Genomic DNA, 57,671 nt, shown 5'->3' on the forward strand with positions numbered 1-57,671 from the left:
TCTACACCAGGCGATACCGTGAGAGTGATGCTGTCTAACCCAGGCCAGGTGCTTTCTGCCGCAGTACTTGCCAGCATCCAGCTGACAACATACAACGGTAATACTGCGGGCGACTCCGTACTGGTATCTAATCCGATCCTCCACCTGGATCTGCTCAGTGGTAGCAGAGGTGCATTACTGTCCTTCGTACCAACGAAAGCCTTTGATGCGGTGGAAGTGAAACTGAAATCCGGTATCATCGGTGCGCTGACAGCAGTAGACTTCAATTATGCACAGCGTGCAATTGTACAACCTAAAGTACAGTCTAATAACGCCACCATATGTAAAGGCAAACAAGCTACACTCAGTGTAGCGAATCCTGCACAGGGTGTTGTTTACAGCTGGTACAATAGTCAGGGTAACCGCTTGCTTGATAGCATAGCATTTGTAACACCAACTACCCTCGATTCCGGTACGTATACTTACTTCGTAAGAGCTACCAGGAATGGTTGTACAGGAAGTGCTTCTGCACCTGTTCAGGTAATTGTAAAAGGAATACCATCCATACCTGTACCAGTAAGCAACAACGTATCTACCTGTCTGAATACACCTGTAACCCTCAGCGTGAAAGCTGTGGCCGGTGTTCAGTTCAACTGGTACGACGCAGCTACCGGTGGTGCTAAACTGTTATCAAACAATAATACATACACTACGCCGGCAAATCTGCAGGCTGGTACTTATAACTTCTATGTAGAAGCGGTGAATGCGGGTAACTGTGCGAACGACAGCGGACGCGTGAAGATCATGCTTACCGTAGACAGCGCATCCACAGCAGCCGACATACAGGTAGCTGATAAGGCAATCTGTGCAGGTGGTGTGGCGGTATTAACACCAACCAGCACTACTGTTCAGAACCCAGTGTTTAAATGGTATGCAAATCCTGATAAAACGGGTCCGATCACACAGGGTGTAAGTGCAGCGGGTGTATTAACGATCTCCGGATTAGCTACCGGAACATACACCTACTATGTGAGTGTAAGCAATGCCGGTAAGTGTGAAACCCCTGCTGGTGCACTGAAAGCAGTCAAAGTAACGGTGAGTGCCGGTGCAACTGCTGCCGACATCATACTGGCGGATACCACTATCTGCGCAAACAGTACTGTGAAACTGACGGCTACCAGCACTACTGTTACCAACCCAATCTTCAAATGGTATAAAGATGCAAGTCTGACCACCTTACTGTTTACCGGTCCTGCATATACCACTGCGTTGATAACAGCTAATACTTCTTACTATGTTACAGTAGAAGGAGATAACAGATGCGCTAATACAGCTGCAAATGCGAAGACAGTAACGGTAACCGTACGTGATGTGCCAGTGCCGATCATTGCAGCTTCCGCTATCAGCATCTGTGTAGGCGACACCACCACATTAACAGTTCAGAATGCAGATAACACACTCACTTATCGCTGGTACAATGCGGCCAATGGCGGTACGTTATTATTCACCGGACCGGTTTACGTGGTAAGAGGTCTTACAGCATCTGCAGACTTCTATGCAGAAGCATCAGCAGGTGGATGTAACAGCGCTACCAGGACCAAGGTGTCCATAGGTGTGGGTGTAGCACCAACTCCGATCCTGGAATCTAATAATGTAACGGTTTGTCAGGGTGGTACTGCAGTGCTGAAGGTTACTTCTTCTGTAAATAACATCACTTACAAATGGTACAATACAGCCACAGGCGGTACCGCTATATTCACTGGTCCGATTTACACTACCGGAGCAATCAATGCAAATGCAACCTTCTATGTAGAAGCTATCGGTGATACTTCGAAATGTGGTAAGCCATCTGTACGTGCTGCTGTGAAAGTAAATGTGGTGCCAGTACCGGCGGCTCCAACCCTGGTAAGCAATAATGTTCAGGGCTGTATCGGTCAAAGCGCTTCGCTGGCCATTCAAAGCCCAGCGGCAGGTACTACCTACCAATGGTTCAATGCAGCCACCGGTGGTACAATGGTATTCGAAGGACCAGTATTTAACATTACTGCCCTCGACAGCACCGTCACCTACTATGTACAGGCATTGGTAAATGGAGGCTGCCCAAGCGCCACCAGGTCCAGCGCTACCATCAAGGTGAACAGCATACCAACAGCACCGGTAATAACCGCAACTTCCCTGTTCGTTTGTCAGGGCGGAAGTGTAACACTCTCTATTAAAGATCCGGTTGCAGGTACAACCTACCGCTGGTTCGATGCTGCCACCGCCGGCAACTTGCTGTTCACAGGTATCAGCTTCCCAACAGGCGCATTAAATGTCAGCACTGATTTCTACGCTGAAGCCAGCAACGGTAACTGTAGCAGTACATTGAGAACGAAGGTATCTATCGGTGTAGGAAAAGCACCGACACCAATACTGGAATCCAACGCAGTTACAGCTTGTCAGGGAACTACGGCTACGCTCCGCGTAACTTCAGCAACCAATGGTATCACTTACAAATGGTATACTCAGGCTACCGGTGGAACAGCAGTATTCACTGGACCAATATTTACTACGAATCCGCTGAACACCAGCATGGACTTCTGGGTGGAAGCAACAGGTACCACTGGTCAATGTGGTAACCCATCTGATAGAGTGAAAGCTACCGTAACAGTGGTAGTAGCACCAAATGCACCAGATGTAGTAGCATCCTCTCTCAAAACATGTGCTGGTACAGGTGTTACCGTAGCCGTGAAAACAATACTGCCTAACATTACCTACCAGTGGTACGATGCGGCTACAAACGGTTCATTGCTCTTTACCGGAGCGGTGTACAGTGTACCTGTCATCACTAAGAATACTACTTATTATGTACAGGCGAACCTGGGCAGCGGCTGCTCCAGCTCTACAAGAACTGCGGTAAATGTAACGGTTGATCCGGCTCCGCCAATTCCAACAGTAGATCTGGATAATGTGGTTACCTGCATAGGTGGTACAGCTACATTCACTATTAAGAATCCTGATGCGACAATGACGTATCGCTGGTTTGATGCTCCGTCTAACGGCACCCTCCTGGCTACGGGCACAGCTTATACTACTGCAGCACTCGCACAAACAACTGTCTTCTACCTCGAAGCATTGAACAGTGCCGGATGCAGCAGCGCACGCAAAGGATTAACAGCAACAGTAGTCAGCACAATAGATGCACCGCTGGCTGATCCGATCACTATATGCAGCGGTCAAACCGGTGTGTTGAGTGCGAAAAACAAACAACCAGGTGTCATCTACAAATGGTACACTGTTCTCCATGGTGGTACACCAGTATTCACCGGAGGCGACTTTACCATCAGGCCTACTACAAATGCAGTATACTACCTGGAAGCGTCTACCAGCGGTGGTTGTGTAAGCGCCAGCAGAACACAGGTAAATGTATCAGTGAATCCGTCACCATCAGCACCGGCAGTTGCAAATGCAACCCTGCAGGCTTGCCCTGGTCAAACAGTTACACTGAATGCACTGAATCCGGATGCTACGCTCACATACAAATGGTACACCACTGCCGTTGGAGGAACAGCAGTAGCTACGGGAGCTTCTTATATAACACCTCCTGTAAATGCAAACCAGATGTATTACCTGGAAGCAACCAACAGCAATGGCTGTTCTAGCCCAACACGTACAGCGGTGAGCGTAGAAGCTACTCCGGCACCAGGTAAACCAACAATTACCGGAAACGATGCGGGTGTATGCCCAGGTAAAACAGCCACACTCACTGCTGCTTCAACAACAACAGGGGTAGACTTCCGCTGGTACAGTGTCGCAACAGGTGGTATCCCAATATTCACAGGTGCAACATTTGTAACACCAGCATTGAATACCGCTACTACTTACTATGTGGAAGCATTTACAACCGGTGGTTGTATCAGTGCAGGACAAAGAACAATAGTACAGGTAGCTATAGCACAGCCGCTTCCAGCACCAGTAGTAACCGTGGATAATACAACAGCCACTACTATTACTTTCCGCTGGTCACCAGTAACCGGAGCTCAACGTTATGAAGTAACACTGAACAACGGTGTGACATTCATACCACCAAGCTCAGGTGCTAATGGTACTACACATACCGTAACAGGCCTGCAGCCTAACCAGAGCGCAACCATACAGGTAAGAGCTATCGGAGCATCAGACTGTGAAACCAGTGCATTGTCTACAGCGGTAACAGGTAAAACAACCAACCCGCAAGGCAACAACATCTATGTTCCAAATCTCTTCAGCCCGAATGGTGACGGTATAAATGATATCGAGTATGTGTACTCAACAGCAATCGCACAACTCGAATTCAGAATCTACAACCAGTGGGGTCAGTTGGTATTCACATCCAAAGACCAACGTCAGGGTTGGGATGGTACCATGAGTGGTCAGAAACAACCAGTAGGGGTTTACGTGTACATCGTGAGAGCTACTATGCAGGATGGCACGGTGATCACCAAGAAGGGTAACGTAACAATCATGAGATAAAGATGATTCATCAGCGTAATACTAAGTCAATCATAAAACCGGGATGCGATTTTGCATCCCGGTTTATCCAGAAAATGCTAAAAAATGTTCCTATGAAAAGGATTTTTATAGTCGCAATAATTTTATGGAGCAGTTTGTTGCCCAGGATATCTGTTGCCCAGGTTGATCCACACTTCTCCCAGTACTATGCTTACCCGTTGTGGCTAAACCCTGCTCTGACGGGAATTATAGATGGTGACTACAGGATTAGTGGTGATTATCGTAATCAGTGGGCTAATTATGGGAAACCTTTTTCTACGGCAGGTGTTTCTATCGATGCTGCCACCAACAAAAATATTGGTGTAGGCCTTAATGTAATGAATATGTCTGCAGGTGATGCAGGCTATAATTATTTTAATGCCATGGCCAGTGTTTCCTATAGTGGTGTGAAATTCGGTCGCACCAAAACCAGCCAGTTGGTGTTTGGTATCAATGCTGGTTTAATCAACAGAAGATTGGATCCCGCCAAATTCCAGACAGGTAGCCAGTATCAGCCGGTAACAGGTTTTGATCCAAGCATATTCAACGGTGAAAATGTAAATAATACCACCTCGAATCAGTTTGATGCCGGCGCCGGCGTGGTGTACTTTGATGGTAATCCGAATCATATGTTCAATCCATTTGCCGGATTTGCCGCTGCACACCTTACGCAACCTAAAGATCCTTTCTCCGCTGATGGTACTGAAAGAAAGTTGCCGGTACGTTACCTGGTGCACGGAGGTACAAAAATTAAACTGAACGAGGCATTAAGCCTTACTCCTACAGGACTCTATATGAGACAAGGTAATGCGGAAGAGATTGTGGCAGGTGTATACGCTCAACTAATGGTAAACCCCGAATTCGACTTCCTGGTGGGAGGTAACTATCGCTTTAATGATGCGGTAATACCATTTGCCGGATTCCATTTCAAGAGCTTTACATTGGGGTTGAGCTATGATGCCAATACTTCTAACATGCGCCGCCTGGTAAATGGCAGCCAGAGCTTTGAAGTGTCTCTTTCTTTTATCAGCCGCAAAAAGAGAGTGTTGAACGAAGAATACTTTATTTGTCCCAGGTTATAATCTGCAAGCAACCGGATCAGAATGGAGGAAAAAACTTATACAGAAAAAAGAAATGGAACCCTCATGAAAAAAATTACACTCTGTTGGCTGGTGGTTTTTTTAGGAATAATAGACGCGACACAGGCGCAATATGTTTACGATTTTAAACATACTGCTGATGTCTTTTACAATTCAAGAGATTATTATTCCGCGGCGCAGTATTATAATAAAGCGCTTGGTACTTTCAAGATCAAACCAGAACAGGTATTGCCCTATACCATTGCAGGTTCCGCACCCCCAAGCGGTAAAGTGAAAGATTATCAACAGGTAGTAGCCAGGTTGGCAGAATCTTATCGGCTTTTCTATGATTATGGCAATGCAGAAACCTGGTACTCGCAGCTGGTGGGATTTAATAATCCTGCATATCCCCAGGCCCGCTACTGGTACGCGGTGTGCTTACGCTTTAATGGAAAGTATCAACAGGCATTGGATGAATTTACTAAGTTCAAACAAAGCTATACTGCTGCCGATGAACTGTCTACAAGAACACCCCTTGAAATTGCCTGCTGCCAGTTCGCACTGTCAGAAGCCAATAAAGAACCGAGATTTACCATCGTAAAAACTTCAGGTAATGTAAACGAAGGTGGCGCTAACTACGCCCCGGTAATACTGGACGGAAGCACTTTAATGTATACCTCTTCCCGTTCCGATAACCCACCTTTGCCCGTGCCTACCACCAAACAGGCGGCAGCCAATAAGAAACAGCCTAAAGGCACCCCCTATGTGAATGCGCTTTATACGGCCACCGGTGGCGGCAATAATTTTGATAACAGCCAGAAAGTAAAAATTCCTACTGCCAAAGGCTATGATCAGGGCGTATCTGCATTAACACCAGATGGCAACTCCCTGTATCTTACCCGTTGGTTGATGAAAGATGGCGTGAAACAATCCGCTATTTATATCAGTACCCGGCAGAACGGTGTATGGTCCGAACCTAAAATCTTAGGCGATAATGTAAACGTAGCAGGATACAATTCTATGCAACCTTACATCACAGCCGATGGCAAATACTTACTCTTTTCTTCCAACAGGCCAGGAGGGATGGGTAAAAATGATTTGTGGTATTGTATTATGACTAACGGAACTCCCGGTGGTGCACGTAATATGGGAACTACAATAAATACCAAAGATGAAGAACAGGGACCCTTTTATGATGCCGAGAAAAATCTCCTGGTATTCAGCACAGATGGCCGTGTAGGCCTGGGTGGACTCGATTTCTTCCAGAGTGAAGGAGATTTTGGTACCTGGTCCGCCCCTGTTAATATGGGCAAACCATTGAACTCCCCTAAAGATGATATCTATTACACGGCAATGGATAACACCCATCCTTTTGCCGCCGGATTCATCAGCTCAGACAGGGAATCTATTTGCTGCCTCGAAGTATTTGGCATTAATCGTATCCGAAAAATAGCTAGTGGATTGATTGTAGATTGCGATACACATTTGCCATTGCAAGGAGCTACTGTTACCTTACTGGATACAGTGAGAAGAAAAACAATCAAAAAAATGACGCTGGACGCTACTGGACGATACACCTTCGAAGTTGATCCGCAACGCTACTATAAAGTAATAGCGGAGAAAGAAAATTATTTCACCAAAGCACTCTATTTCAATACAGACGAACTGCAAAGAGTGGATTCTATGGATAATCCAACCCTCTGCCTCAAGCATTATGAAATTGAGAAACCAATCGTACTTAATAATATCTACTATGACTTCAATAAAGCCACACTTCGTAATGAATCGAAAGTGGTGTTAGATACTGTGGTAGATATGTTGAACGATAATCCGAAACTGACCATTGAAATGAGTGCACACACAGATAGTGTTGGCTCTGTAAAATATAATGAGAAGTTGTCTCAGGCACGTGCACAGTCTTGCGTTGATTACCTGATCAGTAAAGGTATTTCACCGGAACGACTGATCGCAAAAGGCTATGGTAAATCAAGACCAATTGCGCCAAACTCACTGCCTAATCATAAAGATAATCCTGAAGGTCGTCAGCTTAACCGTAGAACAGAGTTCAAGGTGTTAAAAAGACAAATACAGGTAAAAGAAGAAGATAGTAGTAGTCAATAATATTTTTCCTAAGCGCRGCTATAAGCCGATTGCTTCCATATCCTACATTTACCATTTCAAAGCCGGCTATTTAGCCGGCTTTTTATTTATAGTAAGGTATCCTTCTTGAATATATTAACATGCAAAAGCATATCCTTTTGAAGGGATATGCCTGCGATAGTTTTAATGTAAATTCTTCGGAGAATTAGTTGCTTTTGCCAAAGAGACCGATAGCCAGCGTATCTGCGCCTTTCAACACTTTAATGTGAGAAGCGATAGCCAGTGCGTTGTCATATTTGAAAGCAGTGTCTTTCTGAATGCCACCTGGTTTGCTAACTTTAATTTTTTTCACTGTAGTGAAGAGGTCTACTTTCAGTGCAGCACCAGTTCCCTGGAAAGCGCCGTTGTACAGGGTGTCAGTAACCGGGGCGGTAGTTGTACCTGCAATCAGATAAATTTTGTGCGCTGCGTCTTTGGTGTTTTTTGTCAGGTTCAATACTACATTCACAGAGCTATCAGTATTTTCTGTAAGCGTGATATTACCAACTTTAGTATCCTTATCAACGCCAGTTCCTTTCAGGTCAAATGATTTGGTACGTGCAGGTGGTGGAGTTGGCGTATCATTATCATCATTTTTGCAGGATGTGAAAGATATACCCAATACAGTAGCGAGCGCTACTCCGGTCCGGAGCGCGTGTTTGTTGAACATAAGCATGATTTCAGTTTTATAAAAGTTTTAAGATTGCGATTCTAGAACAGTTGAATTACAACTGTCACTAACCTTGCGATTTTAAGATTGTGATTTATTTTTTTCTATATAGGTTTTCAGCGCTTACTAGTAGATGTTAAACGAGGCATGAAATAAAAAGTTACAGCTATAAGTAGAAATTTTTTTAAATATTTATTTTTACCCCATGTAATGCTTATTGGTAAAGAGTTACAGCGGCATAGAATATTTTTTCGACCGACATGGTAAGTATAACTAAGTGTTTAACCATTCATTTTTTTAACAGCATCTTTTTTTAAAGATGTTTTTTGATGATTCAAAAATTAAATTACATTTGTAAGGCATCGCGATCAGATGCGCCAACTGATAGTAATATGAAAATGTAATCAGACTACGGTATTCCCGTTTGTCGCCCTCCCACTCTTATTTTTTTGTTTGCAGTGCCCTCAACCGTGCTGTTTCTCCTTTTATTTTTCAAAATATTTGTATGCATATTTTAACGAAGATGCTATCGCGCATAGCTCGTTTCTTTCAATTATTTAAGATAGCCGTTGCCGGTAGTGAAAAAGAGTTTACAACAGGTAGTATCAATCGTGCTATTTTTTTGCTTTCTATTCCGATGATCCTGGAAATGGCCATGGAATCGCTTTTTGCAGTAGTAGATATTTATTTCGTGAGCCATCTCGGCGTGAATGCAATTACTACAGTAGGGTTAACCGAATCAGTACTCACCCTGGTGTATACTGGTGCAATGGGTTTGAGTATGGCGGCTACTGCCATGATCGCAAGAAGAACAGGTGAAAAAGATCCCGACGGAGCGGCACATGCAGCGATGCAGTCATTATATCCCGGATTAATTATTTCATTGGTGGTAAGTGTTATAGGATTATTTTTTTCGAAAGATATATTACTATTGATGGGCGCCGCCAAAGAAGTGGCAGATTACGGTTATGTATATACGAAAATTGTACTCGGTGGGAATGTGGTTGTTATTTTGTTATTCCTGGTCAATGGTGTTTTTCGTGGTGCCGGAGACGCTGCATTGGCCATGCGCACATTATGGATTGCCAACGGTCTGAATATTATACTATGTCCGTTATTGATTTCAGGCTGGGGCCCTATTCCTGCAATGGGTTTAAAAGGAGCAGCCATTGCCACTTTTATTGGCAGAGGTATGGGCGTAACTTACCAGTTGTATCATTTAATAAAGGGAAGAGACTTAATACGTATTACAAAGAAGCACCTGGTGCCTGCTTGGAGTTTGATTGGGGCAATCCTGAAAATCGCCATGGGGGCAACTGCGCAAATGCTGATTGCTTCTGCCAGCTGGATTTTCCTGGTGCGTATTATTTCTCATTTTGGCAAAGATGCGGTAGCCGGATATACTATTGCCATCCGGGTAATCATCTTTACCATATTACCTGCCTGGGGAATGGCCAATGCAGCAGCAGCCCTCGTAGGACAAAACCTGGGTGCACAGCAGCCGGAACGCGCCGCCACGTCAGCCTGGCGGGCAGCCTTCTTTAATATGGTGTTTCTGGGCATAGTGGCCATTATTTTCATGATAGGAGCACCGGCTATTATCAACTTCTTTACAGATGATCCTATTGTACTTGGCTATGCGGTGCAATGCATCCGGCTAATGAGTGGTGGCTATATCTTTTATGCCTTTGGTATGGTACTGACCCAGTCCTTCAACGGTGCAGGTGATACCCGCACGCCGATGCTGATTAATTTATTTGCCATGTGGATGTTTCAGATGCCGTTGGCCTATACCCTGTCTGTTTGGTTGAAGATGGGTCCTGTTGGGGTATTCTGGGCAATTGCGATCTCTGAATCGGCCGCCGCTATTGCGGCTATACTGCTGTTTCGCCGCGGTAGCTGGAAACAGGTGAAGATTTAGCTTCCTGCTTTCTGTATAAGTAGTTACCTTTGCCTGGTTTTGTATTAAATTTTAAAGTAATAAAAATTAACTAAAATAGCATGTCACTCACGGTTGTAGGTTCTATGGCGTTCGATGAAATCGAAACCCCCTTTGGCAAATCAGGTAAAATCATTGGTGGTTCCGCCGTTTACATTGCATGGGCGGCATCAAACTTTGTTCAGCCAATTAACCAGGTATCAGTAATAGGCGAAGATTTCCCCCAATCAGAACTGGATGCACTGACAGCAAAAGGTGTAGCGCTTGATGGTGTAGAGCATAAGCCGGGGGAGAAATCCTTCTACTGGTCTGGCAGGTATCACATGGATATGAATACCCGTGATTCATTGGCTACAGAGCTGAATGTACTGGCTGATTTTAAGCCAGTGATTCCTGAAAGCTACCAGGGAAGCGAATTCCTGATCCTGGGTAACCTTACACCACAGGTACAGATGAGTGTACTGGATCAGTTTAAGGTACGTCCTAAGCTGATAGTAATGGATACCATGAACTTCTGGATGGAAGTAGCACTGGATGATCTGTTGAAAGTATTAAAAAGAGTAGATGTGCTGATGGTAAATGATGGTGAAGCCCGTCAGTTGAGCGGTGAGTTCTCTCTGGTAAAAGCAGCCCGTAAGATCCTGGCTATGGGACCACGTTACCTGATCATCAAGAAAGGGGAACACGGCGCATTGTTATTCCATGAAAACCATGTGTTCTTTGCACCTGCCATGCCACTGGATGATGTATATGATCCAACCGGCGCGGGTGATACATTCGCAGGTGGTTTCATCGGACACCTGGCTAAGACAAAGGACATTTCTTTCGAAAATATGAAAACCGCGATCATCGTAGGTTCTGCTATGGCTTCATTCTGCGTGGAAAAATTCGGTACAGAACGTATCCGTGAAATCACACATGAAGACATTACTACCCGTCTGGAACAGTTTGTTCAGCTGGTGAACTTCGATATAGATCTGGTGTAGATAGCTATTAGCCATTAGCTTTTAGCTTTTAGCAAAAATGCAGCGGAGATAAACATATATACTATGTTCTCCGCTGCATTTTTGCTAAAAGCTAATGGCTAATAGCTGTTTACTTATATATCCCGTTCAGTACGGCCGCCAGTCTCAGTCCTCCTTTCAGCAGCTGTTGGTTCAGATCTTTCACAAAAACATAATTATAACGATAGCTGAGCTTTGCATCCGGCTTGGTGTAGGCATATACCTTGTCGGACAGCAGATGTGAGTCGAACATCCAGTCAGCAATAGAACCGCTCTGTATGGTCTTTATTTCGGCTACAGAAGCGATGTTAAGCGCTTTGGTATACTCTGTGTAGCTCAACTGCTGGAAATCGATCAGGTGCTCGTCCCATACACGATGCAGGTTAGACGGCTTGTCGAACCACATTACATTGATCTTGTTACCACCCATATCTTCGTCACGACCCACATGCAGTGGCTGATGCATATCTCCCATCATATGTACCAGGAAAGTCAGCGCAAACAACTTTTTCTCTTGAGACAGCTCACGATTTTTCAGGTCTTTAATCATCGCCTGTGTTTCGGTATACAGGTTTTCACCGGTAGCCGCATTCAATAACTGATCAAATTTTGCACGGTCAATATCCGCCGGAAAGTCCAGGTAATGCCAGGAGTTGGTATGGTCATACTGGTGGGTGGTGTCTGATTTGATAAAATCCGGCCAGTTGGCAATCATGGCCATACTTTGACCTCCCAATATCTTATCGATGGCTTTGCGGGCTTTTGGCGTAAGGTGAAGCCAGGCAATTTCAGCAACAATGCGGTGACCGTTAGGTCCCCAGGCAAAAGAGGCAAGGGGTAGCAGGAAGGCCACTATCAAGCCCATTAAAATTTTTTTTCTCATAAGTCTGTCCTTGGTATAAGCCGCTAAATTAAAGCTTCTTTTTTAACACTTCCACTTCCTTATTCTTTAGTATTTTTACGGATACTGCTCAAATACAAATTCAATATGCCTTTTAGTATACGTGCTCCATATTCTCCCGCTGGGGATCAGCCGGAAGCCATCAAACAATTAACCCAGGGACTCAACGAAGGGGAACCATTTCAGACCCTGCTGGGGGTAACAGGGTCAGGAAAAACATATACTGTAGCCAATGTAATCCAGGAGGTGCAGCGTCCTACCCTGGTGCTGACACATAACAAAACCCTGGTGGCACARCTTTATGGCGAGTTCAAACAGTTTTTCCCGGACAATGCCGTAGAATATTATGTATCCTATTACGATTATTATCAGCCGGAGGCCTATATGCCCGTAAGTGATACTTATATAGAGAAAGACCTGGCCATTAATGAGGAATTGGATAAGCTCCGGTTAAGAACTTCTGCCAGCCTGCTGTCTGGTCGAAGAGATATTATCGTGGTGGCCAGCGTGTCCTGTATCTATGGTATCGGTAACCCTACAGATTATGAAAATGGGATTATCCGTATAACAAAAGGACAGACACTGAGTCGTAATACCTTACTGCATGGACTGGTAAACTCCCTGTATAGCCGCACCACTGGCGATTTTAACCGGGGTAATTTCCGGGTAAAAGGAGACACAGTGGATATTAACCTGTCTTACGTGGATTATGGTTACCGGATTACTTTTTTTGGAGATGAGATAGAAGAGATAGAAACAATTGATGTGCAAAACAGTAAACGTATTACCGTAGTGGAAAATGCTGCCATTTTTCCGGCTAATATGTATCTGGCACCCAAGGATATGATGCAACAGATCATCTATGAAATACAGGATGAACTGAAAGCCCAGGTCGATTATTTCAAAGCCAATGGCAAACTGATCGAAGCACAGCGTTTATCCGAAAGGGTGAATTATGATGTGGAAATGATCCGTGAGCTGGGTTATTGCAGTGGTATTGAGAACTACTCCAGGTTCCTGGATCGCCGTAAGCCCGGTGCGAGGCCCTTCTGCCTGTTGGATTATTTTCCGGAAGATTTCCTGTTGGTAATTGATGAAAGCCACGTAACTATTCCGCAGATCGGCGCCATGTATGGCGGTGACCGTTCCCGTAAACTGAACCTGGTGGAATTTGGCTTTAGGTTACCATCTGCCATGGATAACCGCCCGCTGAATTTCTACGAGTTTGAGAATATGGTGAACCAAGCCATTTTTGTGAGTGCTACCCCCGGAGATTATGAACTGAAGAAAACGGAAGGTGTGGTAGTGGAACAGGTGGTACGTCCTACCGGTCTGCTGGAGCCGCCTATAGAAGTAAGGCCCAGCGTTAACCAGGTGGATGACCTGCTGGAAGAAATAGATAAGCGCGTACAGAAAGGTGATCGGGTGTTGGTAACGACGCTGACCAAGCGCATGGCCGAGGAAATGGATAAGTACCTGGGACGTATTAATATTAAGTCACGCTACATCCACTCTGAAGTAGATACACTGGAGCGTATAGAGATCTTAAGGGATCTGCGGTTGGGTAATATAGATGTATTAGTAGGGGTAAACCTGCTTAGAGAAGGACTTGATTTGCCGGAAGTATCGTTGGTGGCTATTCTGGATGCTGATAAGGAAGGGTTCCTGAGAGATGAGCGCTCCCTGACGCAAACTGCTGGTCGTGCGGCGCGTAATGTAGACGGGTTGGTCATCTTTTATGCAGATAAGATAACCGAGAGCATGCAGCGCACCATTGATGAAACAGATCGTCGCCGTGAAAAGCAGGTGGCCTTCAACATTGCACATAATATTACACCGAAGACAGTACGTAAAAGCAAAGAACAGATCCTTGGACAAACATCTGTCTTGGAAATCAAGCACTTCGATGAAAATTCTCCTATGGCTGTACATGATGAGGTACAACTGGTAGCAGAAGATGCTATGGCATACGCCAAGACTTCCGCTGCGGCTGTGAAAACCATCCCGCAGATGGAAAAATCTATCGCCAAAGTGAAGAAGGATATGGAAAAAGCAGCCCGCGATCTTGATTTTATGGAAGCAGCCCGTTTAAGGGATCAAATGTTTGCGATGGAGCGGGAATTATTAGAAATGAAACAATAAATGGCTTTGCTCATTTATAATATTATATGTAATTATTTATAATGTGTTTACCGGATTCTCTGCTTCAAATTGATAAATATATAATTTGTAAAATATTATTTTCCATATGTTTATATCATATCTTCCCTCATTACAGTATGGCGTGCACCTGGCAAATTTGAAAAATGTTAACCTTTCCTTAACTCCCTACATAATGTGGTAATAATCAATTTATTAAGTGTAAATTAGCTACCGTTAGAAAAGCATATATTCAGAAAAATAATAATTAACATAATAATTATTTATAATATCATTGACTTAATCCTAAATTTTACACCCCTTATTCAAATATTTCTATTTTTAGCGCCTTCTATTTGATGTTTTAAATTTCAGACCTACTTTTATTTAAGAAATTTAAAAATCAAACGCTATGAAGAAAATATCATTTCAGGACTATCTCCCCTTCATTTTCCTTGCAATCATTGCGATTATTGGAATTTTTATCCCTTCCCTCCCGAGTTTTGCTGATGGCGGCAAATATAATTCCGCTGACATTGCCTGGATTCTGGTAGCCTCTTCTCTGGTATTTCTAATGACTCCTGGTTTGTCCYTCTTTTATGGAGGCATGGTAAATAAGAAGAATGTTATTTCTACCATGATGCAAAGCTTCATTGCTACCGGAGTAATCAGCATCGTTTGGCTGGTAGTTGGATTTAGCCTGGCGTTTGGTAAATCTGTTAACGGCATCATTGGTGATCCCCGCACATTCTTTATGTTTCAGAATGTAGGATCAGGCGCTCCATGGAGTCTGGCCCCTACTATTCCGCTGTTATTGTTTGCTCTCTTCCAGATGAAGTTTGCGATCATCACACCTGCCCTGGTAGTAGGTGCAGTAGCAGAAAGAATCCGTTTCACTTCTTATGTATTGTTCATGGTGTTATTCAGCTTGCTGGTATACGCACCTATTGCACACTGGACATGGCATCCCGATGGTATCCTGTTTAAATTAGGGGTACTGGATTTTGCTGGTGGTACAGTGGTACATATTTCTGCTGGTTGTGCTGCATTAGCTGGTGCACTGGTACTGAAAAGAAGAAAGGATCACGTGGAAAAGAAAGAATTACAACCTGCAAATATTCCCTTCGTATTACTGGGTACCGGTTTACTCTGGTTCGGCTGGTTCGGTTTCAACGCCGGTTCTGCTTTGAGCGCTAACGCCCTCGCTGCTACCGCTTTTGCAACTACTAATACTGCTACTGCTGCTGCCGGTTTATCATGGGTATTTTTTGATGTAATCCGCGGTAGAAAACCATCAGCACTCGGCTTCTGCATCGGTGCAGTGGTTGGTCTGGTCGCCATTACACCTGCAGCTGGTTTCGTTGCTATCCCACAAAGTATATTCATCGGATTTATTGCCGCTATCGTTTCTAACGTAGCTGTACATTGGAAATCAAAAACTAGCATTGATGATACACTGGATGTATTCCCTTGCCATGGTTTAGGTGGTATGGTGGGTATGTTGCTCACTGGTATCTTCGCTACCAAAACCATCAACGCTGGTGGTAACGATGGTTGGTTCTATGGCAACTTCGATCTGTTTAAAAATCAGGTACTCGGTCTGTTACTGGTAGTAGGCTACAGCTTCACGGTATCATATGGTATCTTCAAACTGATCAATCTTATTCATCCGCTGCGCGTAACAGAAGAAGAAGAAGAGCTGGGCCTGGATGTTACACAGCACAACGAAAATTATCATCCTTCTCTGATCAGCGTATCCGACAACGGTTCTCTGAAAGAAGAAGATGAACTGGTACACTCTTGAAAAAACAGGTTATACACCGGTATAACAACAGAGTGGCAGTTCATTGAATACGACCTTTATCAACTTTATTAAACATATACTTTATGTTGTAAGAACCTGGAATGGATAATTGGTAGTTAAATCGCTGTAAATAAGTGAAACTCGCACCAATCATTAGCTACTGATTATCCATTCCTTCTATTCTGATTGTAGCATCATCAGAAAGCACGCGAATACACCCCCGAAACAATCCGTAAGAAAAGGCCGCATCAATACTTACCATTTTATCAACCAAATTTATAAGTATGAAAAGAATGTTAACGACCTTATTTGTCATGGGCAGCAGCCTCGTTGCCATGTCGCAATCCACGACGGATACTACAGTAGCTCCGGCTTTTAAATTGTCCGGATCCGCTGATGTATATTATAAGTACAATCTGAATGGGAACTACACCGATAATAAAACCAGTTTTACCAACTCACATAATTCTTTCGAATTAGGTATGGTGTCTCTGAAAGTGGAGCATGGATTTAAAAAAGGAAGTATCGTTGCTGATCTCGGATTTGGTAAAAGAGCCGGAGAATTTTCCTATAATGATGTACCTGGCTCATCAAACGGCTTGTCTATGGCCATCAAGCAACTGTATGTTTCTTACCAGTTAACAGAAAAAGTAAAAGTGAGTCTCGGTAGTTTTGCTACTCATATCGGTTATGAATTGGTAGATGCCTATGCCAATAGAAACTATAGCATGAGCTATATGTTTAGTTACGGTCCTTTTTTTAATACAGGTGTTAAAGCAGACATTGCAATCACCTCCTCTTTAAGTGCCATGGTAGGGGTGTTTAATCCTACCGATTTAAAATCAGTATCCCTTAACAGCCATAAATATATTGGTGCTCAGCTGGGCTTTGCTCCTGCCGAAACACCCATTAAATTATACCTGAATTACCTCGAAGGAAAAGATACTTTCGGTGTTCAAAACCACCAGGTAGATCTGGTAGCAACTTATCAGATTAATAAAGTGCTGGGTCTTGGTTATAACGCTACCTACAGTACTTATTCAGATACACGCGCACCTAAAGAAACCCGTGAAAATGCCAAATGGTGGGGTAATGCGCTCTACGTAAATCTCGATTTTACCGATAAATTCGGATTAACAGTACGTGGTGAATACTTCAGTGATAAAGATGGTTTGAAAGTATTTGGCGCGATACCCGATGGAGGTAATGTAGTTGCCGGTACACTAACTTTTAATTATAAGGTAGGAAACCTAACTATTATGCCAGAGTTCAGATTAGATAAAGCATCTGCTGATATATTCAGTAAGTCGGATGGTAAACCTTATGATATGACATCCAATTTACTTTTAGCCGCCACCTACCATTTCTGAGCAGAAAAGCAGAAAGGATAAAGCAAAAAGCTAATGTTGTGAATGATGAAGGCGTATAAATAATCGCTCTAGTCATTCACAACATTAGCTTTTTGCTTTCTGCCTTATACTTTCAGCTTCTTTTGTATTATATTGGGTCAAAAAGAAATAATGTTGCAGCCGTCCACGTTAAAATTTCTGAAGTCTCTCAGGCTGAATAATAATAAAGTCTGGTTTGACGAACACAGAACCGAATATCAAACCGCAAAAGCTGATTTTGAAAGTATGGTACAACAGCTCATTGATGGGCTGGCCAGGCAGGATGCCTCTCTGCAGGGTTTACAGGTAAAAGATTGTGTTTTTCGTATTTATAAGGATGTCCGGTTTTCGAAAGATAAAACGCCTTACAAAACAAATCTGGGCGCCTCTTTTCAGATAGGAGGTAAAAAATCAACCCTTGCGGGCTACTATTTTCAACTGGAACCAGGAGGAAATAGCTTTGCTGGTGGCGGCATTTGGATGCCAGCCGCTCCCGAGTTGAAAAAGATACGTCAGGAAATTGATTATAACTTCAAAGAGTTTGAACAACTCATTTCCAATAAAGAATTTATTAAGCATTTTGGGAAGGTAGAAGGAGATGCATTAAAAACAGCTCCGCAGGGATATCAGCCGGACAACCCGGCTATCGCCTATTTAAAGCTGAAAAGTGTGATTGTATCACATCCCTTTTCGGATGAAGCATGTACACAACCCACTATTGTAAAGGAAATTTTGAAAACATTTGCGCTGATGCAACCACTGTTGCAGTTCATTAACCGCGCCATGGATTGATAATAAGTAGTTTATTAGTTTATCAGATAAATAATTTGCTTTAGTAGTTGCCAGTTACTAACATATAGATAGCGCCTGCGAACAACATTAGAAAAGCAAAGCCGCAAACAATACCCAATACCCAAACCAGTAAATAGGCAAATGGCTCTCTGCTTTCTCCTGGCAACTTCATGTAAACTAACTATCTGATAAACTAATAAATAACTCTCCGGTTTAACCCGGAATTAATTTTTGTGAATGAGGAATTCGAACGGACGAGCTTTGCGATTCTTTAAAAGGTTTTCTTTGTCCGTACGCGCGTGGGCAAAACGTTGATTGTAAACATTAGCCACCTCAATAATAGGTATAATTCCATCTAATGTATCCTGCTGATCAACGATGTTCATGATCCGGGATACCTGTGAAGAGAAATTGGTGCTCCACTCTTCGGTGAACTTGTGCATTAACAGAAGTTCGCGATTGGTGTTGGTTTTCATAGGACTTAAGGGTGTTTTCTGATTAGAAAATAACGAAAAATACCGGCATCTCTAAAATTGGACTACTCTTCTTTTTCAAAGAGTTTTAGTTGGCATAGGATTATTACTACCAAAATTGGATTTTATCCGCCACAAATCAATACTACTTCCGTGTAATTTTTAAGGTTTTTGTGTTATCGTTTTATGAATCACGTAAAAAAGAGCAAGCGGTAACACGCTTGCTCTTAATGAGTTATAGATATATTTTCGTATAGTCATATACGGGAGCTGCATTTAAGGGTACAATAGGCCCTTAATTACATAGCACAACAGTATGATTACAGCCAGTTCTTACCGCTGAGGTATTCTGCAATCTGTACGGCGTTGGTAGCAGCACCTTTACGAAGGTTGTCTGCCACTATCCACATATTCACTGTTTTAGGTTGTGTTTCATCCCGGCGGATACGACCCACAAACACTTCGTCTTTGTCGTGCGCATCTTTAGGCATCGGGTATTGTGCCTTGGAAGGATCGTCTACAACTATTACTCCTGGCGTGTTTTCGAGGATAGCACGCAGTTCCGCCGCTTCATACTCATTTTCAAACTCAATGTTTACCGACTCACTATGACCACCCATTACCGGAATACGTACAGTCGTGGCCGTTACCAGTATGCTGTCATCTCCCATAATCTTCTTGGTCTCGTTTACCATCTTCATCTCTTCTTTCGTATAGCCGTTGTCGAGAAATACGTCTATCTGAGGAATAACATTCAGATCTATCTGGTAAGGATAAGCCATTTCACCGGTAATGCCTTGTCTTTCATTCATTAACTGGGTTACCGCTTTAACACCGGTACCAGTTACTGACTGATAAGTAGACACTACTACCCTTTTAATTTTATATTTTTCGTGCAATGGTTTCAGCACCAGCACCATTTGAATAGTTGAACAGTTAGGATTGGCAATGATTTTATCTTCCCGGGTAATAGCATCACCATTTACTTCAGGGACTACCAGTTTTTTGGTAGGATCCATTCTCCAGGCACTGGAGTTGTCGATAACAGTAATACCTGCTGCTGCAAATTTAGGCGCCCACTCCAGAGAAGTGCCACCGCCAGCAGAAAAGATAGCCACATTAGGCTGCATGGAAATAGCCGTTTCAGCATTCACCACCTTCCAGGTCTTGCCCTTAAATGTTACTTCCTTACCAACGGACTTCTCAGAAGCCACGGGAATCAATTCAGTAACGGGAAAATTTCTTTCCGTTAACACCTGTAACATTTTTGAGCCTACCAGTCCGGTCGCTCCTACTACGGCAACTTTCATTTTGTTTTACATTTTTAATTTTGGAAGCCCAAAATTAATGTATAGCCCGCGCTTTTCATAGCACTAAGATTTTTTTTTACTGTTTGCATGGCATTAACAGTGCATAACATTCTGAATGCTAAGTTTGAGCGCCATAAAACCCAGCAATATGAAATTTCCCGTTGTTTGTTCCCTCCTGCTGTTGCAGGCCCTTTCCGGTTTTACACAATCCCCCGGCAGATATGGGGTGATCATACATGAAATTATGCCCAAACCTTCTCCCGTGACCGGGCTACCACCTTATGAATATATAGAATTAAGAAATGTAAGCGGGGAGACAGTACAACTGAAAGACTGGCGACTCTCCGTCAATAAACGGGAAGTGTTGCTCCCGGCCGTTTTGCTGCCCGCAGATAGCTTACTTGTGCTATGTACGCCTGCTGCGGTAAATAGCTATAACATCCCCAATATCAGGGGGATAGACCGTTTCCCGGCACTCGCAGATGATAGCGCATTGATAGTGCTCTATGATCCGGCTAAAAGAGTAATACATGCAGTTGATTATCAACAGGGCTGGTATGGCAGCACTAAACCCAAAGGAGGTGTCAGTTTGGAAATGATCAACGCTGCCCTTCCCTGCAGCGGAAAAATAAACTGGCGCGCCTGTACCGCAGCAGTGGGTGGTACTCCCGGCAAAGCCAATGCAGTAGCCGCTACTACAACGGACAATACCCGGCCTGATCTGCTCTTTGCTACCATTACAGACAGTATGCATGTGTTGCTGCAATTTAGTAAAACGCTGGACAGTGCACTGGCTGCAGATCCTGCGCGCTATCAACTCACAGGAGGAATAAAAGTAGTCACCAGTATAATAAACCCTCCTTTATTTACCAGGGTACAATTACAGCTATCTGCTCCTATTCATCCACAGCAGGATTATATGTTAAGTACGGCCGGCCTGACCGGTTGTTATGGTGAAGTCAGTGGAGTCAATACCAGTATCACATTGGGAATGCCGCAGCTACCGGTGGCACAGGATGTGGTCATCAATGAAGTTTTGTTTTATCCGCCTCCAGGGGCACCTGAATTTATTGAGCTCTATAACCGCAGCCGCAAAACCATAGAACTGGGGCAATTATATTTTTGTGCAAGAAAGGCAGATGGAAAATTTGAAACATTTAAGAAAATAGCAACGGCGGGTCGGCTGTTGATGCCAGGACAATTCCTGGCCATTACTACAGATGGCCCCCTGCTATGCAGCCATTACGTCTGTAAAGCCCCGGAAAACATACAGGAGGTAAGTAGTTTGCCATCTATGCCTATGGCAGCAGGGAGAATCAGCTTACTAATGGCAGATAGTACCATTATAGATGAACTGCCGTATACAGATGGACAACATTTTCCTCTGGCGAGCGAGCTACAGGGCATTTCCCTGGAGCGTTTGCAATATGACCGCCCCGCTGCCAGCGGAGATAACTGGCATTCTGCGGCGGCTACTGCGGGTTATGCAACTCCAGGTGCACCCAATTCCCAGCGCTGGCCCGAAGCAGCGGATTCCCTGAATATTGTACTTGAGCCGGCGGTCTTTACGCCGGATCATGATGGAATAGATGACCTGATGAAAATTTCCTGGCAATTGCCCGCTCCTGGCTTTGTTGGTAATATTACGATCTATGATATACGAGGCCGGGCGGTTCGTTTTCTGGCCCGTAATATTTTAATGGGAAACAGTGGATATTTGCAATGGGATGGAATTGGTGAAAATGCAGTAGTTTTACCATCAGGTATTTATATATTTTTTATAGAGATATTTAATCTCAAAGGACTTGTGAAACGCTGGAAACGCACGGTGGTCATGGCACGAAAGTTGACCTGACCGATTCCCCCGTTGCAGGCTTTTTACAGGTCAAAAATAGCAGCGGTCAATCTATTATAATTATTTATATTTGCGCTTCCTAAAAATTTGAACATGCAGTACAGAGAAATTGTTGCAGTAACCGGATTGGGCGGTTTGTTTCAGTTAGTAGCCAGCAAACAAGATGGCGCCATCGTAAGGTCACTGGAAGATAAAAGTACAAGGTTTGTATCTTCCCGCGTGCATAATTTTACTCCACTGGAAAGTATTGAAGTATTCACTACCGGCGAAAACGTAAACCTGGCTGAAGTATTTAAAGCCATGGATGAAAAAGCAGCGACATTCCCACCTGCAGCAGGTAAAGCAGATAACAATGCTATCAAAGCTTATTTCAAAAACGTATTCCCTGAATTCGATGAAGACAGAGTGTATGTGAGTGATATGAAGAAAATGGTGAAATGGTTCGGTATCCTCAAAGCAAACGATCTGTTGAAATTTGAAGAGATCCTGACCGAAGGTGAAGGTGAAGTAGAAGAAGTGGTAGAAGAAACCGCTGCTCCTGAGAAAAAGAAGAAAGCCGCTCCTGCCGCTACTGAAGAAGCAGCAGCAGAGGTAGCAACAGAAGAAAAGCCTAAAAAGACACGTGCTAAAAAGGCTGAAAAAGAAGAAGGCGAAGAAGGTGCTGAAGAAAAAGCGCCTAAAAAAGCCAAAGCTAAGAAAGATGACGCGCTGGCAGCAGAAGGTGAAGAACCTAAAAAAGTTGCTAAGCCACGCAAGAAGAAAACAGAAGAATAGTAAGAATCGCGTTATTTGATTATGATGAAGTAGCCGTCTGTTACCAGGCAGCGAAAAGAAATAAGCAAATAACATAATAGCTCAGGCTTCTATTTACAGCAATCATGTCTGTAAATAGAAGCCTGAATCGTTTTAGGATTCCGGTTTTTTAACGATTCTTTTAATCGGATCCTATCGGCATTCGCACAAAAATCCCTAAATTTCTACATTCGAAAATTCAAAAATATTTGATAGCATGGATAATTTAAGTGCAGATATAAAAAAATTACCCCGTCAATTTCTCCCGGAAGATTTTCAGGTAACCACCTGGGATGGCCTGCAGCCCTACTTCGAAACCCTGCAGCAAAGACCCATTAATAGCGTGGCAGACCTGGAAAAGTGGCTGAAAGATATGAGCGAACTGGAAGCGGTTATCAGCGAAGATGCCTGCTGGCGCCAGATCCGCATGACCTGCGACACCAACAGCAAAGAGCTGGAAGAAGCATTTACCTACTTCTGCATGGAAATTCAGCCTAAACTGCAACCATACGCAGATGCACTCAACAAAAAACTCCTGGAAAGCCCTTTCCGTAAAGAGCTCGACCAGGATATCTATAAAACCTATCTCCGCAATGTAGAGAAACAGGTAAAGTTATTCAGGGCGGAAAATATTCCCATTCAGGCAGAACTGAGCGTAATGGCGCAGCAATACGGCGTTATTGCCGGTAAAATGAGCATTACGGTGAAAGACCAGGAATATACACTGCAACAAGCCGCAAAATTCCTGGAAAACAGTGATCGCGCCCTGAGAGAAGAAGTATTCACTAAAACGGCTACACGCCGTTTGGCAGACAAACAGGTACTGGATGAATTATATACCGGTCTCATACTAAAGCGTGACCAGGTAGCCAGGAACGCAGGTTTCGCCAATTATCGTGACTATAAGTTCGAAGAACTGGGCCGCTTTGATTATACCAAGGAAGACGCCTTTCAGTTTCATGCTGCCATCAAAGCACACATTGTTCCGCTGGTACAGCAAATCCTCGAAGCGCAAGAGGAAAAATTGCAACTGGATACATTAAAGCCATGGGATACGGATGCCGAACCTGTGGGTGTAAAACCACTGGAGCCATTCCGTACCGGAGATGAACTGGTGAATAAAGCCATCGAAACCTTTGATGAACTGGGTCCTTTCTTCGGTAATTGCCTTCGTGTAATGAAACAAATGGGGCGCCTGGATCTGGAAAGCCGCAAAGGCAAAGCGCCAGGAGGTTATAACTGCCCGTTGGCAGAAACCGGTGTGCCTTTTATTTTTATGAATGCTGCCGGCCAGATGAAAGATCTTACTACCATGGTGCATGAAGGCGGCCATGCGGTACACTCTTTCCTGAGCCATCATCTGTCACTCAGTTCTTTCAAGGAGTATCCGATGGAAATAGCGGAAGTAGCCAGCATGAGCATGGAGCTGTTTACCATGGACTACTGGAATATTTTCTTTGATGATGCCACCCAACTCCGTCGTGCACGTTTGCAACAACTGGAGCGTGCGATTACCATATTCCCGTGGATTGCTACCATCGATAAATTCCAGCATTGGATCTATGAGCACCCGCAACATACGGTAGCAGAACGTACTGATAAATGGTTAGAAATTCTGAACGAGTTCTCCCCTGCAATTGTGGACTGGACAGGACATGAAGACTACCGCGCCATTACGTGGCAAAAACAACTCCACCTGTTTGAAGTACCATTCTATTATATCGAATACGGTATTGCGCAACTGGGGGCCATTGCTATGTGGAAACAATTCAAGGAAAACAAAACGCAGGCATTGGATAATTACGTACAGGCGTTGAGTTTAGGTAACACCAAAACATTACCTGAATTGTATAAAGCAGCAGGAATTAAATTTGATTTCTCGCCGGCATATGTGAAAGAGTTAGCCGATTTCGTGAAGGCGGAAATAGAAAAGTTATAGTATCAGACTAAAATTGAAAAGCCACTGAAGTAAATGATCTGCAGGTATATTCCCGCTCAGAGTATTTGCTTCAGTGGCTTTTTGCTTTTCAGGCTTAAGCTCATTTGCATCCTTTACATACCCCACTCACCACTACTTCCACATTATGCATAGCATAACCTTTTGGAAGATGTATCTGCGGTACATCTGTATCATCTAAACAGATCGTATTGCCACACTCCTCACATTTGAAATGAATATGATGATCATGGTGATGATGCTCAGAACATTCCGACTTGCATACTGCGTAGCGCACGGAAGTATCTGTAGTCGGTATTTTATGAATGATGCCTTTATCCAGGAATGTTTGTAAAGTACGGTAAACCGTCACGCGGTCAAATGATTTGCCCGCCAGTTTTTCGAAGTCGCTATGTTCCAGTGCTCCATTGCTTTTCATAAACAGCTCCAGGATCTTGGTCCTGGTTTCTGTTACACTTAGCTTACTATCACGTAAGAGACTGCCGATTCGTTCTGTTATTTGTTGCTTGGTGCCCATGATGAAAAAAAATTTATTCTTCCATTAAACGGTCTATGTCTGTAATCAGCTTATCCACATCTTGCTGTTTGGTGCCTTCATATAAACCGCGTATCTGTCCGGTTTTATCTACCAGTGCAAACCACTGTGTATGTACGAAGTCCTCTTCTCCGGTATAAACGCCATCATCTACCAGGTAGGCTTGTCTGGCCATACGATAGATTTGTTTTTTATCACCGGTAAGGAACCACCAGTTTTTTGCGTCCGCACCATGTTTGTCAGCATACGCCTTCAAAACAGGTACACTGTCATGATCCGGATCTACGGTGTGCGACAGGATCAGAAAATCGGGTTTGTCTTTATATTTTGCATACACCTTTTCCATATTAGCATTCATCTTCGGACAAATACCAGTGCAGGTGGTGAAAAAGAACTCTGCCACATAAATTTTACCTGCCACATCTGCTTTTGCTTTTGTGTTTCCATTTTGATCTATAAAGGAAAACCCAGGTACCGTATGTCCCGGTGCTCCCAGTATCGGCAATTTTTCTTTTCCTATAAAAGAGCCTGTCTGATCCTTAATAACATAGGCAGAGTAGGCGAGAAAACCCGCGCTCAGCACCACAAAAAACGTAATGAGTATAATAGCTTTCTTCGACATAGGTATAATCCCCTGTTTTATTCAATATACAAAGGTAGCACATGTTTAACAGATGCCCAGCGGTGTATCCTTTCTCTTCTTTTTTTAACACGACTGCAACATTTTATAGTTGACGATTTAAATTATCTGATTAAATGCCTAAATTTAATTTGCAACATTGTTGCAAATTTATGTAATTTTGTCGGAATAGAAAAACGGGGACATGGAAGATAATATTTTAAAGCGGATGAGCCTGGATACAATCGGAATTGGGGCTTCTCTGGCCTGCGCGTTGCATTGTGCCTTATTACCACTACTAATCACTGTATTACCTCTCCTGGGATCGCATATCCTGGAGAATGAAAAGCTGGAGTATGGACTGCTGTCTTTTTCATTCGGAGTAGGTTGCCTGTCGCTTGGACGGGGATATTTCCGGCATCACCGGCGCATAGCTCCGCTATTGATATTTACTGCAGGTTTTGCGCTGCTTTTGGGAGGACACTTCGGTATTGCCGGTGGGTACTGGGAACCCGTGGTGATTTTCACCGGAGCAGCGGGTGTAACGGGAGCGCATATATTAAACCTGCGACGTTGTAAGCAATGTGTTGTTCATAGACACCGGTAGTATCAGCGGCCATAATATCGCCTATCGCAATATAATAAATTACATATGAAAAAATTACCTGTTACGGTGCTGAGTGGCTTTCTCGGCGCGGGGAAGACTACTTTGCTTAATCATGTGCTGCATAACCGCGAAAATTTACGTGTAGCCGTTATTGTTAATGATATGAGCGAAGTGAATATTGATGCACAATTGGTGAGGAATGAAAACACACTTCACAAAACCGAAGAGCGACTGGTGGAAATGAGCAACGGCTGCATCTGTTGCACATTACGGGAAGATTTGTTGAAGGAAGTAGCTACCCTGGCGGCGGAAAAACGCTTCGATTATTTGCTGATTGAATCTACCGGCATATCGGAACCAATACCGGTTGCACAAACCTTCTGCTACCAGGATGAGGCCAATGGTATTGATCTCAGCACTGTGAGCCACCTGGATACCATGGTGACTGTGGTAGATGCGTTCAATTTTATCAGCGATTATGGGAGCATTGAACAGTTGCATGCAAGGGGCCTGACAGAGGATGCAACAGATCAACGCACTATCGTTAACCTGTTAACAGACCAGGTAGAATTTGCCAATGTAATTGTGTTAAATAAATGCGACCTGGTAAGTAAGGAGAAACTGGGGAATCTGAAGGCGGTACTGCGTAAACTCAATGCCAATGCAAAGATCATTGAAGCCGTAAAAGGACAGGTACCCTTGAAAGAAATCCTGCATACGGGTTTGTTTGATTTCGACACTACCTCGCAGAGTGCTGGTTGGCAGGCGGAACTGGACAATGACCATACTCCCGAAACAGAAGAATATGGCATCTCTTCATTTGTTTACCGCAGCAGGAAACCCTTTCACCCACAGCGCTTCTGGCAATATATCAATGAAAAATGGCCCAGTAATGTGATTCGCAGTAAAGGGTTATTCTGGCTGGCATCCCGCCCGGATATCGCGGTGAACTGGAGCCAGGCGGGCGGTTCCCTGCGCGCTGAAAAAGCAGGCTACTGGTGGTGTACTAGTCCCCGTAAGCAATGGCAAATGGATCGGGAAACGTATGAACTCATCACCAATCGCTGGGACGAACGCTTTGCTGATCGCTATAATGAACTGGTAATCATAGGCCAGGAGCTATCCGTGCACGACATGATCATGGATCTGGATAGTTGCCTATGCACGGAAGCAGAGATTAAAAACTTTAAAGAAGGCCATGTTTTTAAAGATCCTTTTCCTAATATTTAGATTAGTCTAAAAAATAATTAAGACAAGTATAAAAATAGAATATAGTTTTGTTGAAAATTACAGCTCGGAAGTGTAATAATTGTTACTATCCTGAAAATCCCTGTCTGTACTAAAACCTACATTTTTTACACCCATGAAACATTTATCTGTATTACTATTTTTACTATTTCTTACAACACTAACATATGCACAACAAGGCACACTTAAAGGAACTGTTATCAACAAGGATCGTAAGCCGGTACAATTTGCCAATGTTGCTATAAAGGACTTGCACACAGGCGCAACCGCCGATCAGCAGGGCCTTTTCAATATCAAGAATATTACGCCCGGCACCTACGACATCAAAATTTCAATGGTAGGTTATCAACCCGTTATGCTCAGGAAAACAATTGTAGCAGGACAAACCACCATGATGAACATCTCTCTGGAAGAAGATTTATCAAAACTCAATGAAGTAGTGGTGACTGGTGTTTCCCGTGCTACCGCAGTTCGCAAAAACCCTATACCCATTGCCGTTATAGGCAAAAGAGAAATGAATATGAATGTGAATAATAACATCATTGATGCTATTATTAAAGGAGTACCCGGCGTGAGCGCAGTAACTACCGGGCCTAACATTTCAAAACCGTTTATTCGTGGCTTAGGATATAATCGCGTACTCACTTTGTTTGACGGTGTACGACAGGAAGGGCAGCAATGGGGCGATGAACATGGTATTGAAATAGATCAGTATGGCATCTCCCGCGCAGAAGTAGTGAAAGGCCCTGCCAGTCTTACTTACGGCTCCGATGCCCTGGCAGGAGTCATCAATATGATTCCTGACATCCCCGAACTCACCCCCGGAAAATTACAGGGAAGCTTTCTCACAGATTATCATAGCAACAACGGTATGATTGGTTCTTCTTTGGGCCTGGCCTACGGAAGTAACGACTGGAAATATGTAGTAAGGGCTACTGCCAAAGCAGCCCATAATTATCAGAATAAAATAGACGGATATGTGTATGGTACGGCCTTCCGGGAGTACAACCTTACCGGCCTGGCAAGGGTAGATAAAGCCTGGGGCCACTCACAATTTGGCGCTACGTTGTATGATAATACCCAGGAAATTCCGGATGGCAGCAGGGATTCAATTACACGTAAATTTACGAAGCAAGTAAAAGGCGATGATGATATAAAAAACAGGCCACTGGTGCCTGAAGGAGACCTACGTTCTTATACAATCAATCCGCTGCATCAGCGTATACAACATTACCGGGTGTACAATCATACAAAGTGGAATGTGGGTAATGGAGATATCAATGCCATGTTAGGTGCACAGCAAAGTATCCGGCGGGAATACAACCACCCGGAAATGCCTGTACAACCAGGATTGTATGTGGTGCTCAACACTCTTAACTACGATGTATGTTATAATTTACCGGTCATGGATGGCTTTGAAACGACCGTAGGTGTAAATGGTATGTATCAGTCCAACAAAAGTAAAAACGGTACCGATTTTCCCATTCCCGATTATAATCTGTTTGACATAGGTGCATTCTTTTTTGCAAAAAAATCTTTCGGTAAAGTAGATGTATCCGGAGGGATTCGTTATGATAGTCGTAGTATCCGCTGGAATGATTTTTATGTAGGACCTAATAATAAGAATGGATTTGAGCAGCATGTATCATTACCGGATACTGCCGGTGCACATCTGCAGTTTCCGCAGTTCAATCATCGCTACACGGGCGTATCCGGTAGCGTGGGAGCTACCTGGAATATCAGCGAGCGGATACTGGTGAAAGCCAATGTTGCCCGAGGCTACAGGGCGCCTAATATTACGGAAATTGGTTCCAATGGTCTTGATCCGGGAGCACATATTGTATACCTGGGGAACCGCGGTTTCAAGCCGGAGTTTAGTTTACAGGAAGACATCGGCATACAGGCATGGTTACCGGATGCAGATATCAGTGTAGAACTGTTTAATAATAATATTGAAAACTATATCTATCAGGCAAAGCTATACGATAATGCGGGTAACCCCGTAGTGATAGTGCCAGGCAATGCTACCTATAGCTATCAGCAATCAGCAGCCAGATTATATGGTGCGGAAGTAAGTGTGAATCTTCATCCCCGCGACATAAAATGGTTGACCATGAATAACAGTGTCGCCTACACGCAGGGACGCAATGGTAACAAGGAATTGATCCGTACGCATGGAGACGAAGCACGTTATCTTCCTTTTATACCTCCAACGCATATACGTAGTGAATTAAAAGCCACCACACAGCGCAATCATGGTATGTTTTCAAAAGCATATGTCCGCGTGGAAGCTGATGTGATAGCTGATCAGCCGCATTTCTACGGGGTAGATGATACGGAAACATTTACAGCAGGATATACCCTTTTTAACGCGGGGGCCGGTACTGGCATCGTTAATAAAAAAGGCAGAACAGTCTGTGAAATATTCCTGCAACTGGATAATGTGTGGAACGTAGCTTACCAGGCCAATATGAACAGGTTGAAATATTTTGAGTATTACAACTCCTCTCCTAACGGTCACCTGGGGATTTATAATATGGGAAGAAATTTCAGCGCTAAAGTAATCGTACCTTTTTAGGTACGGTTACCACAGCTTGAGGCCCATTTTTATACCTATCTGCAAACTGGGCAGTACACTCACCATTCTGCCATTATTCAGGGATAAGGTATTGTTGTCGAAGTGGTAAGTATTGTAGTGATATATTTTACTGCGGATACCCACTCCAATAAACGGATCCAGGATGAAACGGTCTTTCTTGAATTGCCGGCCTATTAAAAGCTGCAATCCTATTACACTTTTATCACCGGAGTCTGTATAGGTGGCGTTCTGGAAAGTATTATCGATGTTGGGGTAGAAAACTTTTTTGAAGAAGATTACCGGCTCAAAATAGGTACCTGCTGCTCTGGCCGGCGCCATATCCCTTGAAATAAGATAGAGGCGAGCGCCTATGCGGAAGCCGAGCCCTCGGCCGTCTACAAATTGTTCTGTACTGATGTCCGGCTTTTTTTGCCCGATATCAATTTTTTTGGCCAATACGTAATCCGGGTAATCTGTATAGATGCCACTGATACCAATTTCGAGACTGAAATTATCGGATACCTCCTGTTCAAGGGAGATGTCCAGTTCATTTATCAATGTGGCAGGATTCACCTTGAGGTAGGTATTTCTGCTCCCCTGCTTTTTTTTTGCMTCTTGTGCAAAAGATGCTAAGGTGAGCAAACAGGATAACCATAGTAATAGCAGTGTCTTTTTCATACAGTTGTAAGGGTTAGACTGGCTTTTAGGACCTTATTCCTGGCGTGTCTCAGTTTTAAAAATCAGACAATAATCGTTCCACAATTACCGGAAACCATTGGTGCTCCAAGGCTTGCACCTTTTGTGCTACAGTTATAGGGGTGTCTTCAGGCGTAACGATACAACGTTCCTGCAGGATCGTTTCTCCATCATCATATTTTTCATTCACATAGTGGATCGTAATACCGCTTTCTTTTTCACCTGCTGCCACCACTGCTTCATGCACGAAGTGACCATACATACCTTTGCCACCATATTTAGGTAATAATGCCGGATGTATATTAATGATATGGTTGGGAAACGCCTGTACCAGATTAGCGGGTATTTTCCATAAAAAACCTGCTAACACCACAAGATCTGTCTGTTGTTCCTTTAATAACTGTACGTATTTATCTGAATGGAAAAATGATTCCTTTTCTATTAAGATACTCGGAATACCTTCACGTTCGGCAATTTGTAAAACACCTGCCCCCGCTTTATTGCAAACAATGAGGGAAACCCTGCCCTTGTCTGAGTGTCTGAGATGATCTATAATTTTCTGCGCGTTGCTACCTGCACCCGAAGCGAATATGGCGATATTTTTCAACTAAGTCTGTTTTAAAAATGTAAAATTACGAATTAGGAATTAAGAATTACGGATTTGTGGGGAGATAGTAAATGTGTAAATCTCCCCACAAATCCGTAATTCTTAATTCCTAATTCGTAATTCTACTTCAGGTACTCTCCGCAACCCTGATAGGTTTTGTCTTTTATCTGTACCTGCACCGAGTTGGGGCGCATCAGACCACTCATATCATCTGAGCACATGCTGTTCCGGATGCTTACGGTGATGCCCGGGGTAGTATATACTTTGAGGGTATCTGTATCCGGGCGGGCGGGGGGCAGTGATGCCTGCACGCTGTCGCCGTTCATGGTGTGGAAACTGATCTTCTTGTTATCAAGGTCCAGATTCCAGCCAGGTTCATTGCCGCTGGCTGTAAACCGGATGCCGGACTTCAACTTTTCGGCGAAGAGCGTTCTGCGGTCGCCTCCTTCTATAGGTTTCAATATATAATTACTGGCCAGTACTCCTTCAATACGTTTTCCTTTGGTATCCAGTAGTAGTAGTTTTCCTTCGGTGGCCAGGAAGGAGCTGCTGTCTGTTTTCTTTTGGAGCATCACTGTGGAATCTGAAGTTTGTTTCCATGTGCCGGTTTGCACGGAGGCTACTCCTTGTCCCCTCCCCTGGTATGCTACCAGCTCACTGAAAGTATGGTCATCGTACAGGCTTACCTGGTAGTCCATGCCCGGGCAGTCGGCGCAGGGCAGGGTACCCTGGTAGGTGCCGGTTATATGTGTCGCTTTCGGGGTGCCAGAAGCGGTATTTTGTAAGGTACTGTCCGTCTGATGGGTGGTGGGATTATTATTGCAGGCCGCAATGGCAGCCAGCAGAACAGGGAGTATTACGCTTTTTTTCATGGGAACGATTTTTTGGTAGCAGATTGAACATTCTGGTTCGCTGGCAGGTTATTATGGTAAAAATAGCAACTCTCGTAGAAATTAATTGCGCTGACAGATAATATATTATATTGTGTAAGGAAGGATATAGGGGACCACTATCTGATTTTCATCTGCATCTATTATAATTATATCCCCGCAAACCTTGCCCCATGTTATGATGTAGACGAGCCTCCACAGAGGAATCGAACTTTCAATCAAAATAATAAGTTCTGAAAGGATATATTCGGTATTTTGTTTAAATAGGCCAGCAGCAAGACTTACAGCTCAATCATCGTTCAAAAAACAGGCTTCAAAAGGCATTCTATAAGACAATAATTTTTTTTAATTGTTGGTAAATTGTCAACATTCTGTCTTATTTTTGCTGGCACTTTTAAGAAACTTTAGGTCAAATCTAAACTATATAGGCTGTGTATCGTCGTGTTTCCATTCTTTTGCGCAAGCATTTTGTGAGTGTGCTTATTCTATGCGCTAGTATAGTAATTCCGTTTTCTTCAGTTAAGGCTGCGGATTCTGCGAAGGGTAAAGCATTATTCCAAACAAACTGCGCTTCATGCCATAATGTCCATAAGAAGCTGACAGGTCCTGCATTAGCGGGAGTAGATGGTCGCTGGGCTGATAAGAAATTATTGCACCAGTGGATCCATAACTCTGCTTCAGTACTTGCTACAGGGGACAAATATGCTAATGATCTCTTCAACGAGTTCAATAAGACAGCGATGACTTCTTTTCCTCAGTTATCAAATGAGGACATCGACGACATCCTGGCTTATATCAAAGTTGAGGAAGTTAAAACACCAGGTGGTGCGAAGACTACAGGTGATGAACCTGCGCCTGCTGGAGCAGATAAAGGCAATGACAACAGTTTACTGTTTGGTATCATTACCCTGATTCTCGCCGTGGTAGCGCTGATCCTGATGCAGATCAACAGCAATCTGAATAAGCTGGCTGGTGATAAAGAAGGTGTGCCAACACCGGATCCTGTTCCTTTCTACAAAAACAAAGCTTACCTGGCACTCATTATCCTCGTGCTCTTCATGGTAGGTGGCTACTTAACTATTCAGGGAGCGGTAGGCCTGGGTCGTCAAAAAGACTACATGCCGGAACAACCGATCTTCTACAGCCATAAAGTGCATGCGGGTATTAACCAGATCAACTGTTTGTACTGCCACGCTGGTGCTGAGAAAAGTAAGCATGCTATGATTCCTTCTGAAAATATCTGTATGAACTGTCACAAGGCCATTAAGGAATACTCCGGTCCTGAGCTGACAACTGCAGAAGGTAAGAAGGTAAATGGTACTGCCGAAATCGCAAAATTATACGATTACGTAGGCTGGGATCCTGAAGCTGGTAAATATACCAAGCCAGGCAGACCTATCGAATGGACTAAAATCCATAACCTGCCTGACCACGTTTACTTTAACCACTCTCAACACGTGGTTGCTGGTCAGCAACAATGTCAAACCTGCCACGGTGCCATTACTGAAATGGACGAAGTACACCAGTTTGCTGATCTCTCTATGGGATGGTGCATCAACTGTCACCGTACTACGAAAGTGCAGTTCGCTGACAACAACTATTACAGCATCTTCGAAAAGCTTCATCAGGATATTAAAGATAAGAAGATCGATAGCGTAACAGTTGAAATGGTAGGTGGTACTGAATGTCAAAAATGTCACTACTAGGATGGATTTAGAGAGATTTCTCTCAGATCAGAAGATATCAAATTTATAAACGTAACTCGTTAATATAACATGGAGCAAAAAAAGTATTGGAAAGGCTTGGAGGAGTTGCACAATACCGATGCGCATCAGGAAATTGTGAAGAACGAATTCAGTGAAGAACTGCCGTTCGAGAGTGAAGGCCTGTTGAATGCTACTACCCCCCGCAGGGATTTTCTTAAATATCTCGGTTTTACCACCGCTGCTGCCGCTATCGCTGCCAGTTGTGAAACACCAGTTAAGAAAGCTATTCCGTATGTAAACAAGCCGGAAGAAATTACCCCGGGCGTAGCCAATTATTATGCTTCTTCCTATTCTATTGATGGTGAATATGTACCAGTTGTGGTGAAAACCCGCGAAGGTCGCCCCATCAAAATGGAAGGGAATACTTTATCAGCTATCACGCAGGGGGCTACCTCTGCCAAAGTACAGGGCGCTGTACTCAGCCTGTATGATACTGCCCGTCTCCGTTTCCCATCTATTGGTGGTACGGAAACAACCTGGGCAGAACTGGATAAACAAGTAGGTGCAGCACTGGCCGGATTAGGCGGTGCTCCTGTTGTTTTATTAAGTTCTACTTTACTCAGTCCTTCTACCAAAAAAGTAATCGGCGAGTTCCTGGGTAAATATCCTAACTCACGTCATGTAGTATACGATGCGGTTTCTTACGCTGGTATGCTGCAGGCAAACGAAGCTTCCTACGGAAAAAGAGTGATCCCTTCTTACCACTTTGAAAATGCCAAAGTGATCGTAAGTCTGGCAGCTGATTTCATCGGAACCTGGTTAAACCCGGTTGAATACTCCCGCCAGTTTGCACAAACACGTAAGATCGATGCTAAGAAACCGGAAATGTCCAAACACTTCCATTTCGAAAGCAACATGAGTCTGACCGGTGCAAATGCGGATGAAAGATATACACACAAGCCTTCTGAAACCGGTGCAATCGCACTGGCACTGCTGGCAGCAGTAGGTGGTAGCGTAACTGCTCCTGCTATTACTGACAAGCGCGTAGCAGATGGTATCAAAAAAGCAGCGGAAGCACTGAAAGCTAATACTGGTAAAGCACTGGTAGTAAGTGGTTCCAATGATGTGAATGTACAAACGATCGTAAACGCTATCAATAACATTGTTGGCGCTAACGGTACTACCATCGATTTTGCTTCTCCTTCTAACTACCGTCAGGGTAGCGATAGCGATATGGCGAAACTGGTAAGCGATATGAACGCAGGTAGCATTGGTGCGGTACTGGTTTATGGTGCTAACCCGGCATATGACTACTTCGAAGCTTCCAAATTTGTAGATGGTCTGAAGAAAGTGAAAGTAGCCGTTTCCTTCAACGAAAGAAACGATGAAACCACTGAACATTGTAAATATGTTGCTCCTGATCATCACTTCCTCGAAAGCTGGAATGATGCAGAAGGTAGAACAGGCTACTACAGCTTTGCACAGCCTACTATCCTCCCACTGTTTAAAACACGCGCTATTCAGGATACTTTCCTCACCTGGTCTGGTAACACAGCTACCTGGGCGGATTACCTGAAAAATGAGTGGATCACCAAACTGGGTGGACAGGAAGGATGGGATAAAGCATTACAAGATGGTGTTGTTGAACCAGCTACTGCTCCTGCTTTAGGTGGTGCTTCCTTCGCCGGCGACATTGCTGGTGCTGCAGGCAAAATCAACAGCGCTAAGAAAGGCGGTAAACTGGAACTGGTTCTCTACGAAAAAGTAGCTATCGGTAACGGTAAACTGGCTAATAACCCATGGTTACAGGAAATGCCGGATCCTATCACCCGTGCTACCTGGGATAACTACGCTTGTGTATCCAACACACTGGCAAAAACTTTCTCTACTCAATTAGGTGATGATTACGAAATCAACGCTGAAAAGAAAGTACTGAAAATTAAAACCAACGGTAAAGAACTCGAATTACCACTCCTGATCGTTCCTGGTATTCACCCTGATGTAATCGCTATCGCAGTAGGTTACGGTCGTGGTGCAAACGTAGGAAGAGCAGCAGCAGGTATCGGTAAAAATGCTTATCCGCTGGTGAGCTACAACGGTCAAACTTTCGACTACTTCACTACAGATGCAACTGTTGAAGCGACCGGTGCTAAATATGCAATTGGCTTAACACAAACACATAATAGCTACGAAGGTCGTCCTATCGTTAAGGAAACTACTCTGGAAGAGTTTATCCACAACCCTAAAGAGGTAAACGAAGACAGACTGGAACTGAAGAAATTTGGTCCTGACTTCCGTAAGGATGCTACCCTGTATCCTAACTACAGCTACCCTGGTATTAAATGGGGCATGTCTATCGATCTGAACACCTGTTTCGGTTGTGGTGCATGTACGATCGCCTGCCAGGCAGAAAACAACGTTTCTGTTGTAGGTAAAGACGAAGTGGTGAAAGCGCACGAAATGCACTGGATCCGTATCGATCGTTACTTCAGCGGTGATGAAAACAATCCGGAAGTAGTGTTTCAACCAATGCTGTGTCAGCATTGCGATAACGCTCCTTGCGAAAACGTTTGTCCTGTAGGTGCTACCAACCACAGTTCTGAAGGTATTAACCAGATGGCTTATAACCGTTGTATCGGTACCCGTTACTGCGCTAATAACTGTCCTTATAAAGTACGTCGCCTGAACTGGAGAGACTGGAATGGTGCTGACAGCTTTGAAAATAACCTGTACGATGTAGCTGATATGAATGATAACCTCACCCGTATGGTATTGAATCCTGATGTAGTGGTTCGTAGCCGTGGTGTGATGGAAAAATGTTCCTTCTGCGTACAACGTCTGCAGGAAGCTAAACTGGATGCGAAGAAAGCTGGTCACCCATTGAAAGATGGAGCTGCTAAAACCGCCTGCCAGCAAGCTTGTGGTGCTGATGCCATCGTATTTGGTAACATCAACGACAAAAACAGCGAAATCTATAAGATCCGCAACGAAATGCAGACAGACAGGTTATACTATGTGTTGGAAGAAACACACGTACTGCCTTCTATCAGCTACCTGGCTAAGATCAGAAACAAGGATGCCGCTCCTAAAGCAGAAAAAGAACCTGCTCATAAGGAAGAAGCGCATCACGCGTAATAGATCTTAACAGGAAATCGTTAGGAGATAAAGACAGAAAGAAGTTACAGAATCTGAGATCATAACAAAAGACAAGGGCTAGTAGCTAGAAGCTAGCAGCTAAAAGCTTATAGAATATGCATTTAAAATACGAATCCACACTGAGAGAACCTTTAGTAGACGGGGTTAAGGATTATCACCAGGTAACGGAAGATATCATTAGTCCCATTGAAGGGAAGCCTGGAACACTGTGGTATGTAGGCTTTTTTATATCCCTGACACTGTTGGGCTTCGGCGCATTTTCAGTGTTCTGGCAGATCTATTTCGGTGTCGGAGTATGGAATCTGAATAAAACCATCGGTTGGGGTTGGGATATTACCAACTTCGTATGGTGGGTAGGTATTGGTCACGCCGGTACCCTGATTTCCGCCATCCTCCTCCTGTTCCGCCAGGGCTGGCGTACAGGGGTGAACCGTGCAGCAGAAGCGATGACCATCTTCGCGGTAATGTGCGCCGGTCAGTTCCCGATCATTCACATGGGTCGTGTATGGATGGCATTCTTCATCCTGCCTTACCCTAACACCCGCGGTCCGGTATGGGTTAACTTTAACTCTCCGCTCCTCTGGGACGTATTTGCGATCTCTACTTACTTTACTGTATCACTGTTATTCTGGTACTCAGGTTTATTACCAGATTTCGCTACAGTTCGTGACAGAGCTAAAACTAAATTACGCAAGTTATTATATGGTGTAGCAGCATTCGGCTGGACTGGTTCTACCAAACACTGGCAACGTCATGAAGCACTGTCGCTGGTATTGGCAGGTTTATCTACTCCACTGGTACTGTCTGTACACACCATTGTATCTTTTGACTTTGCGACTTCTGTAATTCCTGGTTGGCATACTACCATCTTCCCTCCCTACTTCGTAGCGGGTGCGATCTTCTCCGGATTTGCGATGGTACAAACACTGCTGATCATTACACGTAAAATATTACACCTGGAAGAATACATCACCCTTGGACACATGGAAGCCATGAACAAGGTAATTGTATTAACCGGTTCCGTAGTAGGTTGTGCTTACCTGACTGAGTTATTCATGGCATGGTATGGTGCTAACCCTTACGAATTCGATACCTTCTTTAAATATCGTGCAGCTGGTCCATTAGGTTGGTCTTACTGGATCATGATGACCTGTAACGTAATCACTCCGCAGGTGTTCTGGTTCCGTAAAATGAGAAGAAATGTTGCCGTGACTTTTGTTATGTCAATCATTGTGAACATTGGTATGTGGTTCGAGCGTTTTGTAATCATCTGTACTTCACTGTACCGCGATTACCTGCCATCCAGCTGGGCTTACTATCGTCCGTCCTGGCCTGAAGTAGGTTTCTACATGGGTACTTTCGGTCTGTTCTTTACCTGCTTCTTCCTGTTTGCTAAATACTTCCCGGTAATCGCAGTAGCTGAGATCAAGGCTATCCTGAAGACTTCCGGTGAGAACTACAAAGAGAAAATGGAAGTTTACGAAGAAGAGAGCGCTGAGAAATTTGCACACGATGTAGCTCACGCTCACTAATAGACGAATTAAGAGAACTAATTACCTGGAATTTGAATTTTTAAATATATGGCTGTTAAAAAATTTGTTGTAGGCTTGTTTGACGATGAGGCAGTGTTGTTTCCGGCAGTAAAGAAAGTACGCACTGCAGGTTACAAATTGCACGATGTATATACTCCTTTTCCTATTCACGGCCTCGATCATGCAATGGGTTTAAGAGAAACCAGTCTGCACACAGCCGGTTTCATATATGGTATCACTGGTACTACTACCGCATTATCCTTCATGAGTTGGGTATTCAACGTAGACTGGCCGCTGAACATTGGTGGTAAACCACATTTCCCGTTGCCTGCTTTTATTCCCATCACTTTTGAGCTGACCGTATTATTTGCGGCAGTAGGTATGGTGATGACTTTCTGTTACCTCTGTCAACTGATGCCAGGTGTGAAAAAACACATCTTCCATCCAAGACAAACAGATGATAAGTTTGTAATGGTGATAGAACTGACAGAAAAAACGAATGCAGAAGAAGTGAAAAGCTTCCTCGCCGCTGCAGGTGCACAGGATATCAATGAGCAAAAGGCTGAAGCAGGATGGTGGTTCGGAAGGTATGATAAGGACGATGAGCCTTATCTCCGTAAGATTCAGACCGCAAACGCTTAATTATACTAACAGCTAAAACATACCGTTGCGACATTAGGATTTGAGCAAGCAAGAACTAATGAAAGCTAGATAAATAATTTCTGATGAAAAGGACTTCCAACATATTGATTGTAGCCGCATTGGCAACTGGAGCTTTCCTGGCAGCCTGTAATAGAGGGGAGCATAACAGAAAGCCCGGCAGGATTTATATGCCAGACATGTATGAATCCCGTGCGTATGAGTTTTATAGTGCTCGTTTGTCAGGCCTGAAGCCAGTGGAAGGAACAGTAAAAAGAGGTGAACTTTTGCCATACCATCTGAAAGAATCAGATACGGCACTGGCTAATCTGGTGAAAAATCCATTAACTATCACGCCAACTGATCTTAAAGAAGGCGAACGTTTATTTAATATCTACTGCGGTATCTGCCATGGTACAGCTTTAGATGGTAATGGTCCTTTGTACAAAGGTGGTGATGGACCTTATCCTGCCGCTCCTGCTAACCTGGTTGCCGGTGCAAAATCCGGTTACACGGAAGGCCGCCTGTTTCACGTGATGACCTATGGTTATAACATGATGGGTAGCTACGCCAGCCAGCTCGACAGAGAACAGCGCTGGAAGATTGCTGCCTATATCAAGAGCAAACAGCCAGGTGCTGYCGCCCCGTCTGAAGCTCCTGCTAAAGATAGTAGCGCAATTGCAGCTAAATAAATGAGTTAAAACTGAATTTCAATCAAGTATTTTAATATACAGTAATGAAAGACCAATTTGTAGTACCGGCAAGATTAAAAAAGACCAGCTTCGTGTTAATGGGCGTGGGCTTGCTGACGTTATTGATCGGATTAATTGCGTTTCAAGGTGAGAACGCCACACGGTTTTGGGCCGGTCTGTTGCAAAACAGCAGCTTCTTTTTGCTGATTACATTGGCGAGCACCTTCTTTATAGCTGCTACTACCCTGGCACATGGTGGCTGGCAGATCGCTTTTCGCCGTGTACCTGAAGCTATTTCAATGGCAGTACCAGTATTAGCTGCCATCTTATTTGTGATCGTAATGATCCTCGTATTCGGAGGAAAAGAAGATATCTACCACTGGGTAAATGCTCACCACGTGGCAGAAGATAAAATCCTTACCTGGAAATCTGCTTTCCTGAACAAAGGATTTTTCACCGTAGCTACCATTCTTACACTGGGCCTCTGGATATTCTTTACCCTGAAGCTCCGTAAAATGTCTATCGAAGAAGATGGATGGGATCTGCGTCCTGAAACTGGCCGTAAATTACTCTGGAGAAATACCGTTGTATGCGGTGGCTTCCTGGTAGTTTTCACCCTCAGCGTTGGTTCTACCACTCCATGGGTATGGTTAATGAGTATTGATGCACATTGGTTCTCTACCATGTATAGCTGGTACACTTTCGCCAGCACCTGGGTATCCGGTCTGTCCCTGATAGCACTGTTCGTTGTATATCTCAAGAAACATGGTTATCTCACATATGTAACAGAAGAACACCTGCATGACTTAGGTAAATTCATGTTTGCATTCAGTATCTTCTGGACTTACCTCTGGTTCTCTCAGTATATGCTGATCTGGTACGCCAACATGCCGGAAGAAACTGAATACTTCCAGCCACGTGTTTGGGGCCAGTGGAGACCAATTTTCTTCCTGAACCTCCTGATCAACTTTGTAACGCCGTTACTGTTCCTGATGAAAAGGGACACCAAACGTAATTATACTGCCGTTGTATTCATCGCTATCGTGATCATCTTCGGTCACTGGCTGGATTTCTGGCAGATGGTTTATCCAGGTACTGTTAAACACCTGGTATTCCCCTGGTATGAATTCGGACTTGGACTTGGTTTCGTGGGACTGATCATTTTCCTGGTATCCAATCAGCTTACCAAAGCTTCATTGGTTCCCAAAAATCATCCTTACCTGAAAGAAAGTATCATTCATCACACCTAATAGGTGATCAAGGAGATTAGGCAATAGAAAAGCATTAGATAACTTAATTATTTCATATAGCAATGTCAGGATTTTTAGCAGTCTTAGTTGTTGTTCTCATATTCATAGTCATCTTCCAGATTGCGAAGGCGAGCGAATATGTGTCCATATTGAAGGGAGAAAAGAAAGCGCGCGAGCAAAGTAACCGTATAAATGGTTTCCTGCTGATTGCATTCCTGGTGCTGGGGCTTATAGGAGTGTACTACTGTAACGATTTGCTGAAAGGCAAAATCCTGGGCGAATCAGCTTCAGAACAGGGAGAAGGCGTTGATACCCTCATCTACGTAACACTCGCCATCACAGGTGTGGTGTTCGTTCTTACCCAGATCGCGCTGTTCTGGTTTGCATTTAAATACCAGGAAAAAGAAGGCCGTAAAGCATTTTACTTTCCGCATAATAATAAACTGGAAGTTATCTGGACCGTTATTCCAGCGATCGCATTAACCGTACTGGTGGCTTTCGGTCTGAAACATTGGTTCCAACTGACTTCTGATGCTCCAAAAGATGCACAGGTAGTTGAAGTAATCGGTAAACAGTTTAACTGGATCTTCCGCTACCCTGGTAAAGATGGTCAGCTGGGTCGCCGCGACTTCAAAAATATCGATCCCTCTGCAGGTAATGAATTAGGTCTGGACTGGAATGATCCACTGAATAAGGATGATTTCATGCCTACCGAGCTTCACCTGGTAGTAGGTAAACCGGTTAAATTTGTAATCGGTTCCCGTGACGTTATCCATGACGTAGGTTTATCGCACTTCCGCATGAAAATGGATGCGGTGCCAGGTATTCCTACTACACTCTGGTTTACACCTAAATTTACCACCAAACAAATGCAGGAAAAAACCGGTAATCCGGATTTCACATTCGAAATTTCCTGTGATCAGATGTGTGGTAGCGGTCACTACTCCATGAGAGGCGTGATAGTGGTAGAAACACAGGCTGAATATGATGCCTGGGTAGCTAAACAAAAATCTACGTACGATTTGACACACCAGCCTGCCGCTCCTGCAGCAGCAGACAGCACACAAAAAGTAGTAGCAGCTAACAAGTAAGCTGTAATTTTGTGTAGAAGAATTTTTGACGGAGTACAATTAAAAACAATAAAGACAAACTGACAAACGACGATACTTCCCGGGCGTTAGTTTATAATAAACCGAACTGATTATGAGTAACGAAGCAACATTGCACAGTCAACAGGAGGTAATGCACGGAGCGCATGATCATCATGATCATGAGCACCATCATGAAGACAGTTTCATTTCGAAATATGTGTTCAGCATGGATCATAAAATGATCGCCAAACAATTCCTGATTACTGGTATCGTTTGGGCTATCATTGGTGCCTTCTTCTCTGTTCTGTTCCGTTTGCAACTTGGTTTTCCCGATGCTACTTTCCCCTGGCTGGAAAGCATCCTGGGTCATTGGGCTAAAGGTGGCCGCATTTCAGCGGAAGCATATTATGCATTGGTAACAATGCACGGTACCATCCTTGTATTCTTTGTATTGACTGCCGGTTTGAGCGGTACCTTCTCTAACCTGCTGATTCCTTTGCAGGTAGGTGCGCGTGACATGGCCTCTCCTTTCATGAACTGTCTGAGCTATTGGTTCTTCTTCCTGGCTAGTATGGTAATGATGGCATCCCTGTTTGTTCAAACAGGTCCTGCTTCCGGAGGTTGGACAATGTATCCGCCACTGAGTGCTTTAGGTGATGCTTCTATCGGTTCTAAAGTAGGGGTGGATTTATGGTTAACCAGTATGGCACTGTTTGTTGTTTCTCAGCTGCTTGGTGGTTTGAACTACATCTCTACACTGCTGAATATGCGTACCAAAGGTATGGCGATGACCAAAATGCCTTTGACTATCTGGTCATTCTTCTTTACTGCTGTATTAGGTGTACTGTCTTTCCCTGTATTGCTGTCAGGTTTCATCCTGCTGCTGATGGATCGTCACGCTGGTACCAGCTTCTACCTGTCCGATATCTTTATCGCTGGTAAAGCCCTGGCAAATGAAGGTGGTAGTGCTATTCTCTATCAACATTTATTCTGGTTCTTAGGTCACCCTGAGGTATATATCATTATCCTCCCTGCAATGGGTATGGTATCTGAAGTATTAGCGGTAAGCGCACGCAAACCTATCTTCGGTTACCTGGCAATGATCGGTTCCCTGTTCGCTATCTGTATCCTGGCCTTCCTGGTTTGGGCGCACCATATGTTCGTCACAGGTCTGAATCCGTTCCTGGGTGCATTCTTCGTACTCTTAACCTTATTGATTGCGGTACCATCTGCCATCAAGGTATTTAACTGGATCACTACTATCTGGAAGGGTAATATCAACTTTACACCTGCTTCCCTGTTCTCTATCGGTTTTGTGAGCACTTTCATCTCCGGTGGTTTAACAGGTATCTGGTTAGGTAACTCTTCTATCGATATTCACCTGCATGATACCATGTTCGTAATTGCCCACTTCCACATTGTAATGGGTGTATCTGCGTTCTTCGGTATGTTTGCCGGTATCTATCACTGGTTCCCTAAATTATACGGACGTTTTATGAACCAGACTATCGGTTTCATCCACTTCTGGGTAACTATGATCGGTGCTTACCTGATCTTCTGGCCTATGCACTACGAAGGTATGGCGGGTATGCCAAGAAGATACTATGATGTATCCGGCTGGGCTTCCTTCAAACAGTTTGGTGGTCTGAACGAATTCATCACTATCGTGGTAATCCTCGTATTTGCAGTACAGCTCCTGTTTGTGTTCAACTTCTTCTACAGCATTTTCAAAGGTAGAAAAATGACCACACAGAACCCATGGAACGCAACTACTCTGGAATGGACTACACCAATCCATGCCGGTCACGGTAACTGGCCTGGTGAAATTCCTGAAGTATACCGTTGGGCTTATGACTATAGCAAAGATGGAAGAGATTTCATTCCGCAGACAGAGCCAATTGGACCTAATGAATCAGCGCACTAAAATATAGTTCGGAATTCCGGCAGGAAGAGGTCCTTTAAAGGAAAATCTTCCTCCCGGGATTTTGTTCACTGTGATGTTTGTAAATTTGTTCCGGACTTAAACCCGGAATGTGGCTAGAAATAAAATGTTGCAAGAAAACTCCATAAAATTGTCGTCATCGTATGCAGTAGCCAGTAAGGCGAAGGACTACTCTCAACTGATGAAGTTTAATCTCACCTTTATGGTGGTATTTTCGTCTGTAGTGGGTTATCTGCTGGTACCTGGAGTGGAGTTTAACTTAATAAAAGTTCTTTTATTATTTGCCGGTGGTTTGCTGGTTTCCGGATCTGCAAATACCATTAACCAGATATGGGAGAAGAATACAGATAAACTGATGGCCCGTACCGCTGTTCGTCCATTGCCTTCAGGGCGAATGAATGATAGCGAGGCGATTGTGCTGGCAGTAGTAACCGGGGTGGCAGGTATCCTTATCATGGGATATTGTTTTAACTGGTTATCAGCTTTACTGAGCCTGGTTTCTTTGGTGATGTACGGTTTCGTATACACACCCTGGAAAAAATGGAATTCACTGGCCGTACTGGTAGGTGCTATTCCAGGCGCAATGCCTCCGTTGATCGGTTGGGCAGCAGGCGCCAATAACCTGGCAGAAGGTGGCTGGTCTTTATTTGCTATCCAGTTTCTGTGGCAGTTTCCGCATTTCTGGGCTATTGCCTGGATTGCGTATAAAGACTATGCGAAAGCAGGCTTCAGAATGTTGCCTGGTAGTGGAGAACCCAACAAGTACACGGCCATACAGGCTGCTATGTACACCTTGTTGCTGATTCCTGCCGGTGTTGCACCTTACCTCTTGAAAATCACTGGCAGTATCTCTGCAATAGTGGCTATTCTTGCGGGTATTTTCTTTCTCTACAGAGCTATTAACCTGTACAGAAAGAATGATGTTCCTGCCGCACGCAAACTTATGTTCGGATCTTATATTTATCTGACAATTGTTCAGCTGGCTCAGCTACTGGACAAAGCATAAAATGAAAAGAGGAGTGATGGATACTATGACATTAGAACAACGTAAGAAAATACATCCGCATAAATATTCCCTATGGATTGCTATGGGTAGCATCACTATGATGTTTATCGGATTCACGAGTGCTTACATTGTTAAAAGATCACAGGCAAATTGGCTGGCATTTGAATTGCCGCATATTTTCTGGATATCCACTGCCGTAATTTTAACAAGTAGCTTAACTATTCACCTGGCTTTAAAGCAGTTTAAAGAAAGGAATATGCAGCGTTACAAACAGTTGATTACACTCACCGCTATATTGGGTGTTGTGTTTGCAGCCTGCCAATGGATTGGTTTTTCTCAGCTGAAAAATATGGGACTTCCCCTCAACGGGCCGGTTTCCGCTTCTTTTATTTATGTAATCGTAGGAGTGCACATGTTGCACGTTCTGGGTGGTGTAGTAGCATTACTCATTATGTTTGGCAGGGCCTACAGAACCCGTGTACGAACCTATAGCCCGGTACCCATTGAAGTGGCCGCAACTTACTGGCATTTCGTGGACATACTGTGGATTTACCTGTTAATTTTTTTAAGTATCGCCAGATAAACTTTGTAAAATTTTATAAAACTAACAATGGATACAGCAGTTACAGCGAAGAAAAAATGGTGGGCCGGAGGATATTCTCCCTTTAATGTGAGTTATGGCAAGTTGATGATGTGGTACTTCCTGATGTCAGATGCGTTCACATTCGGCGCATTGTTGATAGCATATGGTACCATCCGGTTTTCCAGCACATCCTGGCCTGATCCGAATGAAGTATTCAAATCATTCCCAGGCATGGGCCATGCCAATCTGCCGTTAATGTTTGTGAGCTTAATGACCTTCATTCTCATCATGAGCTCTGTAACCATGGTACTGGCTGTACATGCTGGTCACATGAGAGATAGAAAAGCAGTTGCTAAATGGATGATCTGGACGATCATTGGTGGTATTGCCTTCCTGAGCTGTCAGGCATGGGAGTGGACGCATCTCTACGCAGAAGGCGCATGGTGGGGTAGTAATCCTTTCCATAACGTAGATGGTACACTGGCATCTACCAACTTTACCAACTTCTTCTTTACCATCACCGGTTTCCACGGCTTGCACGTAACTTCTGGTGTTGTATTGAATATCGTGATCCTTGGCAACGTACTGAAAGGTACCTACGAACAGAGAGGTCACTACGAAATGGTGGAAAAAGTAGGGCTGTACTGGCACTTTGTAGACCTGGTTTGGGTATTCGTATTCACCTGCTTCTACCTGCTGTGATCATAAACAGGTAGTGTTATACAAGGTTTGTCATAATTATTTGGAATCTGAATTTTACGAATTATTTAATTTAAAGAATAATGGAGCATACACATACTGCGGCAGGGCATGAAAGTGCACATAGTGATTCATCTACTAAATCAATCTGGAGAACATTCTGGATCCTGTTGTGTATCACATTGGTGGAAGTAGGTCTGGCGTTCTTACACCTGGAATACGGTTTCCTTCCAAGAGTATTACTGAACTCAATATTTATCGGTCTTACCCTGGTGAAAGCTTTCTATATCGTAGCTGAATTCATGCACTTAGGTTCTGAAATCAAGAACCTGATCATGACGGTATTAATTCCTTTACTGTTATTCGTATGGTTCATCATCGCTTTCCTTTATGAAGGTGATTCCTGGAAAAATATGCGGAAAGACCTGAAACCAGGTACTCCTGTAGAAGCAGTAAAGGTTGCGCCAGCTGAAAAGCATCATTAATTTCATTTATAAATTGTCAGGATCATCACTCGCAGGGCTTTATTAGGAGTATCATTGGCTATATTGGTGCCGCTTTTGGGTTATCTCATTGTAGATCACTATGGAAAAAATGTGGTACCAGTGCCGGGTTACTTTATCCCCGAAAGAGTAGATACCATCTCTGAAAATGGTAAAGTTTCCTACGATACTGTTTTTCATAAGATCAGGGACTTCAAGCTTACTAACCAACTAGGTCAACAAATAAGTTTGAAAGACATGGAAGGAAAAGTATTACTGGTTGATTTCTTTTTCACCTCCTGCCCAAGTATCTGTCCTACACTCACTAAAAATCTGAGAAAGGTCCAGAGCGCTTACGTAAAGAATGATTCTTTACTCCAGATACTCTCTTTTTCAGTGGATCCGGAAAGGGACACGGTAGACAAGCTGCGTAAATACGCCTATGACTACCAGATCAATCCCGATAACTGGTGGTTGCTTACAGGTAGTAAAAAAGAAATCTACGACCTCGCCAGAAACGATTTTTTTGTTTCTGTTACAAAAGGAGACGGCGGTCCGGATGATTTTATACATACAGAGAAGCTTGTGCTGATTGATAAAAACGGAAATATCAGGGGATACTACGATGGTCTGGACTCCAATGCAGTAAAACGATGCGCAGGCGATATCGCTATATTGCATCTGGCAAAAGAAAGACATCGTCCGGGTTTTGGGGCCTTCCTCAAAAAACTGTTCTCCGGAGAAAAGTAATAAATAATTTTATTTGAAAGGGTGAATAAGGAAAGGGTGTTCACCTTACCTTATTCACCTTTATATTTAGCAGATATGGAACTTAAAAATAAGAATCTCAATACGCCCATTACCATTGTATCTATCGCAATCCCAGCGCTGGTGGCGTTATTGTTTGTTTTACCCAAACCGAACATGCATCCTGGTTTTGATATCAGGATACTGCCGTTGTTCCATGCTATCCTTAATACCGCTACTGCTGTGCTTTTGCTGGCCAGTTTATACTTTATCAAAAATGGTCATGTAAAGGCGCATAAAACGGCGAATTTAATTGCGGTCGGTTTATCTGCACTCTTCCTGTTATCGTATGTTACCTATCATGCCCTGGCTACAGAAACGCGTTTTGGCGACCTGGATCACAACGGTATCATAGATGCTTCGGAAAAGGCCATATTGGGTGGGGTACGTTATATTTATTACTTCCTTTTACTGACACATATTGTATTGGCCGGTATCATTGTTCCGTTGGTGCTCTTTACCCTGTTACGTGGATTTCAGAATGATATTCCACGTCACCGTAAAATTGCCCGGATTACCTGGCCTATCTGGTTTTATGTGGCAGTGACTGGTGTGATTGTTTACATTATGATTTCCCCTTACTACCACTGATATATTTGGCGGTATTTTTTGGGAGAGATAGCCTAATTTTGTGTGATCAAAAGAATAATACTATGAAGAAGGCAGGTTTGTTTTTGCTGACAGGTGTTTTAATGATGATGAGTGGGTCAGTAATGGCGCAGTGTTCCCTGTGTACTAAAACAGCACAACAGTTGGGCGAAGGTCCTGCTAAAGGCTTGAATAATGGTATCCTGATGTTGGCTTTAACACCATTGGCAATTATTGGCTTCCTGGCCTTTAGATGGTGGAGGAGCAATAAGGAGGCGTGATAAATACGAATAACCCAAAAAAACTATGATTACCTACAGAAAGGCGGATATAGCGGATATCCCGCAGTTAGTACATTTGCGGCTGCAGTTTCTGAAAGAAATTTACCCTAAGGCTGATAATTCCCAGGATGCCGTGTTACAGGATCATCTCAGGGTTTACTTAACAGAACATCTTTCCAAAAATAACTTTGTAAACTGGTTTGCTGATGCAGAAGGCAAGGTTGTGGCCAGTGCCGGCATAGTTTTTTACAACCAGCCACCACTATACCACAACCTTGAAGGCAAAGTTGCCTATATCCTGAATGTGTATACGCTTCCTGCTTTCCGGCGCAAAGGCATAGCAAAAACTTTGCTGCAAAAATTAATGGAAGAAGCAAAGGAACGTAATACCGGTAAGGTAAGCTTACATACGAGTAAGGATGGACGTTTGTTATACGAGCAATTTGGCTTTGTGGCCGGAGATAATGAGATGACCTGCCAGTTACAACGTATACAATAAGCCCCTACTCTTCTTCCCGAAGTTCAAATACCTGACAATCTACCCTTAAACCACCGTTGTTTAAAGAAATTTTCAACTTGTTACAGTAGTGCCCTTTCTTCTCAGTGTACGACTGACAATTAAAACACATAGGCTGTGTGGAAATGACTTCCCGTTGGTTAAGCTGGTAGATAAGTTGCATCAACTGTTCGAGTAGTCCATTCTGTTCTTTAACAGATAACTGCTCTACCGTTTCCTCTAAAGGATTGGCGAACTGTTCTACTTTTTTAGCAACGGCCCGTCCTTCCTTTACCAGGTGTAAAGTGTGGCTGCGCGTATCTGTAGGACTCGCTTTACGGGTCAGGTATTGCTTCTGTTCCAACGATTTCACTGCATCACTGATGGTGGCTTTGGTCATGTTGAAATACGATGCCAAAGTGGTCACAGTACGCTTTTCCTCCGGGTAATGCAGTAAAAAGGTAAGTACCTGAATTTGTATGGGACTAAGTCCATACTGAGTGGCCTCCTGCCATAATAGTACGCGGAAGGCTTCTGATAATCGCTCCAGGGAGGCTACTACTTTACTAGATGTGTTTTCTGCCTGCTGTGCGGGGCTGAATGTGGAAACTTTCCCCATATTTTTTTCTTGCTGTCTGTCCTTAATAGTTAGTTAGTGGGGCAAGGTACAATATAAATATATGGCGGGAAATAGCATATTAGTGACATTCCTTGTCCAAATCCCTTTTTTTTCCCTGGCAGCCTTCCAGTTCATGAATATAATATCCTTTCCGCAGGATTTGCACCTCCCACCGCGGTATTATCTCAGTAATATGGGAAAAACGACAGTCTTTATGGGAAACAAGCAGCCCCTCCCCTCTTTTGGTTTGAAGGTAGGCATTGCCGAATATCAATACCTCCTCAAAAAGGGTTTCCTTGTTTACTATTATGTCGAAATGCAGATGTCCTCCATCCTTCTTCTTAACGTAAGTGTCGTAAACTGCGACTTCCATAGCCTATTCTTTTGTTACTAACGTAGACGGTTATACTAAAACGGGAGTTGTTGGATATCAGGATATACCCATAACAATACGCTAAAACTAACAGCTTTAAACCATGCCTGTTGCATGCGTTCCACTTCTGTTGCCGGATGACCATGCCGGCTCAGATAAGGTCTGCCCGCTTCAGAAACAGGATAAATAAAAGTGGACAAGTAACGTAAATATTCTATTGGCAGTGGTTCCATATCCCCGGCAGATGCAGGTTTTAACTGTAACTGTGCCGCAATACGTTCTTCAAACTGCCACCAGGAATTGCCTTCCTGCCGGGTACATAAATCAATAATCCATTTGCGGAAATGTGGACGTAGCGTTTGCAGATAATCCAAATCAGGCGCACCGTCCCGTGTAAAATAATAGGCGAGATAATTATTCTTTAAAATATAGTCATACCAGTTATTCAGAATGTCTTCCGTATGCGCTACCAGTATATTTCCTGCCATTATCAAATATTGCTCGTCGTCATTTGTGAATAGCAGCATTCTTTTTAGCCTGACCATCATTTGTGCATCCAGTGGGGATTTGGGGTTACCTGAGCCAGCTGTGCCATGCTGCAGAGCATCATTCATACATTTTCATTTAGATTTCCGTCACGGATTGGTTATTACAAATATAATAAGGTTACCTAACTAAAAAAATTATATAATCACGTATACAGCTATACGTTAGTACGTTGATATATTAATATAATTTTATTTGTGATTGTAAGATGAACACTATAGCTTTGATGGTATTGATTATAACCACGCTACATCATGTTATACGATATCACTAAAAACGGTTTCCGGATAATACCAAAACTCACTGATGACCTCGAATCCTCAAGGGTAAAGACTTTTTCCAGATCCATGTATCTTTCTTTTGCCGCAATACTGGTGGCCGCTGCCGGTACCATTGCAGGTAAACTGATCAGTATAACAATACAGTGGCTCACAGCATTGGTGTATTTTGGAGATATAAAAAAGGATAGCAGCGGTGCAGAAAATGATGAGCTGGGATTTTGGATCATATTTATTCCAATAGCAGGCGCTGTATTACTGACATGGCTGAGCAGGTATCGTTCTTCTTTTCTTAAAGCAATCGGGCTTACGGTGGCGATTGGTGCCGGGGCTCCTCTTGGAGCAGAAACTCCCGCTATGATTTTTAATGGTGCACTGGGTAACTGGGTGGGCAAATTATTCGCATGCACACCGGAAGAATGCTATATACTTTTTGTAGCAGGTACATGCAGTACATTAGGCAGCCTCTTCGGAGCACCAATAGCAGCCATATTCCTGGCAATGGAAGTGTTTCTTTCGGCTATTACGTTTAACACCATGATCCCGGTAATACTGGCAGCAATAACGGCAGGTGCAGGTAGTTATCTGCAGCGTGGTACAACGCCTGTGTTTAATATACCAACCGCACCGGTTGTAAACATACAGGCTTTATTAGCGTACATAGCAGTGGGACTCATCATTGGCTTGTGGGGCAGCATGAGTGCAAAACTATCGATGCTGATAGAAAAAATGTTTGGAAAGCTAACTAAGCTCAATAGATGGTATTTACTTTTCGCTGCTTTAATAGTAGGTATTGCGGGTTATATCTCTCCCAGGGTACTGGGAACTGGCAATCATTATGTAAATGATTTGTTGCAGGCTCATGTTACTTTGTATATCCTCTTTGCATTGGCAATATTGAAATTAGTAGCATGGCTTTTTTTCTCAGGCGCTTATAAAACGGGCAGTGGCATTACACCAGTATTGATAACTGGTGGAGCGGCAGGTTTACTGATAGGCGTAATCATACAATTAGTCTTTCCGGCTGTTGTAATACATTCCGGTACGTTGGTACTGGCAGGTATGGGAGCTATGCTGACAGCTACTTCCAGGGCCATATTTACGGCTGTTATTCTTTCTTTTGAGTTAACGCATGATGTGAATACCGCATTACCTGTTTTGGGCGCTTGCAGTATTGCATTTTGCATATCGTTACTCACTTCATATAGCAAAAAAAAGCGCATTAATATGCCGGATGAAGTAAAACAGATGTGGTAAGGCTGGCGAAAATAATCTAACCGATTCTTTTGAGCGCCTCTCTCCTACTTAGTGGCGCCAGGGTGTGACTGTTAACAAACGTACGTACATTATCAGGATACGTTTTGGAATACTCCCGTAATGCCCAGCCAATGGCTTTCTGAATAAAAAATTCTTTGGAGTGTGCGTGCTGCAGGATATACTTATATAGAAGTTGTTCGTTTGTATGCTGTTTATAAGCATTCTGAAAGATAATAGCTGCCCGTTGCAACCACATATGATCGCTATTGCTCCACTTGTTGGTGACCGCCGGTTGAGCGGTCGCAAATTTTTTAAGCCATGGACCCGCTAAACAGGATACCACGCCATCTACACTATCCCACCATGATTTGTGTGTGATCATGTATTCAATGAGATGTATATCATCTAAAGTCCACTCTTTGTGTAATTGCTGCATGAGGTCAATGGCGGCATATTGATATTCTCTTTCCGGTTTTTCCCATAATGCTTTTATCAGTGCAGGCATTTCTGCTGCCTTGGGCAAGCCATATGCTGTTTTCAGCGCTTTGTTAATAAGGCGGCGGTTGGGCGTTTTAATACCAAAATATTCAAACTGATCGCGCATGTATCGTTTCATGGCCAATGCATTCGCCGGATTGGCTGCAGGAGTATAAGCATTGATAAGCAGGGTGAGGTATTGCATGTATTATGCCTGGCTTTTAGTGCTGATATAACGATAAAGATTAAACGTTTTCTCTGCTATGAGCGCTTTTATTTCCTGCTGCAGTTCTTGTTTAACCACATCTTTCATTCGCCGGTGCTGAATCAGCTGATACGCTTTTTCTGCCAGCAACAGAATATGCTTTTGTTGTTGATGAGAGATCGCTTTGTGATGCAGCGTAATAGCGCTTATAATTTCGTGTATGCCTTCCTGTTTGGTCGCTACCGATTTGATAACAGGAATTTCCCAGTCGCCATGATGTTTGCTTTGGGCCAGCAATCGCAGATTTTTTACAAAAATATCTGCGTTGGATCGGTCGGCTTTATTCACAATAAAAATATCCGCAATCTCCATTAGGCCTGCTTTCATGGTTTGGATTTCATCACCGGCTTCCGGTACCACTACTACTATTGTGGTGTCTGCCACACCTGCTACTTCCACTTCACTTTGCCCTACTCCTACTGTTTCAATAAACAGGTAGTCAAACCGGGCAGCTTTAATGAGGTCACTGACTTCTATAATTTTTGGACTTAATCCGCCTAAGGCGCCTCTGCTGGCCATGGAACGGATAAATACATGTGGATGATTAAAATGCTGGCTCATTCTGATCCGGTCGCCAAGGAGGGCGCCGAAGTTGAAAGGAGAAGAAGGATCTACAGCAATAATGGCTACACTTTTCTGTTGCTCCAGTAATTCGGTAATCAGTGCGTTGACCAGTGTACTTTTTCCTGCGCCCGGAGGTCCGGTAATGCCTACCACTATAGTATGATTGCTGGCTGGAAGTTGCTCCAGCAGCTGTTCATAGCCTGCTGCCTCATTTTCAACCAAGGAAATGCAACGGGCAAGTGATTTTATATCTCCGCTTAAAAGTCCGGGTAAATACTGCTGATACATTTTACTGTTTACAAACGTTAAACAACAAAAATAAGTGGTATACCTGTTACGCGAGCAAGGAACGGTAAATATTCAGGTATTGTTCTCCGATTTCTTCCCAGCTAAAACTGTCCGCATGTTTTTTTATAGCGTCCATGGGTTGTGTGACTGCGTAATGCGCCATGCCTTTGGCGAAAATGTCCTGCATATAGGCAGGATCAAAATTTTCGAAGTAATAGGCCAAGTCGCCACCTATTTCAGGCAAGCTCGTTTTATTAGAGAGGAAAACTGGTTTACCATGATGCATGGCTTCTATTACCGGGATACCAAAGCCTTCAGCAATCGAAGGAAATACAAATGCTGCGCAGTTACTGAAATACCAGTATTTGCTCTCTTCGTCTATTGGGCCAAGAATTTTAACACGGTCCTGTACACCATAAGCGGCCGCTTCCTGTAATATTTGTTTCTGATAGGTCGTGTTCGCGTTCCCGGCAATGATCAGTTCATAATTGTTGTCCTTGAGTAAGCAAGGGATTACATGAAAGTTCTTCTTTGGCAGTATGGTGCCTATCGTAAACAAAAATGGCCGGCTGGGGCGATAAAGCGGATTGTCGAAAGAGGGGAATGACTTTACATCACACCCGTTGTATATCACGCTTAATGGGGTATTTCCTATGTCAAGATGCTGAAGTACATCTTGTTTTACATAATTTGATATAGCAATAAGATGATCTGCCTTATTAATCATCCGTTGTACCTTGGCCAGTTGTCCCGATATCCTATGTTTATAATTTGGCTTATATAAAAAATTAAGATCGTGAATCGTTAATACGCGTTTGATACTGGGAGATTCCGGCGAATAATCTGATAACTGATAAGTGGTATGCCATACCTGGATGTCTTTTGAATAGGGCATCCATAGTTTATGCCACGCCTTTTGATTATAATGAGGTTCTTCTGAAAAAATTGTTTGCTTATAAGAAGGCAAATAGAAGTAAAGCTCCTCCGGAGGAGCTACCTGCTTGATCAAAGATTGGCCAAGTTCGCTGCAATAAGTATATAGACCGTTATTCGGATATTTCAATCTCTCACAGTCTATCACAAATCTTGGCATATACTAATCGGTTTGAATAATTGTCAGGTATATATTTATATATAACTAAATGCTTAAGCGAAGATATTACAACTTTTTACGAAAAAAAGATAATTATCTTTTATCCTTTGCCGGATAAATTATCTTCCTGACGTATATTGGTTGTCAGTCCAATTGTGTATAATTACTACTAATGACCAATTTTATTTCCATATTTCCGCTTGGAATTGTAGTGTATCCGGGAGAGCAATTAAACTTACATGTTTTTGAGCCCCGGTACAAACAATTAGTGGCTGCCTGTATCGCTGAACATAAGCCTTTTGGAATTCCAGTTGTAATAAATAAAAAAATAATGGAATATGGAACACTGGTACAAATAAAAAAGGTAGAAAAAATATATGAGACCGGGGAAATGGATCTTGTGACCACTGGTGACAGCGTTTTTCGGATCCTGGAGCATGTCGCGGAGATTCCGGATAAATTATACGCCGGCGCCATTGTCAACTACCCGGAAAATAACGAGGGCAACCATGCGAGGTTATTACAGGAGGTGCTGCACGGGGTTCGTGAACTGCATTCCATCCTCCAGATCCATAAAACGTTTAAAAAAGAAGACGATCAGCTGCTGTCATACGATTTGGCGCATCATGCCGGATTATCGCTGGAGGAGGAATATGAGCTGCTGCACCTTTTTTACGAGGCACAGCGGCTGGAATACCTGAAACGCCATTTACACAAAGTAATTCCCATGATGGCAGAAATGGAGCGACTGAAGGAGCGTGTAATGCTGAATGGCCATTTCCGGAACTTATCTGCTGATAATTTATAATTATTATGGAGATGCTTGTCAGGCTTATGTTCTATGCCCCTTTTCCGGGAACTTTAACGTGCATTTAACAGGTCGGCTTTTTGTTTTTTTTGCTTCCCGCCTTAAAAAGTAGATATTTGCAGACCCATATTTTCACTGGAATAAGGGCTTAAACTCAATTCTGTAACTAAATGCATTGGACAAAAGTCAGTATTCTTTGCCTGTTGGGAAGCTTCTTCCTGTTGGCAAATAAGGCTATCGCACAGGACAACTCACCATATTCCCGCTACGGATTAGGAGATCTGAATAACAACCAGAACACGGTGAATCGTGGTATGGGAGGTGTTTCTCAGGCTTATAGTGATCCGCAGTCAGTAAACTTTATCAATCCGGCCAGTTATTCCAGCTTGTTGCTGACAACTTTCGATGTTGGTATTGAAGGTGGAGGCAGATCGATTACCGATCAGGGGAATAAATTCAGTTCCGGTTTCGGTACCCTCTCCTATTTACAGCTGGGAATACCCATTATTAAGAATAAATGGGGCCTGAACCTGGGCTTACGCCCGGTAACCAGGGTTTCTTATAATATCCAGCAAGGATTTAACGGCACCTTTTTCGACACCCTGAGGTACCCGCTGACCAACAAGTATGAAGGCAGTGGCGGTCTTTATCAAATGTATGCCGGTACAGGTGTACGTTTTGGTAATTTTAGCGTTGGGGTAAACCTGGGCTACCTTTTTGGTAACATCGAGAATAATACCCGTTTGATTTTTCCAGATGCCAGTATTTATCCTTCCCATAAAATGTTCCGTACCAGCTACAGCAGCTTTTTCTATAAGTTAGGTGTACAGTACAGAGCTAAAGTGGCTAAAGAAATGGACCTGACCTTTGGTGCTTCCGGTAGCCTGAAACAGAATATGCACGCCCGCCAGGAAACTTTGAGCGAAACACTGCAGTTTGACGGCAATTCAGGCAATTATTCTTCCCAGGATACTGCTAAGTATGTGAAAGGAGAAAGAGGAACCGTTGTTTATCCGGAAGAATTTGCAGTAGGTATCATGCTCCGCAAATTCGATAAATGGATGATCGGTATGGACTTCAACACTACCCAGTGGCAGAACTACTCCAACTTTGGCGCGAAAGATTCCCTGCAAAATGCCTGGAAACTTTCCATCGGCGGACAGTATGTTCCTAACGCCATGGCACTCAGCGGATACTGGAACAGAGTGGCTTACCGTTTAGGTGCTTACTACGGAAATGACTACCTGAAACTGAATGGCGTAACTATGCCTACAACAGGTTTTACCGTTGGTGCGGGTTTACCGGTACGCCGTTTACCTTACTCCAACCAATACAGCATGATCAATCTGGCGTTTGAATTAGCACGTCGCGGTAATAATCAAACAGTATTAAAGGAAAATATCTACCGCATATCACTGGGCTTCACCCTGAGCGATAAGTGGTTTATAAAACGTAAATACGAATAAAAGCACATAGCTATAAATAAAATGCAGCGGAGATATAAGCAGTTTTAATATTAACTACGCTTATATCTCCGCTGCATTTTACTAATAGCTAAAAGCTAACAGCTAATAGCTATCTTTGGCCCATTATTTCTCCAAATGATTAAAAGAACTATCTTATTTTTTATTATAGCCATTGCC

Annotated in this window: 50 protein-coding genes (2 of these 50 running past the window's edge); 35 read left to right on the top strand and 15 right to left on the bottom strand. The window is 43.5% G+C overall.

Annotated elements, in window-relative coordinates; genetic code table 11:
• From AC1DP6_RS09585 to AC1DP6_RS09595, 3 genes are all read left to right on the top strand, one after another.
• A protein-coding gene (locus AC1DP6_RS09585; protein ID WP_477054625.1) for an Ig-like domain-containing protein crosses the window boundary here: on the top strand, positions 1 to 4,470 show its end. It extends 9,831 nt beyond the left edge of the window; 4,470 of the gene's 14,301 nt are visible here — the last part of the coding sequence; the start codon falls outside the window, past its left edge; it ends in the stop codon at positions 4,468 to 4,470.
• Between the two features lie 92 nt (positions 4,471 to 4,562).
• The gene (locus tag AC1DP6_RS09590; protein WP_477054626.1) at positions 4,563 to 5,570 is read left to right on the top strand and encodes a PorP/SprF family type IX secretion system membrane protein; all 1,008 of its coding nucleotides are present in this window, start codon (positions 4,563 to 4,565) and stop codon (positions 5,568 to 5,570) included.
• A gap of 63 nt (positions 5,571 to 5,633) precedes the next feature.
• On the top strand, positions 5,634 to 7,688 hold the full coding sequence (locus tag AC1DP6_RS09595) for an OmpA family protein (RefSeq protein ID WP_477054627.1): 2,055 nt from the start codon (positions 5,634 to 5,636) through the stop codon (positions 7,686 to 7,688).
• A gap of 184 nt (positions 7,689 to 7,872) precedes the next feature.
• Here the strand turns inward: AC1DP6_RS09595 and AC1DP6_RS09600 are convergent, their stop codons facing one another.
• A complete protein-coding gene (locus AC1DP6_RS09600; protein WP_477054628.1) occupies positions 7,873 to 8,376 on the bottom strand; it encodes a hypothetical protein in 504 nt (167 codons plus the stop codon).
• Positions 8,377 to 8,881: 505 nt separating this feature from the next.
• Between AC1DP6_RS09600 and AC1DP6_RS09605 the strand changes: the two genes are divergently transcribed.
• Together AC1DP6_RS09605 and AC1DP6_RS09610 are read left to right on the top strand one after the other, a co-directional pair.
• Complete coding sequence (locus tag AC1DP6_RS09605; protein WP_477054629.1) at positions 8,882 to 10,297, top strand: MATE family efflux transporter; 1,416 nt, start codon at positions 8,882 to 8,884, stop codon at positions 10,295 to 10,297.
• Positions 10,298 to 10,377: 80 nt separating this feature from the next.
• A complete protein-coding gene (locus tag AC1DP6_RS09610; protein WP_477054630.1) occupies positions 10,378 to 11,301 on the top strand; it encodes a PfkB family carbohydrate kinase in 924 nt (307 codons plus the stop codon).
• 109 nt (positions 11,302 to 11,410) lie between these two features.
• Here the strand turns inward: AC1DP6_RS09610 and AC1DP6_RS09615 are convergent, their stop codons facing one another.
• On the bottom strand, positions 11,411 to 12,202 hold the full coding sequence (locus AC1DP6_RS09615; protein WP_477054631.1) for a S1/P1 nuclease: 792 nt from the start codon (positions 12,200 to 12,202) through the stop codon (positions 11,411 to 11,413).
• A 105-nt stretch (positions 12,203 to 12,307) separates the two neighbouring features.
• Here AC1DP6_RS09615 and uvrB point away from each other — a divergent pair, with 105 nt between their 5' ends.
• The 4 genes from uvrB to AC1DP6_RS09635 all read left to right on the top strand — a co-directional run bounded on the left by uvrB (position 12,308) and on the right by AC1DP6_RS09635 (position 18,343).
• Positions 12,308 to 14,362, top strand: a complete 2,055-nt coding sequence (uvrB, locus tag AC1DP6_RS09620) for an excinuclease ABC subunit UvrB (RefSeq protein ID WP_441572971.1) — start codon at positions 12,308 to 12,310, stop codon at positions 14,360 to 14,362.
• A 409-nt stretch (positions 14,363 to 14,771) separates the two neighbouring features.
• Positions 14,772 to 16,163, top strand: coding sequence for an ammonium transporter (locus tag AC1DP6_RS09625; protein WP_477054632.1), 1,392 nt, complete (start codon positions 14,772 to 14,774; stop codon positions 16,161 to 16,163).
• Positions 16,164 to 16,447: 284 nt separating this feature from the next.
• On the top strand, positions 16,448 to 17,533 hold the full coding sequence (locus AC1DP6_RS09630) for a porin (protein WP_477054633.1): 1,086 nt from the start codon (positions 16,448 to 16,450) through the stop codon (positions 17,531 to 17,533).
• Positions 17,534 to 17,683: 150 nt separating this feature from the next.
• The gene (locus AC1DP6_RS09635) at positions 17,684 to 18,343 is read left to right on the top strand and encodes a DUF2461 domain-containing protein (protein WP_477025150.1); all 660 of its coding nucleotides are present in this window, start codon (positions 17,684 to 17,686) and stop codon (positions 18,341 to 18,343) included.
• Positions 18,344 to 18,567: 224 nt separating this feature from the next.
• Here the strand turns inward: AC1DP6_RS09635 and AC1DP6_RS09640 are convergent, their stop codons facing one another.
• Together AC1DP6_RS09640 and AC1DP6_RS09645 are read right to left on the bottom strand one after the other, a co-directional pair.
• Complete coding sequence (locus tag AC1DP6_RS09640) at positions 18,568 to 18,786, bottom strand: hypothetical protein (RefSeq protein WP_127042883.1); 219 nt, start codon at positions 18,784 to 18,786, stop codon at positions 18,568 to 18,570.
• Between the two features lie 350 nt (positions 18,787 to 19,136).
• Positions 19,137 to 20,126, bottom strand: coding sequence for an aspartate-semialdehyde dehydrogenase (locus tag AC1DP6_RS09645; protein ID WP_477054634.1), 990 nt, complete (start codon positions 20,124 to 20,126; stop codon positions 19,137 to 19,139).
• 148 nt (positions 20,127 to 20,274) lie between these two features.
• Here AC1DP6_RS09645 and AC1DP6_RS09650 point away from each other — a divergent pair, with 148 nt between their 5' ends.
• From AC1DP6_RS09650 to AC1DP6_RS09660, 3 genes are all read left to right on the top strand, one after another.
• Positions 20,275 to 21,981, top strand: a complete 1,707-nt coding sequence (locus AC1DP6_RS09650) for a lamin tail domain-containing protein (protein WP_477054635.1) — start codon at positions 20,275 to 20,277, stop codon at positions 21,979 to 21,981.
• 93 nt (positions 21,982 to 22,074) lie between these two features.
• Entirely contained in the window at positions 22,075 to 22,755 is a 681-nt protein-coding gene (locus AC1DP6_RS09655) for a DUF5606 family protein (RefSeq protein WP_477054636.1), read from the top strand.
• 235 nt (positions 22,756 to 22,990) lie between these two features.
• Positions 22,991 to 24,712, top strand: a complete 1,722-nt coding sequence (locus AC1DP6_RS09660; protein ID WP_477054637.1) for a M3 family oligoendopeptidase — start codon at positions 22,991 to 22,993, stop codon at positions 24,710 to 24,712.
• Between the two features lie 100 nt (positions 24,713 to 24,812).
• Here AC1DP6_RS09660 and AC1DP6_RS09665 read toward each other — a convergent pair whose 3' ends face one another.
• Both AC1DP6_RS09665 and AC1DP6_RS09670 read right to left on the bottom strand, forming a co-directional pair.
• Positions 24,813 to 25,247: a Fur family transcriptional regulator gene (locus AC1DP6_RS09665; protein WP_441572979.1), complete on the bottom strand. Its 435-nt coding sequence runs from the start codon at positions 25,245 to 25,247 to the stop codon at positions 24,813 to 24,815.
• 13 nt (positions 25,248 to 25,260) lie between these two features.
• On the bottom strand, positions 25,261 to 25,887 hold the full coding sequence (locus AC1DP6_RS09670; protein WP_477054638.1) for an SCO family protein: 627 nt from the start codon (positions 25,885 to 25,887) through the stop codon (positions 25,261 to 25,263).
• Between the two features lie 202 nt (positions 25,888 to 26,089).
• Between AC1DP6_RS09670 and AC1DP6_RS09675 the strand changes: the two genes are divergently transcribed.
• From AC1DP6_RS09675 to AC1DP6_RS09685, 3 genes are all read left to right on the top strand, one after another.
• Positions 26,090 to 26,491 carry a MerC domain-containing protein gene (locus tag AC1DP6_RS09675; RefSeq protein WP_477054639.1) on the top strand — a complete coding sequence of 134 codons (402 nt, stop codon included), beginning with the start codon at positions 26,090 to 26,092 and terminating at the stop codon, positions 26,489 to 26,491.
• Between the two features lie 45 nt (positions 26,492 to 26,536).
• Positions 26,537 to 27,721 (top strand): GTP-binding protein, encoded by a 1,185-nt coding sequence (locus tag AC1DP6_RS09680; protein ID WP_477054640.1) that lies wholly within the window; start codon positions 26,537 to 26,539, stop codon positions 27,719 to 27,721.
• A 133-nt stretch (positions 27,722 to 27,854) separates the two neighbouring features.
• Complete coding sequence (locus AC1DP6_RS09685; protein ID WP_477054641.1) at positions 27,855 to 30,317, top strand: TonB-dependent receptor; 2,463 nt, start codon at positions 27,855 to 27,857, stop codon at positions 30,315 to 30,317.
• A 6-nt stretch (positions 30,318 to 30,323) separates the two neighbouring features.
• On the opposite strand, the gene AC1DP6_RS09690 is transcribed toward AC1DP6_RS09685, so the two are convergent.
• From AC1DP6_RS09690 to AC1DP6_RS09700, 3 genes are all read right to left on the bottom strand, one after another.
• Positions 30,324 to 30,995 (bottom strand): hypothetical protein, encoded by a 672-nt coding sequence (locus AC1DP6_RS09690; protein ID WP_477054642.1) that lies wholly within the window; start codon positions 30,993 to 30,995, stop codon positions 30,324 to 30,326.
• A gap of 55 nt (positions 30,996 to 31,050) precedes the next feature.
• A complete protein-coding gene (purN, locus tag AC1DP6_RS09695; protein WP_477054643.1) occupies positions 31,051 to 31,620 on the bottom strand; it encodes a phosphoribosylglycinamide formyltransferase in 570 nt (189 codons plus the stop codon).
• A gap of 122 nt (positions 31,621 to 31,742) precedes the next feature.
• Complete coding sequence (locus AC1DP6_RS09700) at positions 31,743 to 32,492, bottom strand: copper resistance protein NlpE N-terminal domain-containing protein (RefSeq protein ID WP_477054644.1); 750 nt, start codon at positions 32,490 to 32,492, stop codon at positions 31,743 to 31,745.
• Between the two features lie 494 nt (positions 32,493 to 32,986).
• Here AC1DP6_RS09700 and AC1DP6_RS09705 point away from each other — a divergent pair, with 494 nt between their 5' ends.
• The 16 genes from AC1DP6_RS09705 to AC1DP6_RS09780 all read left to right on the top strand — a co-directional run bounded on the left by AC1DP6_RS09705 (position 32,987) and on the right by AC1DP6_RS09780 (position 49,463).
• A complete protein-coding gene (locus AC1DP6_RS09705; protein WP_477054689.1) occupies positions 32,987 to 34,216 on the top strand; it encodes a c-type cytochrome in 1,230 nt (409 codons plus the stop codon).
• Between the two features lie 69 nt (positions 34,217 to 34,285).
• On the top strand, positions 34,286 to 37,351 hold the full coding sequence (locus AC1DP6_RS09710) for a TAT-variant-translocated molybdopterin oxidoreductase (protein ID WP_477054645.1): 3,066 nt from the start codon (positions 34,286 to 34,288) through the stop codon (positions 37,349 to 37,351).
• A gap of 116 nt (positions 37,352 to 37,467) precedes the next feature.
• Positions 37,468 to 38,904 (top strand): NrfD/PsrC family molybdoenzyme membrane anchor subunit, encoded by a 1,437-nt coding sequence (gene nrfD, locus AC1DP6_RS09715; protein ID WP_441572988.1) that lies wholly within the window; start codon positions 37,468 to 37,470, stop codon positions 38,902 to 38,904.
• Positions 38,905 to 38,952: 48 nt separating this feature from the next.
• Positions 38,953 to 39,546, top strand: a complete 594-nt coding sequence (locus AC1DP6_RS09720; protein ID WP_477054646.1) for a DUF3341 domain-containing protein — start codon at positions 38,953 to 38,955, stop codon at positions 39,544 to 39,546.
• Between the two features lie 83 nt (positions 39,547 to 39,629).
• Positions 39,630 to 40,235, top strand: coding sequence for a c-type cytochrome (locus AC1DP6_RS09725; protein WP_477054647.1), 606 nt, complete (start codon positions 39,630 to 39,632; stop codon positions 40,233 to 40,235).
• 44 nt (positions 40,236 to 40,279) lie between these two features.
• Positions 40,280 to 41,485 (top strand): quinol:cytochrome C oxidoreductase, encoded by a 1,206-nt coding sequence (locus AC1DP6_RS09730; RefSeq protein ID WP_441572991.1) that lies wholly within the window; start codon positions 40,280 to 40,282, stop codon positions 41,483 to 41,485.
• Positions 41,486 to 41,547: 62 nt separating this feature from the next.
• Positions 41,548 to 42,576: a cytochrome c oxidase subunit II gene (locus tag AC1DP6_RS09735; protein WP_477054648.1), complete on the top strand. Its 1,029-nt coding sequence runs from the start codon at positions 41,548 to 41,550 to the stop codon at positions 42,574 to 42,576.
• A 112-nt stretch (positions 42,577 to 42,688) separates the two neighbouring features.
• The gene (locus AC1DP6_RS09740) at positions 42,689 to 44,500 is read left to right on the top strand and encodes a cytochrome c oxidase subunit I (protein ID WP_477054649.1); all 1,812 of its coding nucleotides are present in this window, start codon (positions 42,689 to 42,691) and stop codon (positions 44,498 to 44,500) included.
• Between the two features lie 148 nt (positions 44,501 to 44,648).
• A complete protein-coding gene (cyoE, locus tag AC1DP6_RS09745; protein ID WP_441572994.1) occupies positions 44,649 to 45,524 on the top strand; it encodes a heme o synthase in 876 nt (291 codons plus the stop codon).
• 1 nt (position 45,525) lies between these two features.
• Positions 45,526 to 46,107 (top strand): cytochrome c oxidase subunit 3, encoded by a 582-nt coding sequence (locus AC1DP6_RS09750; protein WP_477025135.1) that lies wholly within the window; start codon positions 45,526 to 45,528, stop codon positions 46,105 to 46,107.
• Between the two features lie 27 nt (positions 46,108 to 46,134).
• Entirely contained in the window at positions 46,135 to 46,809 is a 675-nt protein-coding gene (locus tag AC1DP6_RS09755) for a cytochrome c oxidase subunit 3 (RefSeq protein WP_477054650.1), read from the top strand.
• 80 nt (positions 46,810 to 46,889) lie between these two features.
• A complete protein-coding gene (locus AC1DP6_RS09760; RefSeq protein WP_477054651.1) occupies positions 46,890 to 47,291 on the top strand; it encodes a cytochrome C oxidase subunit IV family protein in 402 nt (133 codons plus the stop codon).
• Between the two features lie 75 nt (positions 47,292 to 47,366).
• Positions 47,367 to 48,038: an SCO family protein gene (locus AC1DP6_RS09765; RefSeq protein WP_477054652.1), complete on the top strand. Its 672-nt coding sequence runs from the start codon at positions 47,367 to 47,369 to the stop codon at positions 48,036 to 48,038.
• Positions 48,039 to 48,113: 75 nt separating this feature from the next.
• Positions 48,114 to 48,686 carry a DUF420 domain-containing protein gene (locus AC1DP6_RS09770; protein WP_477054653.1) on the top strand — a complete coding sequence of 191 codons (573 nt, stop codon included), beginning with the start codon at positions 48,114 to 48,116 and terminating at the stop codon, positions 48,684 to 48,686.
• A gap of 62 nt (positions 48,687 to 48,748) precedes the next feature.
• Positions 48,749 to 48,964, top strand: coding sequence for a hypothetical protein (locus AC1DP6_RS09775; protein WP_441573000.1), 216 nt, complete (start codon positions 48,749 to 48,751; stop codon positions 48,962 to 48,964).
• Positions 48,965 to 48,989: 25 nt separating this feature from the next.
• Positions 48,990 to 49,463, top strand: coding sequence for a GNAT family N-acetyltransferase (locus tag AC1DP6_RS09780; protein ID WP_477054654.1), 474 nt, complete (start codon positions 48,990 to 48,992; stop codon positions 49,461 to 49,463).
• A 4-nt stretch (positions 49,464 to 49,467) separates the two neighbouring features.
• Here AC1DP6_RS09780 and AC1DP6_RS09785 read toward each other — a convergent pair whose 3' ends face one another.
• The 3 genes from AC1DP6_RS09785 to AC1DP6_RS09795 form a co-directional block, all read right to left on the bottom strand.
• A complete protein-coding gene (locus tag AC1DP6_RS09785) occupies positions 49,468 to 50,079 on the bottom strand; it encodes a MarR family winged helix-turn-helix transcriptional regulator (protein WP_477054655.1) in 612 nt (203 codons plus the stop codon).
• 79 nt (positions 50,080 to 50,158) lie between these two features.
• A complete protein-coding gene (locus AC1DP6_RS09790; protein WP_477054656.1) occupies positions 50,159 to 50,452 on the bottom strand; it encodes a DUF2024 family protein in 294 nt (97 codons plus the stop codon).
• A gap of 35 nt (positions 50,453 to 50,487) precedes the next feature.
• Positions 50,488 to 51,066: a protoglobin domain-containing protein gene (locus tag AC1DP6_RS09795; RefSeq protein ID WP_477054657.1), complete on the bottom strand. Its 579-nt coding sequence runs from the start codon at positions 51,064 to 51,066 to the stop codon at positions 50,488 to 50,490.
• A 186-nt stretch (positions 51,067 to 51,252) separates the two neighbouring features.
• Between AC1DP6_RS09795 and AC1DP6_RS09800 the strand changes: the two genes are divergently transcribed.
• Positions 51,253 to 52,533, top strand: coding sequence for a chloride channel protein (locus AC1DP6_RS09800; protein WP_477054658.1), 1,281 nt, complete (start codon positions 51,253 to 51,255; stop codon positions 52,531 to 52,533).
• A gap of 16 nt (positions 52,534 to 52,549) precedes the next feature.
• Here AC1DP6_RS09800 and AC1DP6_RS09805 read toward each other — a convergent pair whose 3' ends face one another.
• The 3 genes from AC1DP6_RS09805 to AC1DP6_RS09815 are packed head-to-tail and all read right to left on the bottom strand — an operon-like array spanning position 52,550 to position 55,220.
• Positions 52,550 to 53,215, bottom strand: coding sequence for a DNA alkylation repair protein (locus tag AC1DP6_RS09805; RefSeq protein ID WP_477054659.1), 666 nt, complete (start codon positions 53,213 to 53,215; stop codon positions 52,550 to 52,552).
• A gap of 3 nt (positions 53,216 to 53,218) precedes the next feature.
• Positions 53,219 to 54,127, bottom strand: a complete 909-nt coding sequence (gene meaB / locus AC1DP6_RS09810) for a methylmalonyl Co-A mutase-associated GTPase MeaB (RefSeq protein ID WP_477054660.1) — start codon at positions 54,125 to 54,127, stop codon at positions 53,219 to 53,221.
• A 46-nt stretch (positions 54,128 to 54,173) separates the two neighbouring features.
• Positions 54,174 to 55,220 carry a glycosyltransferase family 4 protein gene (locus AC1DP6_RS09815; RefSeq protein WP_477054661.1) on the bottom strand — a complete coding sequence of 349 codons (1,047 nt, stop codon included), beginning with the start codon at positions 55,218 to 55,220 and terminating at the stop codon, positions 54,174 to 54,176.
• Positions 55,221 to 55,392: 172 nt separating this feature from the next.
• Between AC1DP6_RS09815 and AC1DP6_RS09820 the strand changes: the two genes are divergently transcribed.
• The 3 genes from AC1DP6_RS09820 to lptC form a co-directional block, all read left to right on the top strand.
• A complete protein-coding gene (locus AC1DP6_RS09820) occupies positions 55,393 to 56,028 on the top strand; it encodes an LON peptidase substrate-binding domain-containing protein (RefSeq protein WP_441573009.1) in 636 nt (211 codons plus the stop codon).
• A 170-nt stretch (positions 56,029 to 56,198) separates the two neighbouring features.
• The gene (gene bamG / locus AC1DP6_RS09825; RefSeq protein ID WP_477054662.1) at positions 56,199 to 57,494 is read left to right on the top strand and encodes a BamG family beta-barrel-assembly machinery protein; all 1,296 of its coding nucleotides are present in this window, start codon (positions 56,199 to 56,201) and stop codon (positions 57,492 to 57,494) included.
• A 135-nt stretch (positions 57,495 to 57,629) separates the two neighbouring features.
• Positions 57,630 to 57,671 carry the beginning of an LPS export ABC transporter periplasmic protein LptC gene (lptC, locus tag AC1DP6_RS09830; protein WP_477025120.1) on the top strand. 510 nt of this gene lie beyond the right edge of the window, so 42 of the gene's 552 nt are visible here — the first part of the coding sequence; it begins with the start codon at positions 57,630 to 57,632; its stop codon lies beyond the right edge, outside the window.

Source organism: Chitinophaga sp. 01L420 (assembly GCF_056399985.1).

Coding starts and splice junctions, on each gene's coding strand:
- AC1DP6_RS09815 (WP_477054661.1), bottom strand. CDS start 55,220: ATGCCAAGATTTGTGATAGACTGTGAGAGATTGAAATATCCGAATAAC.
- AC1DP6_RS09820 (WP_441573009.1), top strand. CDS start 55,393: ATGACCAATTTTATTTCCATATTTCCGCTTGGAATTGTAGTGTATCCG.
- AC1DP6_RS09650 (WP_477054635.1), top strand. CDS start 20,275: ATGAAATTTCCCGTTGTTTGTTCCCTCCTGCTGTTGCAGGCCCTTTCC.
- AC1DP6_RS09710 (WP_477054645.1), top strand. CDS start 34,286: ATGGAGCAAAAAAAGTATTGGAAAGGCTTGGAGGAGTTGCACAATACC.
- AC1DP6_RS09630 (WP_477054633.1), top strand. CDS start 16,448: ATGAAAAGAATGTTAACGACCTTATTTGTCATGGGCAGCAGCCTCGTT.
- meaB (WP_477054660.1), bottom strand. CDS start 54,127: ATGTATCAGCAGTATTTACCCGGACTTTTAAGCGGAGATATAAAATCA.
- AC1DP6_RS09735 (WP_477054648.1), top strand. CDS start 41,548: ATGTCAGGATTTTTAGCAGTCTTAGTTGTTGTTCTCATATTCATAGTC.
- AC1DP6_RS09660 (WP_477054637.1), top strand. CDS start 22,991: ATGGATAATTTAAGTGCAGATATAAAAAAATTACCCCGTCAATTTCTC.
- AC1DP6_RS09635 (WP_477025150.1), top strand. CDS start 17,684: ATGTTGCAGCCGTCCACGTTAAAATTTCTGAAGTCTCTCAGGCTGAAT.
- AC1DP6_RS09655 (WP_477054636.1), top strand. CDS start 22,075: ATGCAGTACAGAGAAATTGTTGCAGTAACCGGATTGGGCGGTTTGTTT.
- AC1DP6_RS09665 (WP_441572979.1), bottom strand. CDS start 25,247: ATGGGCACCAAGCAACAAATAACAGAACGAATCGGCAGTCTCTTACGT.
- AC1DP6_RS09595 (WP_477054627.1), top strand. CDS start 5,634: ATGAAAAAAATTACACTCTGTTGGCTGGTGGTTTTTTTAGGAATAATA.
- AC1DP6_RS09740 (WP_477054649.1), top strand. CDS start 42,689: ATGAGTAACGAAGCAACATTGCACAGTCAACAGGAGGTAATGCACGGA.
- AC1DP6_RS09640 (WP_127042883.1), bottom strand. CDS start 18,786: ATGCACAAGTTCACCGAAGAGTGGAGCACCAATTTCTCTTCACAGGTA.
- AC1DP6_RS09730 (WP_441572991.1), top strand. CDS start 40,280: ATGAAAGACCAATTTGTAGTACCGGCAAGATTAAAAAAGACCAGCTTC.
- AC1DP6_RS09590 (WP_477054626.1), top strand. CDS start 4,563: ATGAAAAGGATTTTTATAGTCGCAATAATTTTATGGAGCAGTTTGTTG.
- AC1DP6_RS09645 (WP_477054634.1), bottom strand. CDS start 20,126: ATGAAAGTTGCCGTAGTAGGAGCGACCGGACTGGTAGGCTCAAAAATG.
- AC1DP6_RS09800 (WP_477054658.1), top strand. CDS start 51,253: ATGTTATACGATATCACTAAAAACGGTTTCCGGATAATACCAAAACTC.
- AC1DP6_RS09615 (WP_477054631.1), bottom strand. CDS start 12,202: ATGAGAAAAAAAATTTTAATGGGCTTGATAGTGGCCTTCCTGCTACCC.
- AC1DP6_RS09790 (WP_477054656.1), bottom strand. CDS start 50,452: ATGGAAGTCGCAGTTTACGACACTTACGTTAAGAAGAAGGATGGAGGA.
- AC1DP6_RS09755 (WP_477054650.1), top strand. CDS start 46,135: ATGGATACAGCAGTTACAGCGAAGAAAAAATGGTGGGCCGGAGGATAT.
- nrfD (WP_441572988.1), top strand. CDS start 37,468: ATGCATTTAAAATACGAATCCACACTGAGAGAACCTTTAGTAGACGGG.
- AC1DP6_RS09760 (WP_477054651.1), top strand. CDS start 46,890: ATGGAGCATACACATACTGCGGCAGGGCATGAAAGTGCACATAGTGAT.
- AC1DP6_RS09780 (WP_477054654.1), top strand. CDS start 48,990: ATGATTACCTACAGAAAGGCGGATATAGCGGATATCCCGCAGTTAGTA.
- AC1DP6_RS09605 (WP_477054629.1), top strand. CDS start 8,882: ATGCATATTTTAACGAAGATGCTATCGCGCATAGCTCGTTTCTTTCAA.
- bamG (WP_477054662.1), top strand. CDS start 56,199: ATGCATTGGACAAAAGTCAGTATTCTTTGCCTGTTGGGAAGCTTCTTC.
- AC1DP6_RS09600 (WP_477054628.1), bottom strand. CDS start 8,376: ATGTTCAACAAACACGCGCTCCGGACCGGAGTAGCGCTCGCTACTGTA.
- AC1DP6_RS09785 (WP_477054655.1), bottom strand. CDS start 50,079: ATGGGGAAAGTTTCCACATTCAGCCCCGCACAGCAGGCAGAAAACACA.
- AC1DP6_RS09750 (WP_477025135.1), top strand. CDS start 45,526: ATGAAAAGAGGAGTGATGGATACTATGACATTAGAACAACGTAAGAAA.
- AC1DP6_RS09685 (WP_477054641.1), top strand. CDS start 27,855: ATGAAACATTTATCTGTATTACTATTTTTACTATTTCTTACAACACTA.
- AC1DP6_RS09670 (WP_477054638.1), bottom strand. CDS start 25,887: ATGTCGAAGAAAGCTATTATACTCATTACGTTTTTTGTGGTGCTGAGC.
- AC1DP6_RS09610 (WP_477054630.1), top strand. CDS start 10,378: ATGTCACTCACGGTTGTAGGTTCTATGGCGTTCGATGAAATCGAAACC.
- AC1DP6_RS09805 (WP_477054659.1), bottom strand. CDS start 53,215: ATGCAATACCTCACCCTGCTTATCAATGCTTATACTCCTGCAGCCAAT.
- AC1DP6_RS09775 (WP_441573000.1), top strand. CDS start 48,749: ATGAAGAAGGCAGGTTTGTTTTTGCTGACAGGTGTTTTAATGATGATG.
- AC1DP6_RS09795 (WP_477054657.1), bottom strand. CDS start 51,066: ATGAATGATGCTCTGCAGCATGGCACAGCTGGCTCAGGTAACCCCAAA.
- AC1DP6_RS09720 (WP_477054646.1), top strand. CDS start 38,953: ATGGCTGTTAAAAAATTTGTTGTAGGCTTGTTTGACGATGAGGCAGTG.
- AC1DP6_RS09770 (WP_477054653.1), top strand. CDS start 48,114: ATGGAACTTAAAAATAAGAATCTCAATACGCCCATTACCATTGTATCT.
- AC1DP6_RS09680 (WP_477054640.1), top strand. CDS start 26,537: ATGAAAAAATTACCTGTTACGGTGCTGAGTGGCTTTCTCGGCGCGGGG.
- AC1DP6_RS09700 (WP_477054644.1), bottom strand. CDS start 32,492: ATGAAAAAAAGCGTAATACTCCCTGTTCTGCTGGCTGCCATTGCGGCC.
- AC1DP6_RS09675 (WP_477054639.1), top strand. CDS start 26,090: ATGGAAGATAATATTTTAAAGCGGATGAGCCTGGATACAATCGGAATT.